The 57,671-nt window shown below is 59.3% G+C and carries 53 protein-coding genes, 1 other RNA gene and 1 riboswitch (2 of these 55 only partly in view); of the genes, 35 read left to right on the forward strand and 19 right to left on the reverse strand.

The genetic code is table 11. The features are described from left to right. Window positions 1-1,156: the 5' portion of a DUF6541 family protein gene (locus ACX80D_RS02745; RefSeq protein WP_459321057.1), read on the reverse strand. The gene continues 809 nt to the left of window position 1, outside the view; 1,156 of the gene's 1,965 nt are visible here — the first part of the coding sequence; its start codon is at window positions 1,154-1,156; its stop codon lies beyond the left edge, outside the window. 327 nt (window positions 1,157-1,483) lie between these two features. On the opposite strand from ACX80D_RS02745, the gene ACX80D_RS02750 reads away from it, so the two are divergent. The 18 genes from ACX80D_RS02750 to smpB all read left to right on the forward strand — a co-directional run bounded on the left by ACX80D_RS02750 (window position 1,484) and on the right by smpB (window position 18,996). Further along, window positions 1,484-3,595, forward strand: coding sequence for an acyltransferase family protein (locus ACX80D_RS02750; RefSeq protein ID WP_459321058.1), 2,112 nt, complete (start codon window positions 1,484-1,486; stop codon window positions 3,593-3,595). Window positions 3,596-3,725: 130 nt separating this feature from the next. Beyond that, the gene (locus tag ACX80D_RS02755) at window positions 3,726-4,949 is read left to right on the forward strand and encodes a CpaF family protein (protein ID WP_459321059.1); all 1,224 of its coding nucleotides are present in this window, start codon (window positions 3,726-3,728) and stop codon (window positions 4,947-4,949) included. Then, a complete protein-coding gene (locus ACX80D_RS02760) occupies window positions 4,949-5,803 on the forward strand; it encodes a type II secretion system F family protein (RefSeq protein WP_459321060.1) in 855 nt (284 codons plus the stop codon). The genes ACX80D_RS02755 and ACX80D_RS02760 overlap by 1 nt, the downstream gene beginning before the upstream one ends. Further along, on the forward strand, window positions 5,800-6,738 hold the full coding sequence (locus tag ACX80D_RS02765) for a type II secretion system F family protein (RefSeq protein WP_459321061.1): 939 nt from the start codon (window positions 5,800-5,802) through the stop codon (window positions 6,736-6,738). The genes ACX80D_RS02760 and ACX80D_RS02765 overlap by 4 nt, the downstream gene beginning before the upstream one ends. An 82-nt stretch (window positions 6,739-6,820) precedes the next feature. Next, window positions 6,821-7,171, forward strand: a complete 351-nt coding sequence (locus tag ACX80D_RS02770; RefSeq protein WP_459321152.1) for a hypothetical protein — start codon at window positions 6,821-6,823, stop codon at window positions 7,169-7,171. A 17-nt stretch (window positions 7,172-7,188) separates the two neighbouring features. Further along, a complete protein-coding gene (locus tag ACX80D_RS02775; RefSeq protein WP_459321063.1) occupies window positions 7,189-7,581 on the forward strand; it encodes a TadE family protein in 393 nt (130 codons plus the stop codon). Between the two features lie 25 nt (window positions 7,582-7,606). After that, window positions 7,607-8,050: a hypothetical protein gene (locus tag ACX80D_RS02780; protein ID WP_459321065.1), complete on the forward strand. Its 444-nt coding sequence runs from the start codon at window positions 7,607-7,609 to the stop codon at window positions 8,048-8,050. Continuing rightward, window positions 8,047-8,487, forward strand: coding sequence for a pilus assembly protein TadG-related protein (locus ACX80D_RS02785; protein WP_459321066.1), 441 nt, complete (start codon window positions 8,047-8,049; stop codon window positions 8,485-8,487). Before ACX80D_RS02780 ends, ACX80D_RS02785 begins: the two co-directional genes overlap by 4 nt. A 56-nt stretch (window positions 8,488-8,543) precedes the next feature. After that, window positions 8,544-9,665 (forward strand): peptide chain release factor 2, encoded by a 1,122-nt coding sequence (prfB, locus tag ACX80D_RS02790; RefSeq protein WP_459321067.1) that lies wholly within the window; start codon window positions 8,544-8,546, stop codon window positions 9,663-9,665. A gap of 28 nt (window positions 9,666-9,693) precedes the next feature. After that, the gene (locus ACX80D_RS02795) at window positions 9,694-10,671 is read left to right on the forward strand and encodes a VanW family protein (RefSeq protein ID WP_459321068.1); all 978 of its coding nucleotides are present in this window, start codon (window positions 9,694-9,696) and stop codon (window positions 10,669-10,671) included. A 498-nt stretch (window positions 10,672-11,169) separates the two neighbouring features. Then, entirely contained in the window at window positions 11,170-11,517 is a 348-nt protein-coding gene (locus tag ACX80D_RS02800; protein WP_459321069.1) for a hypothetical protein, read from the forward strand. Next, entirely contained in the window at window positions 11,505-11,864 is a 360-nt protein-coding gene (locus ACX80D_RS02805; protein ID WP_459321071.1) for a Fic family protein, read from the forward strand. Before ACX80D_RS02800 ends, ACX80D_RS02805 begins: the two co-directional genes overlap by 13 nt. A gap of 42 nt (window positions 11,865-11,906) precedes the next feature. Next, complete coding sequence (locus ACX80D_RS02810) at window positions 11,907-12,143, forward strand: hypothetical protein (protein WP_459321072.1); 237 nt, start codon at window positions 11,907-11,909, stop codon at window positions 12,141-12,143. 147 nt (window positions 12,144-12,290) lie between these two features. Then, window positions 12,291-13,844: an FG-GAP repeat domain-containing protein gene (locus tag ACX80D_RS02815; RefSeq protein WP_459321074.1), complete on the forward strand. Its 1,554-nt coding sequence runs from the start codon at window positions 12,291-12,293 to the stop codon at window positions 13,842-13,844. Window positions 13,845-14,867: 1,023 nt separating this feature from the next. After that, window positions 14,868-15,779 (forward strand): cell division ATP-binding protein FtsE, encoded by a 912-nt coding sequence (gene ftsE / locus ACX80D_RS02820; RefSeq protein WP_459321147.1) that lies wholly within the window; start codon window positions 14,868-14,870, stop codon window positions 15,777-15,779. Further along, a complete protein-coding gene (gene ftsX / locus ACX80D_RS02825; RefSeq protein WP_459321075.1) occupies window positions 15,776-16,690 on the forward strand; it encodes a permease-like cell division protein FtsX in 915 nt (304 codons plus the stop codon). Before ftsE ends, ftsX begins: the two co-directional genes overlap by 4 nt. Window positions 16,691-16,826: 136 nt before the next feature. Continuing rightward, a complete protein-coding gene (locus tag ACX80D_RS02830) occupies window positions 16,827-18,251 on the forward strand; it encodes a peptidoglycan DD-metalloendopeptidase family protein (protein WP_459321148.1) in 1,425 nt (474 codons plus the stop codon). 268 nt (window positions 18,252-18,519) lie between these two features. Then, window positions 18,520-18,996, forward strand: coding sequence for an SsrA-binding protein SmpB (smpB, locus tag ACX80D_RS02835; RefSeq protein WP_459321076.1), 477 nt, complete (start codon window positions 18,520-18,522; stop codon window positions 18,994-18,996). On the opposite strand, the gene ACX80D_RS02840 is transcribed toward smpB, so the two are convergent. Then, window positions 18,993-19,310, reverse strand: a complete 318-nt coding sequence (locus tag ACX80D_RS02840) for a hypothetical protein (protein ID WP_459321078.1) — start codon at window positions 19,308-19,310, stop codon at window positions 18,993-18,995. The two genes, smpB and ACX80D_RS02840, sit on opposite strands and share 4 nt — an antisense overlap. 16 nt (window positions 19,311-19,326) lie before the next feature. Between ACX80D_RS02840 and ACX80D_RS02845 the strand changes: the two genes are divergently transcribed. Continuing rightward, window positions 19,327-20,346: a glycoside hydrolase family 3 N-terminal domain-containing protein gene (locus ACX80D_RS02845; protein WP_459321079.1), complete on the forward strand. Its 1,020-nt coding sequence runs from the start codon at window positions 19,327-19,329 to the stop codon at window positions 20,344-20,346. Between the two features lie 115 nt (window positions 20,347-20,461). Further along, window positions 20,462-20,828, forward strand: a transfer-messenger RNA (tmRNA) gene (ssrA, locus tag ACX80D_RS02850). Between the two features lie 290 nt (window positions 20,829-21,118). On the opposite strand, the gene ACX80D_RS02855 is transcribed toward ssrA, so the two are convergent. The 3 genes from ACX80D_RS02855 to ACX80D_RS02865 form a co-directional block, all read right to left on the reverse strand. Next, complete coding sequence (locus ACX80D_RS02855; protein WP_459321081.1) at window positions 21,119-21,838, reverse strand: hypothetical protein; 720 nt, start codon at window positions 21,836-21,838, stop codon at window positions 21,119-21,121. Then, window positions 21,835-22,569 (reverse strand): hypothetical protein, encoded by a 735-nt coding sequence (locus tag ACX80D_RS02860; RefSeq protein WP_459321082.1) that lies wholly within the window; start codon window positions 22,567-22,569, stop codon window positions 21,835-21,837. The genes ACX80D_RS02855 and ACX80D_RS02860 overlap by 4 nt, the downstream gene beginning before the upstream one ends. A 66-nt stretch (window positions 22,570-22,635) precedes the next feature. Next, window positions 22,636-23,163 (reverse strand): hypothetical protein, encoded by a 528-nt coding sequence (locus tag ACX80D_RS02865; protein ID WP_459321084.1) that lies wholly within the window; start codon window positions 23,161-23,163, stop codon window positions 22,636-22,638. Window positions 23,164-23,331: 168 nt separating this feature from the next. Between ACX80D_RS02865 and ACX80D_RS02870 the strand changes: the two genes are divergently transcribed. The 4 genes from ACX80D_RS02870 (at window position 23,332) to ACX80D_RS02885 (ending at window position 28,932) form a co-directional block, all read left to right on the forward strand. Further along, the gene (locus ACX80D_RS02870) at window positions 23,332-23,631 is read left to right on the forward strand and encodes a DUF4193 domain-containing protein (RefSeq protein ID WP_062287035.1); all 300 of its coding nucleotides are present in this window, start codon (window positions 23,332-23,334) and stop codon (window positions 23,629-23,631) included. A 76-nt stretch (window positions 23,632-23,707) separates the two neighbouring features. Continuing rightward, window positions 23,708-25,366 (forward strand): AMP-binding protein, encoded by a 1,659-nt coding sequence (locus ACX80D_RS02875; RefSeq protein WP_459321085.1) that lies wholly within the window; start codon window positions 23,708-23,710, stop codon window positions 25,364-25,366. Between the two features lie 14 nt (window positions 25,367-25,380). Further along, window positions 25,381-25,845, forward strand: coding sequence for a YrdB family protein (locus ACX80D_RS02880; protein WP_459321087.1), 465 nt, complete (start codon window positions 25,381-25,383; stop codon window positions 25,843-25,845). 87 nt (window positions 25,846-25,932) lie between these two features. Further along, a complete protein-coding gene (locus tag ACX80D_RS02885) occupies window positions 25,933-28,932 on the forward strand; it encodes a hypothetical protein (RefSeq protein WP_459321089.1) in 3,000 nt (999 codons plus the stop codon). 25 nt (window positions 28,933-28,957) lie between these two features. Here the strand turns inward: ACX80D_RS02885 and ACX80D_RS02890 are convergent, their stop codons facing one another. From ACX80D_RS02890 to ACX80D_RS02900, 3 genes are all read right to left on the reverse strand, one after another. Next, on the reverse strand, window positions 28,958-29,710 hold the full coding sequence (locus ACX80D_RS02890; RefSeq protein WP_459321090.1) for a metal-dependent transcriptional regulator: 753 nt from the start codon (window positions 29,708-29,710) through the stop codon (window positions 28,958-28,960). A 17-nt stretch (window positions 29,711-29,727) separates the two neighbouring features. Beyond that, window positions 29,728-30,978 (reverse strand): Nramp family divalent metal transporter, encoded by a 1,251-nt coding sequence (locus ACX80D_RS02895; RefSeq protein WP_459321091.1) that lies wholly within the window; start codon window positions 30,976-30,978, stop codon window positions 29,728-29,730. Window positions 30,979-31,124: 146 nt separating this feature from the next. Beyond that, on the reverse strand, window positions 31,125-31,895 hold the full coding sequence (locus ACX80D_RS02900; protein WP_459321093.1) for a class I SAM-dependent methyltransferase: 771 nt from the start codon (window positions 31,893-31,895) through the stop codon (window positions 31,125-31,127). 384 nt (window positions 31,896-32,279) lie between these two features. Here ACX80D_RS02900 and ACX80D_RS02905 point away from each other — a divergent pair, with 384 nt between their 5' ends. The 6 genes from ACX80D_RS02905 to ACX80D_RS02930 all read left to right on the forward strand — a co-directional run bounded on the left by ACX80D_RS02905 (window position 32,280) and on the right by ACX80D_RS02930 (window position 39,402). Then, window positions 32,280-33,608, forward strand: coding sequence for an ABC transporter substrate-binding protein (locus ACX80D_RS02905; protein WP_459321095.1), 1,329 nt, complete (start codon window positions 32,280-32,282; stop codon window positions 33,606-33,608). 61 nt (window positions 33,609-33,669) lie between these two features. Beyond that, window positions 33,670-34,809 (forward strand): carbohydrate ABC transporter permease, encoded by a 1,140-nt coding sequence (locus ACX80D_RS02910; RefSeq protein WP_459321096.1) that lies wholly within the window; start codon window positions 33,670-33,672, stop codon window positions 34,807-34,809. Further along, window positions 34,806-35,705: a carbohydrate ABC transporter permease gene (locus ACX80D_RS02915; RefSeq protein WP_459321097.1), complete on the forward strand. Its 900-nt coding sequence runs from the start codon at window positions 34,806-34,808 to the stop codon at window positions 35,703-35,705. Before ACX80D_RS02910 ends, ACX80D_RS02915 begins: the two co-directional genes overlap by 4 nt. Beyond that, window positions 35,705-37,162 carry a GH1 family beta-glucosidase gene (locus tag ACX80D_RS02920; RefSeq protein ID WP_459321099.1) on the forward strand — a complete coding sequence of 486 codons (1,458 nt, stop codon included), beginning with the start codon at window positions 35,705-35,707 and terminating at the stop codon, window positions 37,160-37,162. The genes ACX80D_RS02915 and ACX80D_RS02920 overlap by 1 nt, the downstream gene beginning before the upstream one ends. A 42-nt stretch (window positions 37,163-37,204) precedes the next feature. Then, complete coding sequence (locus tag ACX80D_RS02925; protein ID WP_459321100.1) at window positions 37,205-38,224, forward strand: LacI family DNA-binding transcriptional regulator; 1,020 nt, start codon at window positions 37,205-37,207, stop codon at window positions 38,222-38,224. Window positions 38,225-38,259: 35 nt separating this feature from the next. Continuing rightward, window positions 38,260-39,402, forward strand: a complete 1,143-nt coding sequence (locus tag ACX80D_RS02930) for a Gfo/Idh/MocA family protein (protein WP_459321102.1) — start codon at window positions 38,260-38,262, stop codon at window positions 39,400-39,402. On the opposite strand, the gene ACX80D_RS02935 is transcribed toward ACX80D_RS02930, so the two are convergent. The 5 genes from ACX80D_RS02935 to ACX80D_RS02955 all read right to left on the reverse strand — a co-directional run bounded on the left by ACX80D_RS02935 (window position 39,339) and on the right by ACX80D_RS02955 (window position 45,139). After that, complete coding sequence (locus ACX80D_RS02935) at window positions 39,339-40,751, reverse strand: aminotransferase class V-fold PLP-dependent enzyme (protein WP_459321103.1); 1,413 nt, start codon at window positions 40,749-40,751, stop codon at window positions 39,339-39,341. The two genes, ACX80D_RS02930 and ACX80D_RS02935, sit on opposite strands and share 64 nt — an antisense overlap. 44 nt (window positions 40,752-40,795) lie before the next feature. Further along, a riboswitch (SAM riboswitch) is annotated at window positions 40,796-40,909 on the reverse strand. 158 nt (window positions 40,910-41,067) lie between these two features. Beyond that, complete coding sequence (gene hisN / locus ACX80D_RS02940; protein ID WP_459321104.1) at window positions 41,068-41,883, reverse strand: histidinol-phosphatase; 816 nt, start codon at window positions 41,881-41,883, stop codon at window positions 41,068-41,070. A gap of 262 nt (window positions 41,884-42,145) precedes the next feature. Further along, a complete protein-coding gene (rsgA, locus tag ACX80D_RS02945; protein WP_459321106.1) occupies window positions 42,146-43,264 on the reverse strand; it encodes a ribosome small subunit-dependent GTPase A in 1,119 nt (372 codons plus the stop codon). 3 nt (window positions 43,265-43,267) lie between these two features. Further along, on the reverse strand, window positions 43,268-44,617 hold the full coding sequence (gene aroA, locus ACX80D_RS02950; protein ID WP_459321108.1) for a 3-phosphoshikimate 1-carboxyvinyltransferase: 1,350 nt from the start codon (window positions 44,615-44,617) through the stop codon (window positions 43,268-43,270). A gap of 6 nt (window positions 44,618-44,623) precedes the next feature. Further along, entirely contained in the window at window positions 44,624-45,139 is a 516-nt protein-coding gene (locus ACX80D_RS02955) for a DoxX family protein (protein ID WP_459321149.1), read from the reverse strand. A gap of 274 nt (window positions 45,140-45,413) precedes the next feature. Here ACX80D_RS02955 and ACX80D_RS02960 point away from each other — a divergent pair, with 274 nt between their 5' ends. After that, window positions 45,414-46,106, forward strand: a complete 693-nt coding sequence (locus ACX80D_RS02960) for a sigma-70 family RNA polymerase sigma factor (RefSeq protein ID WP_459321109.1) — start codon at window positions 45,414-45,416, stop codon at window positions 46,104-46,106. Between the two features lie 2 nt (window positions 46,107-46,108). Beyond that, on the forward strand, window positions 46,109-46,369 hold the full coding sequence (rsrA, locus tag ACX80D_RS02965) for a mycothiol system anti-sigma-R factor (protein ID WP_459321111.1): 261 nt from the start codon (window positions 46,109-46,111) through the stop codon (window positions 46,367-46,369). 67 nt (window positions 46,370-46,436) lie between these two features. On the opposite strand, the gene ACX80D_RS02970 is transcribed toward rsrA, so the two are convergent. The 5 genes from ACX80D_RS02970 to ACX80D_RS02990 form a co-directional block, all read right to left on the reverse strand. Continuing rightward, complete coding sequence (locus ACX80D_RS02970) at window positions 46,437-47,018, reverse strand: group III truncated hemoglobin (protein WP_459321113.1); 582 nt, start codon at window positions 47,016-47,018, stop codon at window positions 46,437-46,439. Window positions 47,019-47,024: 6 nt separating this feature from the next. Further along, on the reverse strand, window positions 47,025-47,492 hold the full coding sequence (locus tag ACX80D_RS02975) for a hypothetical protein (protein WP_459321114.1): 468 nt from the start codon (window positions 47,490-47,492) through the stop codon (window positions 47,025-47,027). A 106-nt stretch (window positions 47,493-47,598) separates the two neighbouring features. Beyond that, window positions 47,599-47,673 carry a 50S ribosomal protein bL37 gene (locus ACX80D_RS02980; protein ID WP_459321150.1) on the reverse strand — a complete coding sequence of 25 codons (75 nt, stop codon included), beginning with the start codon at window positions 47,671-47,673 and terminating at the stop codon, window positions 47,599-47,601. Between the two features lie 160 nt (window positions 47,674-47,833). Beyond that, the gene (locus ACX80D_RS02985) at window positions 47,834-48,433 is read right to left on the reverse strand and encodes a GDSL-type esterase/lipase family protein (protein WP_459321115.1); all 600 of its coding nucleotides are present in this window, start codon (window positions 48,431-48,433) and stop codon (window positions 47,834-47,836) included. Window positions 48,434-48,521: 88 nt separating this feature from the next. After that, window positions 48,522-52,313, reverse strand: coding sequence for a multifunctional oxoglutarate decarboxylase/oxoglutarate dehydrogenase thiamine pyrophosphate-binding subunit/dihydrolipoyllysine-residue succinyltransferase subunit (locus tag ACX80D_RS02990; protein ID WP_459321117.1), 3,792 nt, complete (start codon window positions 52,311-52,313; stop codon window positions 48,522-48,524). 352 nt (window positions 52,314-52,665) lie between these two features. On the opposite strand from ACX80D_RS02990, the gene guaB1 reads away from it, so the two are divergent. Together guaB1 and ACX80D_RS03000 are read left to right on the forward strand one after the other, a co-directional pair. After that, entirely contained in the window at window positions 52,666-54,165 is a 1,500-nt protein-coding gene (gene guaB1, locus ACX80D_RS02995; protein ID WP_459321119.1) for a GMP reductase, read from the forward strand. Window positions 54,166-54,301: 136 nt separating this feature from the next. Continuing rightward, on the forward strand, window positions 54,302-55,138 hold the full coding sequence (locus ACX80D_RS03000; RefSeq protein ID WP_459321121.1) for a hypothetical protein: 837 nt from the start codon (window positions 54,302-54,304) through the stop codon (window positions 55,136-55,138). 630 nt (window positions 55,139-55,768) lie between these two features. Here ACX80D_RS03000 and ACX80D_RS03005 read toward each other — a convergent pair. Further along, window positions 55,769-56,830, reverse strand: coding sequence for a LacI family DNA-binding transcriptional regulator (locus tag ACX80D_RS03005; protein WP_459321122.1), 1,062 nt, complete (start codon window positions 56,828-56,830; stop codon window positions 55,769-55,771). Window positions 56,831-57,154: 324 nt separating this feature from the next. On the opposite strand from ACX80D_RS03005, the gene ACX80D_RS03010 reads away from it, so the two are divergent. Further along, window positions 57,155-57,671 carry the 5' portion of a sugar phosphate isomerase/epimerase family protein gene (locus tag ACX80D_RS03010; protein WP_459321124.1) on the forward strand. The gene runs 332 nt beyond the window's last position, so only the first 517 of its 849 coding nucleotides appear in the window; it begins with the start codon at window positions 57,155-57,157; its stop codon lies beyond the right edge, outside the window.

A 57,671-nucleotide genomic window follows, 5' to 3' on the forward strand; every position in this document is an offset into this window, starting at 1 on the left:
TGGGGCCGCGCTGGGGCGCATTGGCGATGGCTTCCCCAAAGGCCTGGGCGATGGTCTGGGTGGGGGGCCAGAATGAGGCCTTCTCGCTGGGCCTCACGCGCTGCCAAACAAGCAGTAGCACTGTAATGTAAATCAGCACAAATGAAACCGGCGCGACGTACCTGTACCATCGTCTGCCTTGGCGACGTAGCTGTAGTGACAGCTTTGCCAGCCACGTCAGGAATAGGGGCAAGGCGAATGCACCGAACGCCAAGAAGACACTTGGGTGCGCTAGAGCTAAACCTGGGATGGCGAGCACCAAAATTGTCCAAGCCACGAGAAGGCTTGGAGCGGCCTGGACGGAAAGTCTCAGCGCGTCGGTGGTCACGGCAATAATGGCGGGCAGGATGGCTATAGCTAGGAAATTTGGGTAGAGGACGCCGAATTCCATCAGCAAGTACGGGAAAGCGCTAAAAGCTCCCGTGAGGGCACCCGTCATGAGAAGAATTGCAGGCCGGGTGCCTGTGAGTCGCGTCGCGAGGTACATCGCTGAGACAGTCCACACAAGTGCGCCTATTACCATATTGACACTATTGACGCCTACCGGAACGGAAGAATTTCCTGTATCCACTACCAGGGCCACAAGATCGTGCCAGGCGCCGGGGTAGAAAGAGGGAGGACCTGCGATTTCCAAACTGCCAAGAAAAAGTGATGAACCGTTGCCGGACTCGATGATGAAGCGAACCGCGTTCAAATGAAAAACATTGTCATATGTTTGCGAGATATTTTCCGGCGTGATGAACATGCGGGTGAATCGCCACATGATAGTCGCCGCGCCGAACAACAAACCGACTCCCAAGGCAGCCGTGGTCATTACTGGTGGATAGGTCCAGAAGGGAGCGTGGGCAACGAGTCCACGGTGCATGAGGACGAGCCGGACTGCAAGGCTAATTGCAGATGCCAGCAGCGTGACAGCTACAAGAGCTAACACCGACCACCCGATGTGTACTTCTTGGGCCACGATGGCTCCAACACCAATGAGTGAGATCGACAACGGTGCGGACATACCAAGCCACATCATCCCCCTGGCGCCCAGACAACGTGCCCAGATGGCGCCCGGCAAGAAAATCATCAAGGCCGAGATGCAGAGAGTCGGAAGTGTTTGAAGCCAAGTCATAAAACTCTAATTTCTCCTACGGGCACATGCCCAGATGAGCTACGTGTTTGGCCGTAGGCAAAAACAACTCTAGCAACGGACGAACACTTCAGCGATTTTGGAGGATCCCGCCGCCCAAAGGGCACTGGCGTAACTCATGTCAAAATTTGGTGGGGTCCATGCCAGCGTAGTGGTCTGGTCCTTGATGAAGGTTGAATCCCGTTACCGTTGGTCATGAGAGCGGTCGCGTTGACTCAAGTCTGAACTGAAGCTGCCGTCCCGGTAAACTCCTATGGGGGCTTTTGGCGTCTACTACCGGGCGCCACCTATCTTGAGGTGTGTATTTGAATGTCGTTTGTCGTTGAAGAAGATCTGGATGCCAGCTACAGCAGCCGTCGGAGTGTCAGGAACAGACCCAAACTTCACGAAGGGGCAGCCCAGCGAAAATTCCTACCCGAGGTACAGGGCCTGCGTGCCGTAGCGGTTCTCATGGTCGTGACCTACCATGTCTGGTTTGGTCGGATCTCAGGCGGAGTGGACATTTTCTTACTAATTTCTGCGTTCCTGCTGACGGGGCAATTCACGCGGAAGCTAGAGAGTGGCAGGGCCCTGGGCCTAGCCAAATACTGGGCTCACCTGTTCAAGCGTCTGCTGCCCATGATTGTTTTGACCCTGCTAGTGACGCTCTTAGCTGCTTATCTCTTCATGCCCGAAACAAATTGGGACGGCCTGCTTCGGGAAACCTGGGCGTCTCTGTTCTATTACCAGAACTGGTTCTTGGCCTCTGAGTCTGTGGACTATTACGCTACCGATCACAGCGCGGCAAGTCCTCTGCAACACTTTTGGTCGTTGTCTATTCAGGGTCAAATCTTCATCCTGTGGCCTCTGCTCTTTGCTGCAGCTGCGGTGATAGCAGAGAAGGCAAAGCTGAAAATACGCCCACTTCTCATGTATATTTTCGGCGGAATTTTTGTCGTCTCGCTGGTTTTCTCCATCATGAGTACGAATTCCAATCAGGCGTTTGCCTACTTTGATACGAGAGCTCGGCTGTGGGAGTTTGCGCTTGGATCGCTTCTTGCGTTGGCGTTGCCGTACCTGAGACTGACACGCCCGACACGAATTGCCATGGGCTGGATCGGCATTGTTGCGATGCTTTCCTGCGGCCTGATTCTTCAAGTAGGTCAAAGCTTTCCTGGCTATGTGGCTCTTTGGCCTACATTGGCGGCCGCATTCGTCATTGTTGCCGGCCATACAAAAAGCAGCTTCGGTGCAGATACCTTTCTGAGCTGGAAGCCACTCGTCAAACTCGGTGACAGCTCCTACGCCTTGTACCTCGTTCACTGGCCCGTCCTCGTGTTTTTCCTGATCGTTTCAGACCGCGATCACGCCGGGCCGGTAGCCGGGACCCTCATTATTGTCGGATCCATTGTGGCTGCAATTATCGTTACCAAGCTCGTAGATGCACCTCTTCGGCGTAACAAGTGGATTGAGCAGAAACGGAGCAGGGCAGTCCTGACAATTGCAACGTGTGTCGCCCTAGTTGCATTGCCATTGGGTGCTTGGCAGTGGCAGATTCATGAAAAGGAATTAGCGCTGGAGGCCCAGGCCCAGGCTGCACAGGCCGATGTTCAAAGGAACTATCCCGGGGCGCTCTCGTTGCAACATGGCTTTGTTGATTCTGCAGACCCGGATCTGCCGATGACGCCGGCGCTGACGGCACTTGACGATCAATGGGTCAGTTTGACCAAAGGATGTGAGGCGGATTTTGCCACCAATTCGCCATTTTTGGAGAAGGGCTGTGGGCAGACCGAATCTCTTCCAAATCCAGACAAGATGATTGTCATTGTCGGAGACTCCCACGCAGAGCAGTTTTCAGGTGCGCTAATTCCGCTCGCTGAGAAGAACGACTGGCAACTAGTCTCCGTTCTGTTGGGCGGTTGCGATTTTGGCAGTGAGGATGCCGAGTCGGGGCGCGCCACCGAGTGCCAGGACTTCAATAAGGCTGCCATGGAATACGTGCTGGAGCTCAATCCAGATGCTGTCTTTACAATCGCCACAGACTCGGCTCCTGACTCCTCTGACGAAACTCTGATTCCCGGTTACAAGGAAGCAGTGACCACCTTTGTTGACGCCGGAATCGACGTAATTGGAGTCCGAGACAATCCTCGGTTTACAGAAAACAAGGCCAAATGCGTGGCAACGTCAAGCGCCGATGAGTGCACGTCCCAGCAGTCTGAACACCTTGCGGAGATCAACCCAGCTGAATCCTTGAATCAGATCGCCGGCGCGCACATGATCGACCTCACCGACCAATACTGCAAGGACGGAACCTGCCCAGCAGTTGCTGGAAACGTATTGGTTTACTTGGACGATAATCACCTCACCTGGGACTACGCCCGCACCATGGCGCCAGCCTTGGGGGAGCGCATAGCTGCCTCCACGGGGTGGAAGGTTCAGTAGCCCACAGCCGTCCATGGACTGCTGTTGTCCACAACCCTGAAACTGCCTCTGGCGCGGCGATAGAATCCGGGGCTATGCTCCTGAACTACAAGCGGCTGGGGGGCTACTCAATGAGGCGGGAGTGGTCTGAGTGGATGCCCTGGCGCAAGTTGAGGATGAAGTCCGTGAACTCATCCGACGCAAAGGCCTTGACCCGCAGCGTCAAGGCACCGAAGTCCGTGCGCTGGTGGATGCCGCCGTCAACGACTATGGCGAGCGCTCCCTCCTCGGTGCAGTCCCGGCCCTCGCCCAAGCTGCCGACGCCAAACGAACCGTGTTCAACGCCGTCGCCGGGTTCGGGGCCCTGCAGCCATTCCTTGACGACCCGGACATTGAGGAAATCTGGATCAACGCCCCCGACCAAGTTTTTGTGGCTAGGCATGGGGAATCGGAACTGACCGAGCTGCGCTTCACCGCCCAGCAAGTCAGCGATCTAGTGGAGCGTATGCTCAAGAGTTCTGGCCGGCGCCTCGATTTGAGCAGCCCCTTTGTTGACGCCGCCCTCCCTGACGGCAGCCGTCTACACGTAGTGATCCCGGACATCACCCAAACTCACTGGGCCGTGAACATCCGCAAGTTCACGGCCCGTGCCAGCCGACTGGACCACCTAGTAGAACTGGGCTCCCTCACCCCGCAAGCGGCGCGGTTTCTCGGCGCAGCCGTTAGCAGCGGGCTGAACATTCTGGTCTCCGGCGCCACGCAAGCGGGCAAGACTACCATGCTCAACTGCCTCGCCGCTGGCATCGGCTCCCGTGAACGGGTTGTGACCGTGGAGGAGATCTTCGAGCTGAAGCTGCCACTGAAAGACGTGGTGGGCCTGCAATGTCGCCAACCCAACCTTGAAGGTATGGGCGAGATCCCGCTGCGTCGTCTCGTCAAAGAAGCACTTCGCATGCGCCCGGACAGGCTCATCGTGGGCGAGGTGCGTGAAGCCGAGAGCCTAGACATGCTGATCGCACTCAATAGTGGACTTCCTGGGATGGCGTCGGTTCACGCCAACTCAGCGCACGACGCCGTCGTCAAAATCTGCACACTCCCACTTCTCGCAGGAGAAAACATAACGGCTGCCTTCGTACTGCCCACAGTGGCTGCCTGCATCGACCTAGTGGTGCATTGCGTCCGGGCCCCCAACGGACGCCGCTCCGTGGGCCAAATTCTCGCCTTGGGCCGCCGGGTGGAAAACGGCATCATCGAATCCAGCCTGGTCTTCGAAACGGTCAACGGGCGGTTGGAAGCCTCGGAAACCGCCATGCCCGCCCCCGAGAAATTCGCTGCCTCCGGTTACAACGTGGCCACCCTAATGGGCGAGCGCTAATGTCCGCGGTACTAGGGCTACTCACCGGACTGGGCTTGTTCCTGATCTGGACCGCCTGCTGGAGCACTCCCGCCCGCAGCCCTCTGCCCAGCCACCGCAAAAGGGTAGCGCGGCTCCTTCACCAAGCCGGTGTTCCCCAAGTGAGCCCCGCATCCCTGATCATCAGCACGGCCGTACTGGCCGTGGTGGTAGTGCTCCTGGTCTTTGCCGTCACTGGCGCGCAAGCCATCGCCCTCTGCTTTGGCCTGTTCAGCGCCTACCTCCCGTTTGCGCTGTTGCAGATGAGAGCACGACGCCGGGCGGCCGTCATGCGTGATCTCTGGCCTGATGTGGTGGACCACTTGCGCTCAGCCATCAGGGCTGGGCTCTCGCTGCCGGAAGCTCTGGTCCAGCTGGGCACTAAAGGTCCTGTTGAACTCCGCGAGGAATTCAAGACGTTTGCAGCCGACTACCGGGCCACCGGCCACTTTGAAGCGGCCCTACAAAAACTGAAAACAACCTTGGCGGATCCCGTGGCGGACCGAATCATTGAGGCGTTGCGGCTCACCCGTGATGTGGGCGGCTCAGACTTAGGCAAGCTGCTGGGCACCCTCTCAGAATTCCTGCGGGACCATGCCCGAACTCGTAGTGAATTGGAAGCGCGGCAGTCATGGACGGTCAGCGCAGCCCGGCTGGCCGTGGCAGCTCCATGGATAGTCCTGATGCTCATGGCGACCCGGCCCGAAGCCATTGCGGCCTACAACTCCGCCGCTGGCTGGGCCGTGTTGGGTGGCGGTCTAGCGCTCTCCGTCTTCTGCTACCGGATCATGTTGCGCATTGGAGCGCTACCGGAAGAACAGAGGGTGCTGCAATGAATGGGCACCTGCTGATGGTGGCCGGCGTCGGACTTGTATTGGGTGCTGGGCTCTGGCTGATCTTGGTGAGGCTTCCGGCCATGCGGCAGCCAAGTTTCACTCAGCGCGTGGAACCTCAACTACTCTCGGCGGCAAGCCACTCTAGACTTCTGGATAACGAGGGCCCTGGTCCGCTCTTTGGGCCGCTGGAACGTATAGCGCGGCTGGTCATGAAAGACGCCGTGCAGCGGCTGGGACGGATCAATATCAGTGTCCACGGGCTCAGCGCCCGCCTGGCCCAAGCTGGCCGGCAGGAAACTGCATTGGAGTTTCGCGCAGCCCAACTACTCTTCGCCGGAGCAGGGCTGGTGGCAGGGGTGCTGTTCTCCCTGTTCCTGTTGTGGCAAGTCAACCTCAACCTCATGGGCGCCGTATTCCTAACCCTTGGCCCCATGCTGGGCGGGTACCTGCTGTACGACTACCTCCTCAGTACCAGAATCCAACGCCGGCAGGCTCGGATGATGGCTGAATTCCCGGCTCTGGCTGAACTGATGGCCTTGGCAGTGGGTGCGGGGGAGAGCGCAGCGAGCGCCTTGGACCGGGTAGCGCGGTCGTCCTCCGGGGTGCTCTCTGCCGAGTTTGGCACGGTGCTGGCGCAGACTCGTACCGGTATGCCGTTGGTAGAGGCCTTGAATCAGTTCTCGGTCAGGGTGAATGTACCAGCCTTGGCGCGATTTGTTGATGGCATCAGTGTGGCCATTAACCGAGGCACCCCGCTGGCTGATGTTCTGCGGGCTCAAGCCCAAGATGTGCGTGACGTGGCCAAACGGGAGCTCATGGAATCTGCGGGGCGCAAAGAAATTGGCATGATGGTGCCCCTAATTTTCGGCGTGTTGCCACTGACGGTGGTCTTCGCTGTGTTCCCTGGACTGGCCATGCTGCAGTTGGGGTTCTAAATGGGCAGATACAGAACAGTATGCGGGACTTCACCGGGAACATCACTCGGGCAAGAGAAACAGAAAAAGGAAAGGGAACATCATGCACGTCATCGACAAGGCGGTAGGAACAGCAATGGCGCTGTTCACAGGCTGGATGGACAGGTTGGATCAGAGGTATCAGCGGTATCAGCGGTATCAGCGAGCGCAGGAGACTCAGGGAGCGCAGGACACTCAGGGGGCGCAGCAGGAGCAAGCGCAAGAGAGTTCGAGAGGCCCGAATCGACGAATGTTTGTGAGCTGGCGCCCCGCAACGGGGCGAACCCGTGCAGACGTCCCGGGATGGGTTCTAATTACCTTGATGAGCGCAGTACTGGTGGCGGGGCTACTGGCCATCGCCGGACCCGCCCTCCAGGGACTCTTCAATCAAGCTATGGAACAAGTTCAGCCATAGACGAGAAACTAGTCCGGATGCAGACCGCTCGCGGGACCCAGAATCGTGCGGGTGGCTCCGCCGTCGTCGACTTTGTTCTCGTGGGCGCGTTGGTGACGGTGATCTTTGTGTCACTGCTGCAGCTGGCGTTAGTGCTGCACGTGCGCAACACCATGGCTGACGCCGCATCTTCTGCTGCTCGCTACGGGGCGCTGGGGGACCGCTCCGCCAACGACGCCAGAGACCGGGCCATCTTCCTCGTGGATGCAGCGCTGGGAGAGAACTACATTCAAGACGTCACGGTCAGTGTTCAAACGCAGGAGGGTTTGGAGGTCTTGGAAGTCTCCATCAACGCACCCATGCCACTTATTGGACTGTTCGGCCCCGCACGATCCCTGGAGATGAGCGGCCATGCCGTCATCACCCGATGAATGCGCACCACAGTGTGCCGATGAAGTGAGTACCACCGGGAGTTCGAATGACACTGACGATCATGAGGCAGGCAGCGCCATTGTGGAATTCATCTTCCTGGCGGTACTGCTGATGATCCCGGTGATTTACCTGATCCTCACCGTAGGCCAAGTCCAAGGCGGGGCCTACGCAGCCGTGGGTGCGGCAGATCAAGCAGCCAAAGTGTTCGTGCTGCACAAGGACCTCCCCTCCGCGCAGCAGGCCGCCGAGCATGCCGTGCAGCTGGCAGTTCAGGACATGGGCTTTGACCCTGACGCCGCCACCTTGTCCATCAGCTGCGATCCCGGTTGTTCCACCGCCGGTGCCATAGTCCGTGCGCACGTTCAGCTCAGAGTAGAACTCCCCGTGGTGGGCGCTGTGCCAGGGGTCAACCTCACCGCCGCAACCGTGGAGTCCAGCGCCATGCAAAAGGTGGGCCGCTTCAAATGAAGCATGAACGCGAAGAAGCCGGTCACGTCATGGTCCTGCTGATCGGCTATGTCTTGATCACCCTGCTGGTCATCACCGTGGTTGCAGCAGCAGGCAGCATCTACCTAGGCCAGAAGAAGCTGCTGTCTCTTGCCGATGGTGCCGCGCTCGCAGCCGCCGATACCTTCGAACTCAGCGGTGGCAGTGCCTCCAGCGATCCCGGCACGCTGCTAACCGCCCAAGGTGTCCAAAGCGCCGCCCAGAACTACCTTGCCGGAATCGAGGCACCGCAGGGACTGGGCAACATTGTCCTGGACTCGGCCACGGGAGCCGGTGACGGGAGAACAGCGGTGGTGGGGATGAGCGCCGTCGTACGTCCACTGTTCATCAACTTCCTAATACCCGAAGGCATTAGCATCAGTGTGCGGAGCACGGCTCGCGCCAACCTTGCACTGTGAGCGCCGCGCACGGGCTCGATCCAGACTCGCCCCCAAATGCCGTAGGCTTGAATGTCATGGCAGAGATTGACTTTCCCGCAGAAATCAAGGCGCTACGCGCGACCTACACTTCCATCGAGCAGGTCTCCGAAGTTGAGAAGCTCCTGGAAGACATTGAGGATTTGTCGGACCAGGCAGGTTCGCCCAATCTATGGGACGATCCCGCCGCCGGACAGAAGGTCACATCCAAACTCAGCCATGCTCAGTCCAAGCTGGAAAAGCTGCGCACGTTGGAAGCCCGGATCGATGACCTTGAGGTCTTGGTGGAATTGGCTCAAGACGAGAGCGACGCCGATTCCCTCGCCGAAGCGACCAAGGACCTGACGGGGCTGCAGAAATCGCTGGCCGATCTGGAAATTGTGACGCTGCTGGCCGGTGAATACGACGAACGTGAAGCCGTCATCACCATTCGCTCCGGTGCAGGAGGAGTAGATGCTGCGGACTTCGCTGAAATGCTGCTGCGCATGTACCTGCGCTGGGCGGAACGTCACGGTTACCCCACTGCGGTTCTGGATACCTCCTACGCTGAAGAGGCCGGCCTGAAATCGGCTACCTTTGAAGTCAAATCCCCCTACGCTTTCGGCACACTGAGCGTTGAGGCCGGCACACACCGTCTGGTGCGCATCAGCCCGTTCGACAACCAAGGACGTCGCCAAACCTCCTTCGCTGCGGTGGAAGTCATCCCCCTCATTGAGTCCACTGACAGCATCGAGATCCCGGACAACGACATCCGCGTTGATGTGTTCCGTTCCTCAGGCCCCGGCGGTCAGTCCGTGAACACCACCGACTCGGCCGTGCGCCTGACCCACCTTCCCACCGGCACCGTGGTGTCGATGCAGAACGAAAAGTCGCAGATTCAAAACCGTGCAGCGGCCATGCGCGTGCTGCAATCGCGTCTGTTGTTGCTCAAGCAGGCTGAAGAGAGCGCGCAGAAGAAGGCTATGGCTGGGGACGTCAAGGCCTCATGGGGAGACCAGATGCGCTCCTACGTCCTCAACCCCTACCAAATGGTCAAGGACCTGCGCACCGAACACGAAGTGGGCAATGCCGGTGCTGTGCTGGACGGCGAAATTGATGACTTCATCGACGCCGGCATCCGCTGGCGCGCGGACAACCGGAACGCTGAGAAGCAGCAGTAGCGTCCCTGTAACGTCACAATGATGCACAATGCTTGTCTGGCTCACCCCGGGCCGTAAAGTTGCTGGCGTTAAGCAGTCTCGGGCACCGGAATTCTTCGGAACGGTAGAGACGAATGGTGTGGCAATCTGCTCGATTGCCGAAGTTGGGGGACTTGCAACGTTGGAGCGGAAACTTTTTGGGGATATTTCTCCATTCACTTATGCCATTGCCGTGAAACGGCAGATTCTCCAGCGCACTATGCGGAACATCATCCGCAGATCAACGTTGGCAACCTCACAGGATCAGCAAGACCTGCCGGTGGTCATTTACAAGCACAACTCCTTGATCCGGCGGAAGCTAGGCGACGTTGATCTGCTCCTGCAGGAGAACAAAGCTGTCAGCTTGGGGCTCGCCGCGCCGCACATTGACGGGATCCTCATCAAACCTGGTGAGACTTTTTCGTTCTGGCATCTGGTGGGACATTGTTCGGAGAAAAAGGGCTACAAGACGGGCATGACAGTCAGTAGCAACGGTCCTGACTCAGGAATTGGTGGGGGTCTGTGTCAGTTCACCAACCTTTTGCACTGGATGGTGCTTCACAGCCCACTTGAGATCGTGGAACACCACCATCACGGAGCCATCGACTTGTTCCCGGATTTCAACCGGCAGATTCCCTTCGGTACCGGAACCTCCATCGTTTACAACTACTTGGACTACCGGGTACACAACCCCACTCAGAGCACCTTCCAGTTCCGGATCTCCCTCACCGCGGAATACTTGCGCGGGGAACTGCGCGCCACCGAGCCCCTGAGTGTGAAGTTCCATGTGAAGGAGTCCGAATCCTACTTCCAAGAAGTCGGTGATGAGGTTTACCGTCGGAATTTGGTCCACCGCAGTGTCCGTGACAAGCGCACAGGCAATCAGATCGCCAACGATCTGATAGTTGAAAGCAACGCCAAAGTGCTTTACGACCGCAAACTGATAAGTGCGCCCATCCGCGCGGAGCACGAGCCGGCCCGCAGCTGAGCTTCTTGGGTGCAGGTGGTCATTCCCGTGTCAAGGTCCGATCTGGCGTCGTCATCAACGCCAAAATCTTCGCCACCCTAGAACAAATATGTCTAGTACTACAGTTGCGTCTATTTTTGGTCGTGTCGGCGGCTTGATCGGACTTTGAGCGGGAATCCTGTTAATCATGATGGGTGAGCGATGATATTCGGGTGGCGGAGAAACAGGAATGGGCTCAGAATTTCTTAGTCATAAAATAGGGATGGTCACTGTAGGTGAACTGATTCCACTCCGAGTCACAGTGGGCTCCAATGGCTTGGCATCTCATGGGAGCAGAAAACGTGGGTCCCGGCCACCGCTGGACAAGGTCCCCACCCGCCAAAACAGTTCAGCCGCTACAAGTCGGCAGTGCCGCGTTTGATCGCCTATTAAACGCCGAGGCAGGATCCGGACGCCAGCCAACTTAGCGACCAAGCCGCCAGCGAGTTGGCAAGGTCTGACGCGGAGCTCGGACCTAGGGTGCCGAATATCGTACCCATCCTTCTGTATGTTGGATCGGCCTCATCCTCCCAGATTGAAAATCTAACGGCCAGTGCCCGAGCCATATTAGGTGCCGAGATTGGGCTCAAGAAGATCAGAAATGCTGAATTGATCGCCGCCAACACCAAGACGATGACGGCTGAATCGGAATTGGCCTCGGACATCTCAGTTGACTCCATCCGGCAGATGTACGGTGTGCTCAGGGAAAACCAGCGCCTCCACATTCCTGGCCACTGGCGCAATGAACGGGTCTGGATCGGCACGCTTAGTGACTCACCCGTCGGCGCCGGTTTCGTTGCCCGCACAGCAGCCGAGTGCCCGCGTTGATCGAGGATGTTGTGGCCTTCACGTCAGATCTTGATGTGCCGACGCTGGTCTCGGTGGCTGGGAGTCATGCCCAGTTTGAGACGATCGACCTATTCACGGACGGCAACTGCCGAACTGGCCGTGCCTTGGCCCAAACAATCATTCAATTCAGTGGTGTGACCAGAAACGTGGACATACCTGTGTCTGCGGGATTGCTGGCTGATGGCGAGGGCTACCACGAAGCGCTCACCGCATACAGGGAAGGAGATGTCACTTCAATCGTCCGTGCGTTTGCCAACGCCGCACTGCGAGCTGTGTCCCACACCCGGCAATTGGCGGAGGAGATTGAAGCCGCTCAACACTCCTAAGGTCTGAGTCTCATCGCGCGCAAGACTAGCAATACTTGGCCGATGCTGGATCTCATTGACCAGCGCCCGGTGGTTGATTCGACCGTGGCAGCGATGGAGCTCGGGCTGAAGCAACCCAACGTCTCCCCGCCTTTGAAGACACTGGTTGACGCAGGAATCTTGAACTCCAAGGCGCAACACAAACTGGGCCCGTACTGGCAGAGCGACGAAATCCTGGGCGCCATTGACGAGTTTGCCAAGCGGGTAGGCGCCGGAAGAATTCCTAAGCTTGCAGCCTAGATGAGTCGCGTCGACATCTGGTGTCCTGCACTCTTGCGTGGTTAACTTGTAGTGGAAAGTGAAGCCATGCACCAGCATCATAGACTAACCAGACAAAAGCGAAACGACTCCAAGAAGCGGGCACCAGCCCGGCTTCTAGTTCACAGTATGGTTGCCATCCTCGGACTTGTCTTCAGTGTCCTCGTAGCAGTAACACCGGCCCAAGCCGCACAACTGTCAGGCCACGATATTTCCTGGCCACAATGTTCAACAGATGCTGGTGGGTTTGGCTTGCCGATGCCACCGACCACCAGCCAATTTGTGGTGGTGGGCTTGACTAAAGGTCTGCCATTCACGGAAAACCCGTGCCTGAGCAGCCAGCTCAACTGGGTACGGACAAATTCCAAGCCAGCCCACGGATACACCATGGCCGCGTTCCCGACCGCAAGCCAACTTTCGAACTACGGTTCGCGGGGTCCATGGTCGGCAGCCAGCCGTGCAGGACAGCTATCCAATGTCGGTTTTGCGGAAGCCTCATTCGCAGTGGCCACCATGGAGCGCAACAGTTTTCGCCCTCCCATGGTGTGGATCGACGTCGAACCCCGCCCCGCCCAGCCATGGCCCACCGCGACGGCTGCTGCGCAACGTGAAAACCGCTACATTGTCGAAGGATTGATGCGGGGCCTCAGGGATGCCGGGTACTCCTACGGCCTGTACTCCTTCGCCAGCGGATGGGAATCAATAACAGCTTCCTGGTATCTCCCCGGCGTTCCTGTTTGGGCTACTGCTGGTCGGCTGGACTACCCCACTGAAGCTCAGGACCGCTGCGTGCAACCAAGTTTTTCGGGCGGCAGGGTCTACCTGGCCCAGTGGTATGACGATGTTCGCGACTACGACATCACCTGTTCGAACTATGCCATGGCGGCACTTCCCATACCGGGATCGGTGCTGTCGGGCGGCACCGCCGATTTCAACGGGGACTGGAACAATGATGTCTTGGCCCGGGTAGCAGCGACGAATCAGTTGCGCCTTTATACAGGAACAGGTCGAGGTACGTTCGGGGCAGCACTGACCGTTGGGGTGGGGTGGGGCGGATTCAATGTATTGGAGACTGTCGGTGACTTCTCCGGAGATGGCTACGGTGACGTCATAGCGCGGGCACCGTCCACGAACCTGCTCTGGCTCTACCGCGGCAATGGCCGTGGCGGATGGTTAGCTCCACAAGTGATAGGAAACGGCTGGAACGCCTTTGACTCCATTGTTGGCCCCGGGGACATGAACGGTGATCAGAAAAGTGACGTACTGGCACGCGAAACTAGCACGGGACGCCTATGGCTGTACCCGGGCAATGGCAGAAGCGGCTGGCTCCCGCGGATCCTCGTGGGTTCGGGCTGGGGTGTGTTTAACACTTTGTTGGCCCCGGGAGACTTCAATGGGGACGGGACCGCTGACGTTCTAGCTAGGGAACGTGCCACCGGCTTGTTGTGGCTGTATCCGCGGAACGTCGCTGGCGGATGGAATGCGCGGGTGCTCATCGGAAACGGATGGAATTCCCTTCCAGTAGTGATGAGTCCCGGTGACTTCAACGGTGACAGGACGGCAGACGTACTGGGTTATGACACCGCGGGAGTGCTTTGGCTTTACCCGCGCACAACACACGGCACATGGGCCGGCCGAATCCAGATTGGGCATGGCTGGAAGTCCCTTAATACGATCTTCTGATAGGTGGGGCGTGCACCTACCAGCTTCGAGAAGCGATTTTCCGGTACGCCGTGAGAAGCGGGAATCCGAGGGCGGGAAAGCAGTTAAGTAGGGATTATCTTGCTTCGTTGCCGGAGCTCGAGTCGTGGTTCCGGTCAGAAGTGGACTGTCTTGACTACGTGGATTGGCTGCATTGGCCAGAAGGGCTCGTGTGCCCCGGGGTGTGTCGGCGTGGGCGAATGGGCCGCTTCCCCGGGAAAACATCGGTGTTCTGACTGATCCACGCCGATCAGTGTCACTGCAGTGGACTACAAGACTCGCCGGCACGCCCACCATACCCAGACGGCACGCCATCTGCGCACCCCTAACCAAGAAACCGTGAGCCGCACACCTCTGTCTCTTGACGAACGTTCTCACACACAAATGCCACGTGGAACCCGTGGCAAATACGGCATTAGGGTATGGACAGTCCGGGTTGGGGGATACCACCTGCCCGGACTGTTCGTACCCTCACTCCGAATTTGCCAGATCCGGATCTTACAGGGCCCGCCCCACATGGTCTGTAACGCTGGGGCAGCTGCCCATTGGGCTGTTTGCACTGAGATGTAATCCGGACAGTGTCAACTTCGGTTTTCACTGGAACGAGGACAATGTGCGAATGACCCCACAAGACATGCCGTTCTCGCCGGTGGGACCCGTTTTTGGGGAATCCCGCATTCTGGCCACCTTCGCGTTGGGACGGCCAGCCCGACCGAAGCTTGGCCCTCTACTCGACCGGCGGCAACTAACCGGAGCCACGAGTAACCGGCGCCGCCACTGGCAGCCGCGGAGCGCCACGCTCAAGTGCTCAGCAGCCCACAAAGCCAGCGAGACCGCCACCAGACCCGCGTATTCACAGCAAGCCCCAGCCTCGACACACCGCCGCGCAACCAGAAATCGCCGGATCCGGCGCCTATAGTCATTAAGCTGGCGGTTTCTTCCCCCAAACAACTGCCCGGCCGTCAGCATGCCAGCGAAAGTGAGCTGGTCGGGCAACGAAAAGTCATGATTCGTTTTGAAAATGTGAGCATTGCTTACGATCGCAAGGACAAACCTGCGCTCGACGACGTCTCCTTTGATGTTGAACGCGGCGAATTCGTGTTCCTCGTAGGCTCCTCGGGCTCGGGTAAGTCAACGCTGCTGCGCTTGATCCTGCGCGAATACCGGACCCCGCATGGGCAGATCTACGTTGCCGGACAGAACGTGGCGAACGTGCCCAGTTGGCGCGTTCCCAAATTCCGCCGCGGCATCGGCGTAGTGTTCCAGGACTTCCGCCTCATCCAGACCAAGACTGTCTTCGCCAACGTCGCCTACGCCATGCAGGTGCTGGGCAAGAACCGTGCGGCCATCAAGTCCGAGGTCCCGCGCGTGTTGGAGCTGGTGGGACTGGAAGGCAAGGGCCACCGCACACCCACAGAACTTTCCGGCGGTGAGCAGCAGCGCGTGGCCATTGCCCGCGCCATTGTGAACCAGCCTGGCATCCTGCTGGCCGATGAGCCCACCGGAAACCTTGACCCCATCACCAGCGCCGGCATCATGGACATCCTTGACAGGATCAACCAAAACGGCACCACGGTAGTCATGGCCACGCACGACGACGACATCGTCAACACCATGCGCAAGCGCGTCATCGAGCTGCGCCACGGCCGGGTGGTTCGTGATGAAGCCACAGCTCTCTACACCTCCGCGATCCCCGTGGTGGCAGCGGCAGGTGCGCCTCCCGCCGTCGTACTTCCCAAGACGGACGACGCCGAACCCATGACCCGCCGCCGTCGTGCAGCTAGTGCCACCTCGGCAGCTGACGATTCCGCCGCGGGTGATGCCATGCCGCCAAGACTTGAACGCAGATTGGGAGTGCCGCTGGGGGATGCGGCCGCAACCAACAGCGAAGATCAGCACGACGGGAACAAAAAGTGAGACTTGCCTTCATTATGAGCGAGTTGGGAAGCGGCCTGCGTCGCAACCTGACGATGGTCATTTCAGTCATTCTGGTGACCTTTGTGTCTCTGACATTCGTGGGCGCCGCCGGGCTGTTGCAGATGCAGATCGGCCAGCTCAAGGGTTTTTGGTATGACAAGGTCCAGGTCACCATCTACCTGTGTACCGACGTCCCCGCCAACACCAACTGCATTTCCGGGCCAGTCACGGATGAGCAAAAAGTGGCTATTGAGGGTCTGCTGGATTCCCCGGCCGTGCTTCCCTATGTGGAGACGTGGACCTTTGAATCTCAGGAAGATGCTCTGGGGCATTTCAAGGAGCAGTTCGCGAACTCGCCCATGGTGGATTCGGTGGAGGCTGCGAACCTGCCGTCCTCGTACCGCATCAAGCTCAACGATCCGGAAAAATACCAGATCATCAATGAGACTTTCGCGGCAACTCCAGGCGTGGACTCGGTGGTGGATCAACGCAAGGTGCTGGACAAGCTGTTCTCCTATATGAACATAGCCACCTTTGTTGCGGTGGGTGTTGCCGGACTCATGATTGTCTGCGCAGCGTTGCTCATCGCCACCACCATCAGACTCTCGGCACAATCGCGTACACGGGAGATTGAAATCATGCGCCTGGTGGGCGCGTCTCGAACGGTGATTCAGCTGCCGTTCGTGCTTGAAGGTGTCATTGCCGCCACGATCGGTGCGCTGTTGGCGTCGGCGGCGGTCTTCTCCATTGTGATCTTCGTTTTCAACGGTTACCTGGCGTCCTCCAACACTGGAACGCCTTTTATCTCTACGGGCGATGCGTTTGTCATCTACCCCGTACTGATTCTGCTGGGCGTGGTGTTGGCAGGAGTGTCATCGGCCGTTTCCTTGCGAAAAAATCTGAAAGTGTAAGGTAGGTGGGGGCCTTGTTGTTCAGGGTCCTTATGTGACTGGTGTTATTGATGTCAATCTTCAAGGAGCTCGAGGCATGAATTCGAAATCAAGCGGGGGAATTGGATCCGTGAAATCCCCCCGGCTTGGGCGTACCATGCCCGGCCTCCGTAAGGTGCGTCACCGTGTCGGTGCCGTTGTGGTTGGCCTCCTTGCTGTGGGACTGCTGGGCCTTGTCCCTCCAGCCCAAGCGGAAGATCTCAACGACAAGGCCAACGCCTTGGAGCAGCAAGCCAATGACGTTCAGGCCTCCCTTGAGTTTGTGGATTCCGGCCTGGCAAAGTCGGCCTCGGATCTTGTGCTCTACCAGGGCCAACTGCCTGGTGCTCAGCAGTCTTTGACCGAGGCGCAAGGCCGGGTCAGCGCGGCTACCTCCACAGTCAACTCTCTTGCAGCCCGGATCGATATCGCCCAGCAAAACAAGGACAAGATCACCGTCCAAATTGCTGCGGATGCCAAGAAGGCTACCGAGACCAAAGAGATGATCGGCCAGATTGCCGCTCAGTCCTATAAGGCTGGCGGACTGTCACCGAGCCTGACCTTGATACTTGGCACCGACTCCACCTCAGACTTGGCCAGTTCCATTGATTTGGCTGAGCAGGCACTGCGAAGCCAGACCTCCGCGTTGGAGGCACTGACTGCGCAGACGGCAACTAATCAGAACGCCCAGGCGCGGTTGGTTGCTGTGGAAGCTGAAATCACAGATCTGAAGTCTCAAGCTGAAGCGGCGCTGGCGGCCGAACAAGCTGCGCGCGATGCCGCTGCAACACAAAAAGCTGCCGTGGATAAACTCATCAGCGATTCCGCTGCCCTGAACGCTAAGCTCGAGGCTGAGAAGCCGCGGATCCAGGCCAAGCTCAAGGAAGTGCAGGCGCAAAAGTCGGCCGTTGCCGCTGAAATTGCGGAGATTCAGCGCAAGGAACGCGAAGCAGCTGCAGCCGCAGCAAAGGCCGAGGCCGAGCGGATCGCCCGGGAACAGGCAGCAGCCGCAGCCGCCGCAGCCGCCGCGGCTGAAGCCGCCAAGAATAATGTTGACAGCTACGTACCGCCAGCCTATGTACCACCGCCCTACGTGCCCCCAGCACCGGGGAACCCCTCATCGTTTGGTCTGCAGCACCCGTTCGCTGTCAACGTCCCCATCACCTCCGGCTTCGGCTGGCGCCAGACTCCTGCCGGAACCATCGACTTCAACGGCACTGGCGGGTACGTCCATACCGGGATCGACTTTGGCGCATGGTGTGGCACCCCCGTTTACGCGGCAGCCGCAGGCACCGTAATCATGGCAGGTTGGGATCCGTGGGGCGGCGGCAACGGCGTGAAGATCACCCACGGCGTCATGCAAGGCAACGCCTTGCTGACAGCGTACTATCACAACACCAGCGTTCAGGTCTCCAGTGGTCAGAAGGTGGCTCGCGGCCAGTTGATCGCCATCTCCGGCGGTACGGGTAACTCCACCGGCTGCCATGCTCACTTTGAAACCTGGCTCAACGGCGTGGCCGTGGATCCCATGACGCTGCTCTAGGCGCTCTAGGCGCTCTAGGCGCTCTAGGCGCTCTAAGCGCTCTAGGCCCCGAGTGCACTCTAAGCCGAATGCACTCTAAGGCGATTTAGCTAACAGCTGTTTCCGGCACCACACGCCAGGCCCGGCCGACGGTTCATAGACCGTTGCCGGGCCTGTCGTTGTTAGAATTGACCGTTGCTAGAATCAAACGCTGCTAGGGACTGAACGTTGCTAGACTTGAACTTTGCGCCGACACCGGCGCACCCAACCATCCGTGAAGGAGCCTGCTGTGCCTAAGGAAAGTGGCCTGAAGGTAGTGGCCTCCAATCGCAAGGCCCGGCACGATTACCACATCATGGATACCTTCGAGGCTGGACTGGTCTTGATGGGAACGGAAGTGAAGTCGCTGCGCGAAGGCCGCGCCTCCCTAGTTGACGGCTTCGCCACCTTCTACAATAACGAGTTGTGGCTCGAGGGCGTCTACATCCCCGAATATCTCAATGGCAGCTGGACCAACCACACGGCTCGCCGTCGCCGCAAGCTCCTGCTGCACCGCGAAGAGCTGGAGAAAATTGAGCGCAAGACCCGCGAATCCGGGTTTACGATAGTCCCCCTGCAGCTGTACTTCAAGGACAGCCGCGCCAAGGTGGAGATCGCCATTGGTCGCGGTAAGAAGGATTACGACAAACGCCACACACTGCGTGAGCAGCAGGACAACCGCGAGGCGCTGCGCGCTATGCGTGAAAAGAACCGCGGCACCGCCTAAGCTAAGTCAACTGAGGCGCAAGACAGAAGGTGGGCCGTGGTTACGGTGAACAGTAAGCGCTGGTGGATCGTGGGAGCCAGCTTGGCAGTGGCGGCACTGATCGCCGTCGCCCTGGTGCAGATCTTTGGTGCCAAAGCTCCTGAGGCAGGCTCCTCTCCTACGTCCTCGTCACCATCTTCAAGCACGACGCCGGCACCGCCTTCCAGCGCAACCCCGGCTCCGGCGACGTCCGCTCCAGGGAGCCCCAGCGGGGAACCTTCTGCCGCGGAATCCTCCAGCACGTCGTCTTCCTCTGGGGCGACGAGCATAGCCATGGAAAAACTGGCCGCCATGACTCTGGAACAAAAAGTGGGCCAGATACTGATGGTGTCCTCATCGGTGACGGGTTCGGATCAGAACTCCCTCTACGCGCTGGACACCCTCTTTGTGGGCAACGTTTTCATGAAGGGGCGCAGCACCGCCGGACAGGCCGGGATCGCCGCGGAAGTGGCTGCCATAACGGCCCACATTTCCGGATCGCGCACCGTGGGCGTGCGTCCATTTGTGGCGACCGATCAAGAGGGCGGCTTTGTGCAGATCATGCGAGGGGCCGGATTCGATGAAATACCTCAAGCCGTTGAACAGGGGCAGCTTTCGCAAGCAGCGCTGCTCAGCGAGTCCACTCGGTGGGGGCAGCAACTAGCGTCGGTCGGGGTCAACGTCAATCTGGCTCCCGTGCTGGACACTGTTCCCAGTGCAGAGTTTGCCCCGCAGAACGCGCCCATTGGAACCTTCGGCCGGGAATATGGCTACACACCAGCGGCTGTTTCCAGCCACGGGTTGGCGTTTGCTCAGGGCATGCTGGCCGCTGGTGTTGAGCCCACCATCAAACATTTTCCGGGACTGGGGCGGGTCACCCTCAATACCGATGTTGCCGCTGGTGTGACGGATGAGGTTACCGTGCGCAACGATCCCTACATTGCCCCATTCCGCGACGCAGTGCAGGCAGGGGTGCCATGGCTGATGATGTCCAACGCCTGGTATCCCAAGATTGACCCTTCAGCGATGGCACCCTTCTCAAAGGTCATGGTCCAGGACATGGTGCGCGGCGATTTGGGCTTCGAGGGAATCATTGTCAGTGATGATATTTGCGACGCCGTTCAAGTCTCGGCACTGCCTGTGGCACAGCGCGGCGTGGACTTCGTCGCCGCTGGCGGAACTATGGCCTTGTGTACTAACCCGGAACTTTTGCCGCAGATGTATTCCGGGCTTTTGGAAAACGCTCAAAATGACCCTAGATTTGGCAAGAAGGTGGACGCCGCGGCTCTACTCGTGTTGCAAGCGAAGGAAACCAAAGGGCTTATTGACTAGGGCTTCCAGTTCGCTATTAGGCCTGCGGGAATATATCCGGGCCGCAATGCGCTAACATGGGTAGTCCACGAACAGTTGCCCTCGGGCATCGGAACGTGGGGTTGAAAAAACAATAGGGGATGATCGGTTTCGACGGTGTTCGTCGAGACAGGTGAAGCGGGTCGAGGATACAGGGTTATCTCGTAAACGATCTCTGTAAAACAATAAGTGCTGAATCAAATCGCACTGACTTCGCTCTTGCTGCCTAAGCAGTAAGACAGTCCGTCAGCCCGGGAATGCTCTCGTCCCGGATACTGGCGTCATCTAGAGGGCCACTGCTCTAAGTTCTTGTTGTAGGCGCTTAGGGGACTCTTATACAACTGGGCCTGGCAGCTACTTGTTTGCGAGATAGCTGGGGCCGAGAAAAACCGCTGCAAACTGCACCCGGAGAAGCCCTGACAACACAACATCGGACGGGAGTTCAATTCTCCCCATCTCCACATCCCTATTGGGACCTGTTCCTCGCCCTCGCGGCGGGGGACAGGTCCTTTTTTGTGCCCTGAAGCCTGTTCCCTTGCCGGATTTCCCTTGATGAGGCAGCTCCTAGGAGAGGCAACCCCGGCAGCCGGGTGAAAACCCTTTAAATAACTGAGTGGTGGTTCAGCTCGAAAGCTGAACCACCACTCACCCCCAAAGTTTCATGCACCACGTCAGACAAACTTTGTTCACACATTCATTATTATGTCAGAAACTAATGGAAATGTGTACATTGGTTTTTTCGTGATCCGAAGTCTTACTGCTTGCGCGAAAACTGAGTGGTCTCTGCAACGGGGCGCCGGATAAAAGACAGCCAGACCAGCACCAGGCCCAAGGCTACAAAAAGGATGGCGGTGAAGCTCATGATATCCACCGCTTTCCAGTTGACCCAAAAAGGAAAACGCAACGGCACCGTGACGCACACCAGGGAGAATCCCACCAGCAAGAAGAAAGCTGCGATCCGATCGTAGGCTGGTCTTCGGGAAAATGTCGCTTTCGCGGTGGCCACCACTGCGCACGCAGCGGCGTAACCAATGTAGGCAATACCGAACCATTGGTACGCCGCCAAGGCGGGCTGGTCATTGAAGGCCACCAACCCCGTGCTGGAACCATCAACGTCGGCAAGTACATAACTGACGCAAAGTCCTACTGCCGAAGCTACTAAAACAGCCACGCCCAAAGGGCCTCGAATGAGCTTTTGGGCTAAGAGAGAATTGTAGGCAGCGGCAACCTTGGAGGTCAGTAAAACGAAGACGCCAAGCATGCTGAGCCGCAACACAACATTGGCCAAATTAATGCCCCCAAGCACAGCATCTACAGGCAGGTAAATTGTCGGCAGGCTCAGCGCGACACTGACAGTGGCGAGAACGAATGCCCAGGAAAGCCCACGGTTGCGGCCTTTGAGCAGCGAAGGCGCGCGCCAAATGGTGCAGGTCAGGCACACGATGAGTGCGCTCCATTGCAGAATGACGGTCATCCTAAGTTCTCCCAAACACTTTGCGCGGCTGCCTGATCATCTTCAGTGCGACGTAACACTCGGCTTAGGTGTTCCAAGCGCTGGGCTGCCAGGGAAGCCAAGGCGCTGGTGGGGAGGGACCGTAAGGCACTCTCACGGGATCCGGGTTCCCACCCGGCCTCGGCAGGGGATAGGAAGCCGGTGGAAACCAAACCGTTGCTCAGCCCGACGCCGGCAATTCTGGCACTGTCAATGGCCAGCTCAGCGGTGAGACGGTTGGCGCTGATTTGCGCCGATAAGTTCTGGGGAGCAATGGCTGCGTGTCGAGCCACCCTCTGGCGCAACTCTCCGGTGTCCACGGCATCCAGCCAAGCCCGAACAGAAGACTTGTGGTGCGCAGGTGACAAGGGCACTGCAACAGCCTCACTGAGATGCGCTGCTGCCGTACTCCGGCTCAGAAGTTCTTGAAGGAGGTCTGCGTCAGCGACCTGGCTCAGGAGTTCAGCTAGGTTGGGCGGCTTTGAACCGGCAGAAAGGTCCTCAAACGCAGGGAATTCGCTCAGGGTAGCCACAACAGGCAGATCCAAGGAGCGGCTGACAGCGGCAACGGTTCCCAGCGATACCCGTCCGCGCACCAATTGCTGGGCCAGAGTTGAACGTTTGATCCCTGCGGCACGGCATACAGCGGCGTGGCTGGTGCTACCGGCAGCGTCTGTCAGCCAGCGTTGGAAGAATTTTGCCGGAACGGTCACGGCCGCAATCCTACGCCAAACGAGAGTACCTCTGCAGTGAACTCCCGAGCAGCGGCCGTTGCTTGGTTAGTCATCTTGGGTGTCGACGATGCCACGGAAACGCGAGCCCACGCCGTCGTACTCGCTGCGGCGCCAGCCAGCCTGTGGATCAGGCAGCTCGGAATTCTCGTGGAAGTCACAGATCACGTAGGTGAACTCTGGCCACCACTTCTTGGGACGTGCCACCTCGAGGAAATCGCAGAGGTAGCAGCGCAGGTCTACCCAGATGGGGCGCTTGCCGGTGGCGTTGGCACGGGACTGGGCCAACCACGCGGGCGGGTTGGCGTCGATAGCGGCAACCTCGGCGGAACTCATGCGTGAGGGAATGCCGTTGCGGGCAGCCATTTCCGGCGGAATATTCAGGGCCTGGGCCACTTGCCGACGGTTGAGCGATGAGTGTGAGGAGAAGTTGTTTGCCATGGTTCTATCAAGAATAGGGCGAAGCGCGCACAGTGGCGATTCCAGAGGGCCAACGGAGGCCAAAAGATGGTCCGCGGACAGCCGCTGAAGCCGCGCGGCGGTGGTGAGAATGGCCACAATCGGGAGCATCGGCATGCAACATTTGGAATAAATTTGCCGAGAATACACCAAATTTCCCTGTCGTCCCCTATGCTGTGGGAAAACATCAGGGAATATAGGGCGCACCTCCCGCATTCTAGGGCTAGTATGGGGCGCTGAAACACCCCGCCATTACCACGAGTACCTCAGGAGTTTGAAAACCGCATGGCAACGGATTACGACGCACCCCGCAACAAGGACGAAGACCACGAGACAGAGTCGCTTCAGGCGCTCCAGGTTCAGCGTGGCGGTGCACAGACGGCACATATTGACGTCGAAGATTCAGACACGGCTGAAGGCATGGATCTGCCCGGCGCCGACCTCTCCAACGAAGAGTTGGTAGTACAGGTCATTCCCGCACAGGATGACGAGTTCACCTGCTCTTCCTGCTTCTTGGTTCGCCACCGCAGCCAGGTCGCCCGCGAAAAGAACGGCATGTTCTTCTGCAAGGACTGCGAAGGCTAAAGTACGCTCGCTATGCAGGGCCTTTGCTGAGGCGCTGTACTTTATGGCGGACTTAGAGGGAAGCTTGGTGCGAATCATGACCGATCGTGTGCAGGAATTGTTGAGGGCCTTCGATGGCCCCAATGCTAACGCCGCCGAGCTGTTGTGCGACAAGCACCCGGCTCAGCGCACCGCTTTTACGGTCATCGATGCCTCCCTTGATTCGGTAGACATCAGCTACGGCGAGCTGCGGGAGAAATCCCTGCGGTTCGCCGCTGCTTTGTCTTCCCTCGGCGTCACCCCCGGCGACCACGTGGCCACCCTCATGAGCAAATCCGCTGAACTGGTCATTGCGCTGCTCGGGATCTGGCGCCTCGGCGCGGTGAATGTTCCGCTGTTCACCGCCTTCGCACATGACGCCATTGACTTCCGGCTGCAGGCCAGTGGTGCCCGCTTGGTGATTTGTGATGCTAACCAGCGCCGCAAGCTGACCCCTCCTGGCGAGACGCCAACCGATGCTTCCCGACCCGTCATTGTGGCCCGCGGGGAAGCTTTTGGCTACGACCATTCTCTGGCCGAGATGGTGGCCGGGACAGGGGCCTACGCTTCTCTGCCCCCGTTGACTGACACCTACGACGCCGGATCCGTCGCCGTGGGTGGGGCCGGGCCTCTGGTGCAGTTGTTCACATCCGGAACCACTGGCTCACCCAAGGGTGTGCCGATTCCGCTGCGGGCTGTGGCCTCCTTTGTGGGCTACCTGGAATTCGGCCTGGATGTCCGTGAGTCCGACGTTTATTGGAACATGGCTGATCCTGGCTGGGCCTACGGGCTCTATTACGCCCTGCTGGCCCCGATGGCAGCCGGGCAACGTTCGCTGCTGCTGACCGCCGGATTCGACGCCACTTTGGTGTGGTCCGTGATGGATAAATTTGCGGTGACGAACTTTGCTGCGGCACCCACGGTGTACCGGTCCTTGCGAGCGGGCTCTGCCCCTGGCCAGGGGCACACCTTGCGCCGGGCATCGAGCGCTGGCGAACCTCTCACCCCGGACGTGATTGAGTGGGGCCGCGATGCCCTAGGTGTTGAGGTCCGCGACCACTACGGCCAGACCGAACACGGCATGGTGGCTGGCAACGCATGGGCTGATGGGCTCCGCGAACCGTTGCGGCCCGGCTCGATGGGGCGCGCGCTGCCAGGGTGGAGCGTTGAGGTGTTGTCCAATGAGGCCGACGCTCCGGCGCCTGACCTTGAATCCGGGCGTGTGGCGATCAAGGTGGCGCAGAGCCCCTTCATGTGGTTCACCTCCTATGTTGATGCGCCAAAGAAAACTGCTGAACGTTACACGGCCGACGGCGTCTGGTACGTCACCGGCGACGCCGGCCGACGCGACTCTGAAGGTTTCATCTACTTCTCCTCGCGCGATGACGACGTCATCATCATGGCTGGCTACCGGATAGGCCCGTTCGACGTGGAATCGGTGCTGGTAACTCACCCGGCCGTCTCTGAATCAGCGGTGATTGGTACGCCGGATGAAATGCGTGGCGAGGTATTGGAAGCGTTTGTGGTGCTCAATGATCCGGAAGCTGCAACAGATGAGTTGGCCGTTGAGCTGCAGCAATTGGTGAAGACCAAATTTGCTGCCCACGCCTACCCGCGGCGCATTCATTTTGTGGCCGAACTTCCCAAAACGCCCAGCGGTAAGGTCCAGCGCTTTGTGTTGCGCAAGGACCGTGCAGCCATGACGGATCAGGGTTAGGGAACGGGACGGGAATGGACAACGGCACAACTGTAGAGTCAACGGCGCAGCAGCAGGCCGCAGCCTCAACGCACCCGGTTGCTGGGGGTCAGGCGGGACGGCGATCCGTGGCCGCGGCTAGGGTCGCGGTAAAGAAGGAACCGGTGGTGGCCGCGGGCTTAGCCACGCTTGGATTTGTCCTGGAAGTAGCCATGCTGGCCGCTTTTGTGTACTGGGGATTCCGGCAAGACAGTCCCTGGCACCTAGTTCTGGGCATTGGCATCCCGGCCGTTTTGGTGGTTGCATGGGGAGTCTTTTTGGCGCCACGCAGCGAACGGCGCCTCAAACCAGCAATTGCGGCCGCAGTTGCCCTAGGGCTATTCTTGCTCGCAGCCGTGGCCCTCTTTGCTGCCGGGGCCACTCTGTGGGGGACTCTGATGGCTGTTTTTTCTGCGGGATATTTTGTTGCCTCACACTATAGGGCCCGGCAAGCTCGCTGAATCTCGGTTCTCCTCTATGCCCTAGCGAATCCTCGGGTGTAAAATCAGCTACTCCCTGCGGGGGCTGCTTTCTCAGAGGGGATGGCCATGAGCGAGGAACCGATCACTCCTGCGGGCACCGGTGATGGCGTAGTGAATGAGCCTCATATTCTTGAACTGCGAATTCATGGTGTCAGAAACACGCCGCCTTGGGACGTCTTGGGCGTTGCCGAAGCCGATGCCATCATGGTGGCCGGTGACAACCTTGGTTCGTTTTGGATTCCTCAAAGACCTGATACCAGCAGTGGTATGCCACCCCAGCATGGCAGCGAGGTGCCGGTCAATGTGCGCCGCGAGGCATATTCGTGGGGAGCCATGGCCAGGTTCGCGCCGGTGCCCGGAGCCAACCTGATGGGTAAGGCTGCTGCTGTTATTCGCAGTGTGGGGTGGCTGATGATGCTTCCCTTCGCTCTGTGCAATGCTGCCTACTGGATGCGCCCGCTGGCCGAGAAGCCCGGTTCAACAGGAGACGGCGCCGAATCAGGGGAGGGACGAGGTTGGCGTGATGCGCATGGCGGTGGATTGGTGCGAATCTTTGGACTTTTTTTGACCCTGCTTCTGGTGGCAACCGCCACGGCCGCAAGTGTAGATCTCCTTGGAAATCAATGCGTGCAAAAAGAGCGAATTTGCTCCACGCTCCCAGGCATTTTCAACGGACTGACAGCTCTTGAACAATTGCAGCGAAACATGATTCTGGCCCTTTTGCCTCTAGTGATGCTGCTGACGATCTATGCTCTTTCAGTTTTGGGACGCGTGCGCTACTCAGCCAATGTGGCCGCACACCAGGAAAACGGCACCTTGCCTTCGGGCACTACGCCTTCTGGCACCACGGCATCGGGCACCACGGCATCGGCCGAGAACTCAACGCCCAGCCGTCCGATTCTTAAAACCGAGGGCTTTTGGTACAGCCCGACCATGCCGCGAGCTACCGAACAGCTTCACCTCGCCGGGGCCGGTGCCTTGATGACCGCCATGCTCGCCTGGGATGCCCTGTATTCTACGGTTTTGGAGTGCCGCGAAATATCTACCTTCTTTGGCCCATTGTGTGGGGCCGGATTCAATCAGGGCACCCCCACCGGGGGCCAAGCCGCAGATGCCGTGTCTGCTTTTTCTGCACGACCCTGGGCCTTGGTAGTCCTGATATTTTCCTTGGCCATTTTGGCCACCGTTACCTGCCGAGTCTTGGTTAGTGTTACTGGCAATGCCGATGTTCACAACCCAAAGATCTCAGGCTCCAGTGGGACGAGAAGCGTCGAGCTAATGTGGGCTGTGACATTGCTGTCTGGGGCAGCGGCACTCGGCGTGGTGAACGGCATATTGATGTGGATCGATCCTAAAAATACCGCGACTGTGCCGAGCTCTGTAGCGGTGGCGCCACAGTTTTTGGGTGTTGTCTGGACGCCGAGCCTCTTGATACTGGTGATGCTCGGTTTATCTATTGCCGGCCTCGGGTGGCGGCGCGGGGCAGGAAGTATTCTGTCGCTTTTGATCTTTGGGGGAGCTGTTGCAGGCTTTATCGGTGGACGAGCGATGTTGACACCACAGACACCTTCGGACGATGACTACCTTGGCTGGGTCCTATATAGCGCTTCAGCAGGACTGCTGATCTGCTTAGCCGTTCATGTTCTCCGGAAACGGCGTGAGGTATCAATTCCCAACGAAGGTTGGCAAGGCATGGGCCCGGGAGTCATCATGATTCTTGCCTTGGGTTTTGCCCTAGGGCTGAGCAGTGCCCTGGTGGTGGGGACTGCCAACTTCCTGAGCGGAAATCTCTCCCTGGCAGGCGGGACCGGAAAGCCCGCCGACTGGCGGGCAGTCAACGGGGCGGACTTGCCAGAGGCATTGGTTGCCCCCACGGTGAAGGAGGTCCCCATCTATGACCACTTCGGCCTCGCCATACTCTTCACCGTGACGGTGGTGGGTGCAGTACTGGGTTGTGCCGTGTTGCGGCAGATATGGCGGAAACCAGTTGTGCTCAGTACCCCAACGCCAAACTCGATGCCCATAGCAGGCGTCTCGGCCAACGACTATGAGGATGGCCGCCCGGCCGCTTTACGTTCTCCACTGGGCAATGTGACTCATCTGGTATTGAAAGGTCGACGGAATGCGGGGCTGCTCCACCGTGTTGAGCCAGCTCTTGGCTGGCTTGCCGGAACATTCTTGTTGGCTCTGGTGGGCTCACTGGCGTGGAGTTTCCTTGGAGCGTACCAACCGCAAGCCAGCTCCGAGGCTGTCCTCTTTTGGACGCAACGGGTGCCAGCCACGACCCTAGGACTTCTAGCCATTTTATTGGTGGGTGGATTTGCTGTGGGTGCCACGTCCACGACGATACGGCCTCTTGGGTTGTTATGGGACCTGATGAGTTTTCTGCCCAACGCCGCACATCCCTTTGGCCCGCCCTGCTATGCCGAGCGTGTGGTCCCTGAATTATCTGCCAGGATCGATGATTGGCTTGATGCTCCGCCTATTGGAGTCGCAGCACGCAACGTGGTCATCTCCGCCCATAGCCTGGGCGCGGTGTTGATAGTAGCGTGTTTGTTTGCCCGTGCGGCAGAAGGGAAGGATTCACAAAGAATTGGGCTGTTGACCTACGGCTGCCAGCTCAGAGCCTACTTTGGCAGGTTCTTCCCAGAACTTTTCGGTCCTGAGGTATTGGGGACCGCAGGGAGTTTTGGCTCCTCACTGTGCTCCGTAGACCCGTGGAACAAGCAGTTGAACAAGGACTTTTCCGAACCTTCGCCAGAGTCTTCAATGAAGCCGCAGCTGGGTGTGGCCGATGATGCTTGGACGCTAGCTCAAATCCTCGGGAAATCGGAAAGTGGCGTACCCCGGTGGATTAACCTGTGGCGCCGCACCGATTATCTGGGCTTCCCGATAAATTCCTACAAGCAAAATGACATCGACCGCGGGGCCGATGAACTAGACACATCGTCGTACCTCCTCAAACTTGCCACCCACAGCGACTATCCCGCCAGCCGTGCCTATCCGGCGGCAATGACTGAACTGCTGGCAAGAATGAACGAACCCACAACCCACGGCGAAACGTGAGAGACGTGAAAGAAGTAACTGCGCTTTAGTGCTTTGAATGGGGGCTCATGAGGGAGCCGCCGGTGAGATCCTGTACTGAACATTCGCTATGGCTTCCTACCGAGGCCAACCAGAGCGAGGCGGCGACCTCATCGCCCAAAGTCTTGGGACCGGCGTCGTACGTTGAGCTCTCAAGACGTACCTGCAGCCCGGCACCGAAGCGCGGCCGGCCCAATACCGTCAGCTGGGTGTCCAAGCCAATACCCAACGACTCCAGGTGACGCAACAGCTCCGGATCGTGGTCACTGATGCGGCTGATGCGCCCGGTGTGACCGGGATCCAGCTCATCGAGCCGGTGGGACGGGGCCATGGTGATCCGGCCCTGAGAGTCGGGAATAGGGTCCCCGTGGGGGTCGCGCACCGGGTGGCCAAGTTTGGCGCTCATGCGCTCGATGAAGTGCTCCGAGACGGCGTGCTCCAACTGCTCCGCTTCGTCATGAACCTCATCCCAGGTGTAGTCCAGCTCCTGCACCAGGTAGGTCTCCAAGAGCCGGTGCCGGCGCACCATGGCCAAGGCCAAAGCTAGGCCCGCAGGAGTCAGATGGATGGGGCTGTAGGGCTGGTGGTCCACCAAACCCTGATCCTTGAGCTTGCGCACCATTTCCGAGACCGAGGAGTTGGCCACGCCGAGCCTGGTAGCCAGCACCGAGGACGTGATGGGCTTATCTTGCCATTCGGTGTAGGCATAGATGACCTTGACGTAGTCTTCGATGCTGGAAGAAGTGGCAGTTGTTTTCACGTCCTCAACACTACCTGTTAGGTCTGGCCGGTGAACGTCAGCCATAGCAGCACTACGTTCAGGGCGACGATGAGGACCACGCTCAGCAGCGCCGTCAACCGCAGCGGGAGACCGTCGCGATGGACGCCCATGAGGTCCTTATTGGCGGTCAGTCGCAGGAGGGGGATGAGCGCGAACGGGATGCCGAAACTAAGCACGATCTGGCTCACGATCAACGCCCAAGTGGGGTCAACACCCACCGAGAGCAAGATGATGGCCGGAATCAAGCCCACCATGCGCCGGATTTGCAAGGGTATCCGAACCTTCAGTAGTCCGCCCATGATGGCGGATCCGGCATAGGCTCCCACCGATGTGGAGGCCAGCCCTGAGGCTAGTAGTCCTACGGCAAATACGACGCCGATCACCGGACCTAAGCTGTCCACAATTGCCGCGTGGGCACCTTCGATGCTGTCGGTTCCAGAAACTCCACTCAGCGTTGAGGCTGCCAGTAGAAGCATGCCGATGTTGACTGCTCCTGCCAAGATTAAGGCCAACACCACATCTATGCGTGTGGCCTTGATGATGCGCTTGAGTTTTTCGGGGGTGTTGCGTGCGTCGGGGTGGCGGTCCCTGGCCAGCTGTGAGTGGAGGTAGATGGCGTGCGGCATGACGGTGGCACCGAGCATGCCGGCGGCCAGCAGGACGCTGTTGGCGCCGTCGAACCGCGGGATCAGGCCGCCAGCGATGCCAGCTGGATCCGGCGGGCTGAGCACGAGCCCGGCCAGGAATCCGATGGTGATAATGACCAGAAAGAAGATGATGACGGTTTCAAAGTGCCGCTGTCCTCGCCGGTTCTGAACGGTCAATAGGGCCATGGAGGCGATGCCCACGATCAGTCCGCCGATCGGCAGAGGTATCTGAAACAGCAAGTACAGGGCTATGGCGCCGCCCACCACTTCGGCGAGGTCGGTCGCCATGGCTACGAGCTCGGCCTGTACCCAGTAGAGCCGGCGCGGGGTGGTTTTGTAGCGTTCGCCGAGATGCTGCGGGAGCGATTTACCCGTCACTACGCCGAGCTTGGCGGATTGATACTGGATCAACATGGCCATGATGTTGGCTGCGACCAGCACCCACACCAGCAGATAGCCGTAACTGGCGCCGGAGGTGAGATTGGCGGCTACGTTGCCGGGATCCACGTAGGCGATGGCCGCTACGAAGGCAGGCCCCAGTAGCAACAACAGGCCACCGCGAGGTCTACGTTGGGCCTTGGTCTTGGCGGTGTCGAGCAAATCGGTACCTTTCGATACGCCTACGTTACATATTTAGGCATACCGAAATCATAGGGTGCGTGGTTGGCGTTGTCGAGTGGGTGTGAGTATTGATTCCTTGCTCTACTATGGCGGCGTTGCTTGTTTATCTAGCGCTTCTTGACTCTCTAGAGCTTCTTGGCGCGCCACGTTTGGGACGTGTACGGCAGTTCCATAGTCTCGCCGGGAGTGTGGCCCAAATGCTCGAAGAGATACCAGCTCAGATTGTTCATGACATTGGCCCGGATCTGCTCATTTGCTGTGAGGTAGTAGCTGCGCGACTTGGCTAGCTCCATGATCCCTTCTGGCGTTAGCTGCTGCGCCCACTGGGCCTGATGCGGTTCCACTGCCGTGAATTCCGGCCCGACGGTGGGCCGAAAATCCGGTTTGTGAACGTCACCGGCATGCATGATCCGTGCCAGACGGTGAACCCAGGGAAGTCCGATGTCGAGCTGGTTCCAGACCAGTCCAAGTATGCCGCCGGGCCGCAGGACCCGAGCGATCTCGGTGCTCGCGGCGAGCGGATCGCACCAGTGCCAGGCTTGGGCAACCACAGCTAGATCCTTAGACCCATCCGGCAGCTCGATATTTTCTGCAGTGCCTACCATGGTGGTGACCTGAGGCAATTCCGCGAGCAGTTGGTTCAGCATGTCGGCGGAAGGGTCTACAGCGGTGATCTTCCATGGGTGCGCAGCCAAAAGCTGCGTGTACTTGCCGGTGCCGGCCCCAATGTCCACGGCGTCCTGAATGGGGCGGGGGCTCAATGCTGTGAGCCAGTCCAGTGACTCGCCCGGGTAGCCTGGGCGAACCTTGTGGTAGTGATCCCCGCCTTCGAGGAAAGCCGTGGCCATCTGCTGGCGCCGCTGCGCGTCAAAGACCGGACCGCCGGTGCCTGCCATGGTGCTCCTGAATGTTGTCCCGATAATGCGGTTCAACTTTACCGTCCCCGAGGTAGCAGCCCTGACGTTGCCTCTGACGTTGCCTCAGTCGTTGCCTCTGTCGTTGCCGGGCGCATCTAGGGAGCCCTAGTTGTTCTCTTTGAGGGAGTTAGGCATGACCTTCAGCGTGGGGAGAAATCTCCCGAGCAGTTGCTGTAAACGGATCTCGCTTTTGGGTCCCATCTAGCGACGGTCACTACTTTCTAAGACGCTCACCACGCGGAAGTAAAAATTGAGAGAGCGCTCTCTTGACATCTGTGATTGGCGTCACCTAAGCTCATGGATATTCAAGAGAGCGCTCTCACAAACTATTCGTGAGAGTGGAACACAGACAAAGGAGTACTCATGAAATTCTCACGAACTAAGAAAATCACCGCGATTCTTGGGGTGGCGTCCCTAGCCTTCGCCGTTGCTGGCTGTGGCGGAGATGGTGGCGGCGGAGGGAACGAAGCCGCCAGCTCTGAAAATCCCGTCACCTTGACCGTCACCACATTCGGCCAATTCGGTTACGACGATCTGTATGCCGAGTACGAGAAGCAGAACCCCGGCGTGACCGTCAAGGCCAACAATATCGATGGCAGCGCCAATGCCCGTGTCGATGCGTTCACGAAGCTTGCAGCGGGATCAGGTCTGAGCGATGTAGTGGCTGTCGAAGAGGGCTGGCTCGGTTCGATCATGGAGGTCTCAGATAAGTTCGTGGATCTCAACGAGTACGGTGCCGCGGACATCAAAGACAACTGGGTCGACTGGAAGTTCAAGCAGGGAACTGACCCCGACGGCCGTGTGATTGGCTACGGCACCGACATCGGCCCCCAAGCGCTGTGCTTCAACAGTAAACTCTTCAAAGCAGCCGGCATGCCGACCGACCGTGAGGAAGTAGCGAAGCTCTTCGGCGGCGACGACGCCTCGTGGGAGACCTACTTCGACCTGGGACGCAAGTACAACAAGGCCACAGGCAAGGCGTGGTACGACCAGTCGGCATTTGTGTGGAACTCGATGGTGAACCAGATGGACGAAGGCTACTACACGGCCGACGGCAAGCTGAACATCGAAGGCAACGAAGCGATGCGGGCCCAGTTCAACCTTCTCGCCAGCGGCACCGCCGATGGCCTGTCAGCGAACCAGAAGCAGTTCGACTGGGGCAAGGGCAAGGCATTCGTTGACGGCTCCTTCGCAGTGCATGTCTGCCCCGCATGGATGCTTGGCACCATTAAGGAACAGCTGGAGTCCGCCGGTGGCGGCACCGAGACCGGCTGGGATGTAGCCGACGTCTTCCCCGGTGGCGCCTCTAACTGGGGAGGGGCATTCCTGTCCGTACCCGAGAGCTCCGAGCACCCTGCCGAGGCCGCAAAGCTGGCAGCGTGGTTGACCGCTCCTGAGCAGATGGTCAAGCAGTCCGCCGCCGCGAACAACTTCCCGAGCACACTGGACGCACAAGCCAAGATCGTTGAGGCAGCCGTTCCCAACGAGCTCTTCAACGATGCTCCGTACGGTGCTATCTTCGCGTCTCGAGCTGAAGGTGTTGTGGCCCAATTCAAGGGCCCGAAGGATTCGGTGATCCAGGAGAACGTGTTTGCACCGGCTCTGAAAATCTTGGATACGAAGTCCGGGAGTGCCGACGAAGCGTGGGACGAGGCCATTACCCTCCTCAACGACCTCGTTGTGAACAACTAGCCACACTGGCCGCGGGGCCTCCGGGACAACCGGAGGCCCCCTCTTTGAGTCTGGAACCGTCATGACCACGACATTGAACCGCCCGTCTACCAACAGCTCTGCTGACAGCAAATCAACACCGACTTTCCGTCAGCGCCTCAACGTTTTAGATGTAAAGGCGTCTCCCTACCTTTACATCGCACCTTTCTTCATTCTCTTCGCGGTCGTGGGTCTGTTTCCTCTCGGCTACACGTTTTTCGTCTCGCTCTTCGACTGGCACCTGTTGAAGGGGCAGGGCGAATTCGTCGGTCTGCAGAATTTTAAAGAAGTGCTCCAAGACCGTTTCTTCTGGAACTCACTCTTCAACACAATGAGCATTTTCCTGCTGTCGACAATCCCGCAAATCGCTGTAGCCTTGCTCATCGCTGCCGTTCTGGATCAGAACCTGCGGGCCAAGACGTTCTGGCGTATGAGCATCCTGCTCCCATACATCGTCACACCTGTGGCCGTCGCGCTGATCTTCGCGAACATGTTTGGTGAGCAGTACGGACTCATCAACAACATCCTGGAAAGCCTCGGGATCGATCGCATCATGTGGATGGATGAAACACTGCCGAGCCACATCGCGATCGCCACGATGGTCAACTGGCGCTGGACCGGCTACAACGCACTGATCCTCCTAGCCGCCATGCAGGCCGTACCCCGCGACATCTACGAATCCTCGGCCATCGACGGGGCAGGACCGTTCCGCCGTTTTTTCAGCATCACCCTGCCCAGTATCCGACCCACCATGATCTTTGTGGTCATCACCGCCACGATCGGCGGGCTGCAAATCTTCACAGAACCCAAGCTCTACGATCCGCGGACGGCAGGCGGAACCGGCAAGCAATTCCAGACCACCGTCCTGTACCTCTGGGAAATGGCGTTTCAGCGCAGCAACTTTGGCAAAGCGGCCACCATCGCCTGGCTGTTGTTCCTCATCATCATCTTGTTCGGTCTCTTGAACTACCTGATCTCACGGAAGATCGCCACCACAGGTGACGGGCCAGGACGGGGCAAAAGTGCCAGAAGCCTCCGTCGCAAGCGCTCCACGGCACCCGCCGTTTTGCTCCCCAGCGTCGGCGCTCAGCCCCCGGCACCATCTGCTACGACTCCGGCAGCCGAGCCCGCCGGGGAGACGGCCGGAACACCAACAGACACCACCCCGAGGAATGGACAATGACTGCTATAAACACCAAGCCCCGGCCGGCGCAAGTCCCGAATGCTAGGCCCCAGACCATGCGGAGGAGACTGTTCGGCAACGGACGGCGCCCCGGGTTTCTGACCTACGGGCTGCTGATGGCGTTTTTCCTGGCATCCGCCTATCCGCTCTGGTGGTCCGTGGTCATTGGCAGCCGGTCCAATGAAGCGCTCGGGGAGACGTGGCCACCGCTGTTTCCAGGAGGGAACTTCTGGACGAACGTTGGCGAGGTCTTCGACACCGTCCCCTTCTGGCTGGCCCTTGGCAACAGCGTGCTGATCTCCGGCATCATCACCGTCTCGGTGGTTACCTTCTCAACCCTGGCAGGTTATTCATTCGCCAAGCTGCGTTTCCGCGGTCGCAATGGTCTGATGGTCGCCGTCGTCGCCACCATGGCCATCCCGACACAGCTGGGCATCATCCCACTGTTCATGCTCATGCGTACGCTGGGCTGGACAGGCGAGATCGGCGCCGTCATCATCCCCACGCTCGTGACCGCATTCGGCGTGTTCTTCATGCGGCAGTACCTCGTGGACGTCATCCCCGATGAACTGATCGAATCAGCACGCATGGACGGCGCGTCCATGATCTCCACCTTCTGGCACGTAGCGCTACCCGCAGCACGGCCCGCCATGGCCATCCTAGGGTTGTTCACCTTCATGACAGCGTGGACGGACTTCCTCTGGCCCCTCTTAGTGCTCGACGCCGGTAACCCCACCCTGCAGACGGCGCTGAGTCAGCTGCAGTCAGCACGCTACGTGGACTACTCGATTGTCCTCGCCGGCGCCGTACTGGCCACCCTCCCGCTCTTGGTGATCTTCGCCGTAGCGGGACGTCAACTTATATCAGGAATCATGCAAGGAGCTGTGAAGGGCTAATGCCATTCGATCAAAAACCTAACCTCATTCTCACCCCGTCCACCAGGAGCTGGCCCGAAGGCTTCATCTGGGGCTCGGCCACAGCGGCCGCGCAGGTGGAAGGAGCCAGCCATGAGGGCGGTAAGGAAGACTCCGTGTGGGACGCCTTCGCACGCGTGCCAGGTGCCATTGCCCACGGCGACACACTCGTAGATGCCGTGCAGCACTATCACCGGATGCCCCAAGACGTGGCGATCATGAAGGATCTGGGTCTGGACTCCTACCGCTTCTCGACGAGTTGGTCGCGTGTGCGGCCCGGAGATAAGGGACCGAACACAGAGGGCTTGGACTTCTACTCGCGGCTTGTGGACGAACTCCTCGGTGCTGGCATACTGCCGTGGCTGACCCTCTACCACTGGGACCTGCCACAGGCTCTTGAGGAAAAGGGCGGCTGGGCGAATCGCGACACCGCCTACCGTTTCGTGGACTACGCCAACGACGTTTATTCAGCTCTCGGTGATCGTGTTCAGCACTGGACCACCTTCAACGAACCATTCTGCTCCTCGCTTTTGGGTTACGCGGCTGGTGTGCATGCTCCCGGTAGGCAAGAGCCGGATGCGGCCGTCGCCGCGATCCACCACCAGCACCTAGCTCACGGACTAGTTGTCAATGAGCTCCGTGCCCGCGGCGCCCAACAGTTAGGAATCACGCTCAACCTCAGCAACTCGATCCCGCGTGACGCGCAAGATCCGATCGACCTTGACGCCGCTCGCCGGTTCGACTCGCTGCAGAACCGGATCTTCCTCGACCCGATCCTGCGGGGTGCTTACCCCGAGGACACCTTGGCTGACCTTGAGCAGTTCGGCATCCGCAATGTCATCCAACCCGGGGATTTGGAGATCATCAGCGCCCCCATCGACTTCCTCGGCGTCAACCATTACCACGATGACCTCATCAGCGGTCATCCTCTCAATGAGGGCGGCGACGGCCACTCGGGCGGCGCAACCCGTCCGACGTCGTCGTGCTGGATCGGTTCGGAAGATATTTCCTTCCCCAGCCGTGACCTGCCGCGTACGGCCATGAACTGGGAGGTCAATCCGGATGGCCTGCGGAAACTCTTGGTCCGGCTCGGTGAGGAGTACCCCTCGCTCCCGCCGCTGTATATCACAGAGAACGGCGCTGCCTACGAGGACATCGTCAGCAGCGATGGCGCGATTCACGACGTAGAGCGCACCCAGTTCATCCTCGACCACATTGCCTCGGTCGGGGACGCTATCGAACAGGGAGCGGATGTACGTGGCTACTTTGTGTGGTCGCTGCTGGACAATTTTGAATGGTCATGGGGCTACGGCAAACGTTTTGGCGTGGTTCGCGTGGACTATGACACCTTTGAGCGGAGGGTGAAGGACAGCGGTTTGGCTTATGCTCAAGTCATTGCCGCGGCGAAGACCGTCAACTACGCCGCTGCCAACGCCTAGAGTAAGCCCTAGAACACACTTTTCGACATTCCGGAGATCACCATGATGCAAGACGCCCGCGGGCCCCGACCCATCGCCACCCTTGAGATGGTTGCTGAATTGTCTGGGGTCTCGCGGGCCACTGTTTCCCGCGTCGTTAACGGCAGCACCAGCGTGAAGCCGGAACTGGTGGAAGTGGTGAGGAAGGCAATTAACACCCTTGACTACACGCCCAATCGGGCCGCCCGGTCCCTCGTTAATCGCCGTGCGAATGCCGTGACATTGATCGTGCCGGAGTCCACGACGAAAGTGTTCGCAGATCCCTTCTTCGCTTCGGTAGTGCAAGGCATAGCCACCTATTTAGCCACGACCGATTACACGCTCAATATGGTCATCTCCTCGGAATCAACGCCGGAGAAGACTCGCAGTTTCCTCTTAGGCGGCAATGTGGACGGCATCTTGGTGGTGTCCCACCACAGCGGCGACAGCACGTGGACGCAACTTCTAGGATCGCTCCCCATGGTGTTTGCCGGACGGCCCCTGGTCGGAGGAGAGGAAAGTTATTATGTGGAGGCCGACAACGAGGAGGCGGCGTACAACATCAGCCGGCTGCTGACTGAGCGTGGCAGAAAGCATATAGCCACCATCGCCGGGCCGCAGGACATGCCCCCGGGAGTGGACCGGCTTGCCGGATGGCTCGCGGCCATGCAGGATGCCGGGCTGAGCAAAGACCTCCAGGAGCTTGGCGACTTTTCCCTGCTTTCGGGTGTCAATGCCATGAACCGGTTGCTGGATCGCGGTGTGCCTATTGACGCGGTTTTCGCAGCCAACGACCAAATGGCGGCTGGAGCCTACTCCGCCATTAAGGGCCGGGGACTACGTATACCTGAGGACATTGCCGTTGCCGGCTTTGATGATGATTCCTTCGCCACATCCGTCACTCCTGCTCTGACCACAGTGCACCATCCGATCGAGGAACTCGGCGAGAAAATGGCCCAGACCCTCGTGAAGCTCATTGAGGGCAAACCCACTGAACGCGTGACCCAGATATACACATCACTTGTGGTTCGCGATTCCGTCTGATTCTTTTATCCACCGTCGCGCTCGAAAGATACCTTATGCTTACAATTCCTGCCAGTGACGTTTCCCCGTCCACAGCGACAGGCCGTCCTATCCGATGGGGAGTGATTGCCACAGGTTCGATTGCCCAGCGTGTGGTGCAGGACCTTGCACTCTTGGAGGACGCCATTTTGCATGCCGTCAGCTCCCGGTCTGAAACGTCCGCCCGCAATTTCGCCCAAGCCCATGGATTCTTAACGTCCTATTGGGACTCCGAGGAAGCCTCGGGCTTAGAGCAGCTGCTGGCTGACCCGGCGGTGGAGATCGTCTATATTGCCACTCCACATGTGCAGCATCACGCGGTAGCGCTCGCAGCTCTCAACGCCGGCAAGCATGTCCTCTGCGAGAAGCCCCTCACCATGGATGCGGCGCAGGCTCGGGAGCTTGCGGATCTGGCACGGGACCGCGGGTTGTTTCTCATGGAAGCTGTGTGGACACGGTTTCTCCCCAGCTTCCGCCGCGCCGTGGACATAGTGCGCGGGGGTGAAATCGGGCAGCCACGCTGGGCCCAGGCTGATTTGGGATTCGCGCCCGCCTATGACCCCACGTCCCGAATGTGGGATCCGGCCGCCGGTGGGGGAGCGTTACTGGACTTGGCGGTATACCCGCTGACCTGGGCTCTGGGCATGCTTGGCGAAGCCAACAGTATTCATGCCAGCGGCACCCTCACCCCCAACGGTGTGGATCTGCACAATGCACTCTCCCTGACCTACGACGGCGGCGGGCACGCGCACATCATCACCTCCATCGGAAGTGAATGCCCAAGCATCGTTACAGTTGGCGGCACAGAAGGCTGGTTACAGTCCTCCGGTCCTCTGTTCAATCCGGCTGAGCTCATTGTCCAGCCCCGTCAGGGCACACTACGCAAGGAAACCTTTGAAGTTGTTGGGAACGGCTTTAGCTACGAACTTCGTGAAGTGAGCCGCTGCCTGCAGGCCGGACTGCTTGAAAGCCCTTTCATGACTGTCCAAGAATCCGTGGACATGATGGGGTTGTTGGATGAGGCGCGCCTGCAAATGAACGTGCGCTATCCCAGTGACACCTTGGCTGCGCTAGCGTCTGGTGTGAGGGAGCTGGGTCAGTCCGTTGTGCAAGGGGCTGCCCCCGCTGTACCTGGGGTATTCGGAGCCCACTGCGGGTAGCTGCGATCATCGCTCGCCGGGACCCAGCGCCCGGCATCCACCACGTAATCCCAGCCCAGGCCCTCGCGCAACAACGCCGCCACTCCAGCGATCAATCGCCGGGAATCCTCAAGCCGGGAACCCACTCCAAAGCTGGCGCGTAGCGAACCGGCCGGCAAGCCCAGACGGTTCAGCAATGGGTGGGCACAGAATTTTCCGTCACGGACCCCAACGCCATGCTCGGCGGAGAGATAAGCGGCGACCAGTCCGGCGTCGTACCCGGTAACCGAGAAATTGACGACGCCGATGCTCCCGCACTCCGGGTGCGTGTGCGCGTCCTGGAACAGCGAGTGGACCGTGACGCCGTCGATCTCGTTGAGCCCTGCCACCAGATGGGTGCGCAGGCTCTGCTCGTGATGGTGCCAGTCATCGGGGTCCAAAGCGGACAGTACCGAGGCCGCTTTGGCGAGGGTTGCAGCGCCCAGCACGTTGGGAGTGCCGCCTTCGTGGCGGGCCGGGCCTTGCGCCCAAATGATCGATTCGAGCCGGACATCCTTCACAGCCCCGCCGCCAGCGAGGTGCGGGTGGCCAGCGTCGAGCCAATCAGGGCGACCCACCAGAACGCCCGCGCCGAAGGGGGCGTACAACTTGTGACCGGAGAAGGCCACGTAGTCAATTCCGGTATCGGCCAGGTTAATGCGGCGGTGTGGAGCCAGCTGGGCGGCATCAACCACGATCCGGGCACCATATTGGTGCGCAAGAGTGGCCAGTTCCGCGATGGGGAGCACCTCACCGGTGACATTGGAGGCGCCGGTGACAGCTAGGAGCAGCACGTTTCCGGCGCGGAGCTGCGTTTCCACGCGGGCCAGAGTGGATGCGATGGAACTGGCGGCCACTACGGAACGGTGGGGGAGTGCCTGCCAGGGCAGCAGGTTGGCGTGGTGTTCAATGTCCAGATACAGCACCTCGCCGTGGACGTTGGAACGGCCCTCGGCGTAGCCGCGCCGCTTCAGGAGCGATTCCACGCAGCCAGCCAAAAGGTTCAGCGAATCGGTGGTGTTGCGGGTGAAAATGACGGTGTCATCCGCCCGGGCGCCAACAAACTGGGCCACGATTTTGCGGGCATTTTCATACACCGAGGTGCTCACTTGCGAGGCGAAGCCGGCCCCGCGGTGAACGCTCGCGTAATACGGCAAAACCTCGTTCAGATGCACTGCCACTTCTTCAACGGCCGGGGCCGACGCTGCGTAGTCAAGGTTTGCGTACCGCACCTGCCCGCCCTGGATTAGCGGAGCGGCCAGGTCCTGACCCACCACGGGTAACAGGGGCGCGTCGGCAAGTTGGATGTGGTCCAAGACGGCAGAGCTCATGAGAAATTCCTTTTACACCTTGGGACCTTTTGGGGGTGCCAAGAAGTCCGCGCTTGCCAGAGCCGAACGGCTTTGGCCAGGTCGTCACCCGGGGCACCCCGCCGCGAAAGGAGGGTTGCCGGCCAGCAAACCGGGGTTTAGCGCTGGCACTCGTGACCTATGCCCCAAAGAGTAGCCCAAGATTTTTACTGGTGCATCTATTACGTTTCGTTTCTCTTAGCTTGGCTACCACGGCGGCAGGGGAGAAAAAGAACGACGGCGGGAGGCCGCCGTCGTTCTTAACTCATCTGTGCTTCTTGCTGGGAAGGGGTGGGGACTAACCCAGCAGGTCATCCCAATTCGGGTTCAGACGCCGCAGAACTTCCGTGTGCAAGATGGAATTGGTGGCCAATGCGTTGCCGCCGAAGGGGCCTTCGGCGCCTTCGAGTGAGGTGAAGCGGCCGCCGGCTTCCTGCACGATCGGGACCAGAGCCGCCATGTCGTAAAGGTTTAATTCGGGTTCGCAGGCAATGTCGACGCTGCCCTCGGCAACCATGCAGTACGACCAGAAATCGCCGTAGGCCCGAGTGCGCCAGACATCGTCGGTGAGGGAGATGAACTCGTCGCGGTTGCCGCGCTCCTTCCAGCCGGTGAGCGATGAATAGGATAGCGAGGCGTCTTTGAGCTCGGCGACATTGGAGACGCGGATGCGGGTGGCTGCTGCGAGGGATTTGCCCATGTACGCGCCTGTTCCCTGTGCCGCCCACCAACGTTTGCCCAGGGCAGGTGCGCTGACTAGCCCAACGACGGGAACGCCGTCGTCCACCAGTGCGATTAGCGTGGCCCAAACAGGAACGCCACGGACAAAGTTCTTGGTCCCGTCGATGGGGTCGATGATCCAGCGGCGCGAACCGTGGCCACTGCTGCCGAACTCCTCGCCCAGCACGGCATCACGCGGGCGGACCCGGGACAGCTGGCCACGAATAGACTCCTCGGCGGCCTTGTCGGCATCGGTGACAGGGGTCAGGTCCGGCTTGGTCTCAATGGCCAAATCCAGCGCCTTGAAGCGGGACATGGTCAGGGAATCCACGCTGTCTGCCAGCACGTGGGCCAGGCGGAGGTCATCGTTGTACGTCTGGGGTGGGGTCATCATACGTTTACGCTATCGCGGTTTAGTTCTAATCCCTGCCATGACGCCACTTTCAGGGACGTATACGCACCACTGGACTCCAGTGGCGCGTATAGCCACCGGCGCCCTGCACGCATACGCACCACTCGAGGTGAGTGGTGCGTCTAGGTGCTCATACGCACCACTTGGCCTCAGTGGTGCGTATGAGTGCGGAGCGGGCGTGCAGAGGGGGTGAATCAGGCCAGGTTAATCAAGCCAAACCGCCAGGATGCGGGATTACCGGGTCCTACTCGATGATGCCCAGTTCCTTCTCGGCGGCCCGGCCTTCGGTGCGGTCGCTGGTGCCCAGGAGGCGGCGCAACGAGGCAAGCCGAGCCGGTCCGGATGCACCAGCGTGCCCGGCGGCAACGTAAGTGTCTACACCGCAGTTGACCGCGGCAGTGTCGTGCTTGCAGCCGCGTTCGCAATCATCGGTGCCGGGCTGCAGATCGGGGAAGGCCTGCAAGATCCTGTCGGGATCAACGTGGGCCAGACCGAAGGAGCGGATACCGGGGGTGTCAATGATCCACGAGCCGGGCTGGGAATCCTGCAGCTTCAGTGCCAGTGCCGAGGAGGAGGTGTGGCGTCCCCGGCCGGTGACGGCATTGACGCCGCCCGTGGCACGCTGCGATCCGGTCAGGGCGTTGACCATGGTGGACTTGCCCACTCCGGAGTGGCCCACTAGAACGCTGACCTTGCCGTCCAAATAGCCATGGAGCTGTTCTACGGCGCCGCCGGCCAAGAGGGCTGAATCGCCGTCATCACTGCGGGCGTCGATACCGGAGGCGCCATCTGCAGCAGTTCGGCTGATGATGACTGTCATGTCCAGGTGTTCGTAGTTGGCCAGCAGTTCGGTCGGGTCCTTGATGTCGGTCTTGGTGATCAACAACAGTGGCGCGATGCCGGAATCGTAAGCGGCCACGAGCGCGCGGTCGATGAAGCCGGTGCGCGGTTCCGGGTTGGCGGCGGCCACCACAATAACCAATTGGTCTGCGTTGGCTACGACGGCCCGCTCCACGGGATCGGTGTCATCGGCGCTGCGCCGCAACAAGGTGCGGCGTTCTTCCACCCTGACCAGCCGGGCCAGAGAATCAGGGTTGCCGGTGGTATCGCCCACGAGCGCCACGAAGTCTCCAGCAACCACTGGATTGCGGCGTAATTCCCTAGCCCGAGCCGCAATGAGGATGCGCTGCGTGGGTTGGTCCTCATCCACGATTGCCGTGTAGCGGCCGCGGTCCACCGTGATGATCCGACCAATGACGGCATCATCATGGGCGGGCCTATCTTTGGTGCGCGGACGGCTGCCCTTCTTGTTCGCCCGGACGCGGACATCGGATTCGTCCCAGTTGCTGTAATCCCTTGCCATGTTCTATGCCTCGGTTTCAGCCGCCGCAAGGTGCGCGATGCTGGCTGATGGTTCGGCTGTTTGGGCCACCATCGCCGCCCACATCGCCGGAAAATCGGGCATGGTTTTGGCTGTGGTGCCAATGTTTTCCACTTCAATACCTTCTACTGCCAGGCCAATGATGGCGCCGGCTGTGGCCATCCGGTGGTCGTGGTAACTGTGGAACACGCCAGCGCGCAGGGGAGCGGGGTTAATGATGAGGCCGTCTTCTGTTTCCTCAGCGTTGCCGCCCAAAGCGTTGATCTCGGCAACTAGGGCAGCGAGACGGTCGGTCTCATGCCCGCGCAGGTGTGCGATGCCACGAAGGCGCGACGGCGTTGACGCCAGTGCGCAGAGAGCCGCCGTGGAGGGTGCCAGCTCAGAGGTGTCGGAAATATCCACGCCACGGATCTCAGCGCCGCCGGTCACCGTCAGCACGCCGTCCTCGAGAGTCACGGTGGCGCCGAACTGGGGAAGAATTTCACGCCACTTATCACCCACCTGAGTGGTTTTGGTGGGCCAGTTAGGGATACGCACAGTACCCCGGGTGGCCAATGCGGCCGCCAAGAACGGTCCAGCATTGGACAGATCCTGCTCAAGGGAAACATCAAAACCAGCAAGAATAGCGGGCTCTACGATCCAATGATTGGGGGTGGAATCGTCCACGGAAACGCCCATAGAGCGCAGGATTTCAACGGTCATGGAAATGTGGTCCACGCTGGGAACCGAGTCACCAATATGCTCCAGGTGCAGTGCTGCGTTTAAACGCGGGGCCACTAGCAGCATGGCAGAAATGAACTGCGAGGAACCTCCGGCATCAATCTGGACATGCCCACCATTAACAACGCCGGTGCCGTGGACGGTGAACGGCAAGAAGCCATCCTCACCGTCCTCGACCCGTACCCCGAGCCCTGCCAACCCGGCCACAATGGGAGCCATGGGACGCACCAAAGCTGCCGGGTCGCCGTCGAACTTTACAGCGCCGGACACCAAGGCCGCCAGCGGCGGAACAAAGCGCATGACCGTGCCAGCCAGCCCGCAGTCCACCACGATGCCGCCGTTGGGCGCGGTGAAATCGGCGGGGATGGGGGTGACCACCAAATCCGGAACGTCCCCGCTGCCGGGAACCTCAGTGATGCCAGCGCCCAAGGCACGCAAGGCGCCGATCATCAGATCGGAGTCACGCGACTGCAGCGGTGCGCGGAGGCGAGATTCACCCTTGGCGATGGCGGCTAGAACAAGATACCTGTTGGTCAGCGATTTGGAGGCCGGAATGGTGACGGTGGCGTCCAGGGGTGTTGCGCTAAACGGTGCGGGCCAATGGGCGGTGGTCATGAATATTTACTGTCCTGTCACGTCGTGGGCAAGCGCACGGACCTGCTTGTCCGCATTTTTGAATTGAGTCTTGGCACTCTTTTTGCCGCTCGCGAGCAGCTTTTCGGTGCGCCACGCCAGTCCCGGACGGCCCTCGGTATCCACGCTGGCCAGCAGGACGCCACCAATCAGGCCAATGCTCTTGGTCAGCTGATTGCGGCGGTGCGAGCGGTTTTCCTTGGTGTCGGTGTTCGCATTGCGATACTCCACCACCGTGTTCAGCCCGGCAGTCAGCGCAAGCACGACGGCGGCTGGCCGGGAAAACTTGCCGGCAGCCAGCAGGACGCCGGCCCCCACCTGGGCGCCGGCAAGGATGCGGGCAAGATTCTTCTCACTGGCTTCCACTGGCAGGGCGGCGCTGAGCGGACCCAAGACAGGCGCCAGCTGAGCTGCGGTCGCATCTGCGTGGCGCAGCCGATCCAGACCGGAAAAGATGAACGATGATGCCAGCATAGGGCGGGCAAGAGCGCGAATAATGGACAAGGAGGCCTCCTTCATGGTGCGGACAGCCATCCATGGGCGGCCCGGGCCGGCCCACAGAAGGCTCATGCTGTGTACCAGTCTCCCACGACTGGAACCGCCGATGCGGTCATTGCGGAATATCCCACGCCGTTACCCGGTTTACATCATTAGTGGCGGCTTCTGTTGGGGCCGCCAGTTGAGAAAAATCATGATCGGAAAGGCGGCAATGCAGACACTAAATACTTTGGCGCCTCCAGTAACTGACGTGTTACTGCGTGTAAGCATAGACTCGAACATGATGAACACTTCCGAGCCTGAGCAAACCGTCAGCACCGTTCCGCAAAGCGCGCCCGTAGTGGTGAGCACGGACGTTGCCGATGTTGATGTTGCCAATGAGACCCCTGAAGCAAGGCGCGCACGTTTTGAGCGCGACGCCATGGTGTATGTTGACCAGCTGTATTCGGCCGCTATGCGTATGGCCCGGAATCCCTCGGATGCCGAGGATCTGGTACAGGAGGCTTACACCAAGGCTTTTTCTGCGTTTCACCAGTACAAGCCGGGTACCAACCTCAAGGCGTGGCTGTACCGGATCCTGACCAATACGTACATCAACTTGTACCGCAAGCGACAGCGCGAGCCCCTGCAGTCCAATGCAGACAGCGTCGAGGACTGGCAACTGGCACGGGCGGAATCGCACACCTCCAAGGGGTTGCGTTCGGCGGAAGCCGACGCCTTGGATCACCTGCCTGACTCTGATGTCAAGAAAGCATTGCAGGCTATTCCGGAGGAATTCCGGTTGGCCGTCTACTTTGCAGATGTAGAGGGATTTGCCTACAAGGAAATCTCAGAAATTATGAACACCCCCATTGGAACTGTGATGTCGCGGTTGCACCGGGGACGCAAGCTTTTGCGTGACATGTTGGCTGACTATGCCGTGGAGCGCGGCTACCTCAAGGATGCCGACCAACTAACTGATACGGAGAAATAACCATGGGCGACTGTCAAAGCCTTGGCGATTGCGACGACCAACGCATCGTAAGAATTTATGAATACCTCGACGGTGCGCTGTCCCGCGATGACCTTGGCGAGATCAAGGCCCACCTGGACGATTGCGCTGACTGCACTCAAGAGTACGATCTGGAGTGCGTCATCCGCTCCGTGGTGAAGCGCTCCTGTAAGGAAGCTGCCCCGGAAACCCTCAAGGAAGCCATCTTGGCGCGCCTGCATGAAGGACGCCCGGCCGCCGTATAGCAGTCTTGCGGAACGTGCCTTGCGCTGGCCCTAGTGCGTTTTGCGCTGGCCCTAGTGTCTGAGCTGCTTAGACGCCCGGGCTCGGTTCCATGGGGTTGTCGGCCTCTGGACGCTCGGCTTCTGGCCACTCTGGTTCTACGCCTGCGGAAGCTGGACGCATGGAGATGGTGCTGTACTGGCTGGCTGGGCGGCCAGTCATGCGCCGGTGCAGCGAGCCAGCGATCTGGTGCGCTTGAACTTTTGCCAGCTCCGCCTTCTCTCCGGCGAACAGCTCATCGACGGTGGTGGTCCACAACTGCAACCATCGGTTGAAATGATCCAGCGTCAGCGGCTCCTTGGCATGGATGTCGAAGTGAATTTTCAATGCATTCCTCCTGTACAGGCCCGCCTTGAACAGCACAGTCTGCCAAAAATCCGCCATGATCGGCATATGCCGAGGCAGGTCCATGTGCACCACATCGGTGAAGATATGCCCAATCAAATCATCCTGGAACGCCTTGGTATAGAACGTCTCCACCAACAACAGAATGTCTTCTCGGGTGCCGATGTCGCGGCGATCCATAGCCGGTGTCGCTGCCGCTTGTGATGATGGGGTATAGGCGTTGAGGTTCGATGCCGTTCTGCCGGAGTTCCGTGCTACGCGTTCCATCCGGGCCTACGCAGCCACGGCCAGGACCAAGAGGATCCCTGCGATCGGTAAGGCGATGACCTTCAATACTTCAGAGCCGATGTAGGCAATGTGGCTTCCTGTTGCGACCTTGGCCTTGACAGCGGTGCTGCCTGCATGGCTCCGAGCGGTTTGTGCCAGTGCCTTGGTCCGCTTGGCCATAGCTGGGCGCAAAAAGACTGTTTGCACGGCCAGTGCCACAATGGGTAACGCCAAAAGGATGCCGATGGGTTGCGTGACCAGGTCCTGTTGTTGAGTCCACGCTCCCACAAGAAGTACCGCCATGATCGCCTCCACCATGTTCAGCACCTTGAAAACAAGCCTGCCAATACCCACACCCAGTGCGTGCGTCATGCCCGGTGCCTTGAACTTCAAAGGGGTTTCAATGAACGAGATGGCAGTGACCATGCCGAACCAAACAAACGGCACCATGATAAGCAGGACGAGTGTGAACATTCTCAGTTTTCTCTCAAGACTCTGACGGTGAGATAATTTTTTGTTGATATGCAAAAGCCCGTCCTGCCATGGTGGCCGAACGGGCTTTTGCTGTGTACGTCAAGACCTACGAGTTGGGACGCTTACCGTGGTTAGCGCCGCCCTTCTTACGGTCCTTGCGCTTACGTGAACGCTTCGACATAGCTGCCTCCAATCATTAAAATTGAGATCTCTAAAAACGATCCTCATATAGTTTCGCATAGGTGACACATCGGCACCTAACTGGCGGGCAGTTGAGATTTGTCCGTGGTGCTTTACCTAGATACGTGACGCACCTAAACACCAGATGCAGCCGTGCAGCGCTACACCGCCTCGGGGATCTCCAGCCACTGATACCAGCCGCGGTGCAGTACCAGCCAGGCCATCAGGCCGTAGCCTGCCTGGCCGGGGGCGCCGGCGTTGGCAGCGACATCGTTGCGCCACTGCTCGTGGTTTTGCAACGGCGTGAAGGTGTCCACGTAGTGGTGCTTGCGGCGCGTGGTGACATCGGCAAAGGCCGTGTTCAGCTCCGCCAGCTTCCGGTTCAACGCCGGATCTAGCGACGGTGGCGGGCCTACCACGAACACGGGGATGTTCAACTGGGTGGCGCCGTCAAGGATGTTCGCCAAGTTCAGCCGGCTGCGGGCCGTGGAGAGGCCGTACTCAATGTCGCGGCCCGAAAGCCCAATGACCAGACGGTTCTCATGGAAGTCGTCGAAGCGACGCCCCGCCTCCGTAAGCCACCGTCCCGCCAATGCCTCGGTGCCCTCGCGTGGGCTGGCAAGGACGAAAGGCTCAATGGAGACGGCGTCGGAAGGGGTCCTGGCTAGGACCCGTCCCAGCCAGCCCAAGGCGCGGGGATCGCCCACACCGGCCACTAATTCGTCCCCTACAGCTACAATTCTCAGGTCCCGTTTTTCCACGGCTCCCCTTTTCCTTCGTTGACAAACAGTGAAAGTCTAAATAGAAGATGCCCGGCCTGATAATACAGACCGGGCATCTCCGTGTGGCTTAGCTACGCTCGAAAGCCTGCTTGACAAGCATCGTTTGCTCAACCGCGTGGTTCTTGGAGGAACCGGTGGCCGTGGATGCCGAGGCCGGACGGGAAACCCGCGAAAGCTTCCTATCCAACTCGGGGGCCAAGTTCAGGCCCATGAACGGCCACGGACCCTGGTTGGCGGGCTCGTCCTGTGCCCACACCAGATCGGCGTTGGGGTACTTAGCCAGTTCAGCCTTGATCTCATCCAACGGCAGCGGGTACAGCTGCTCCACCCGGACAATGGCGACCTTGTTGTCCTCAGCCTTATCACGTGCTGCGATCAGATCGTAGTACAGACGGCCGGAGACCAAGACGACGCGGTCGACGGCGTTGTTATCTACCGTTGCATGCTCACCGATCACGGTGCGGAAGCCGCCAGTGGTGAAGTCTTCCACCGAGGAGGCGGCAGCCTTCAGGCGAAGGAGCTGCTTCGGAGTGAAGATGATCAGCGGCTTGCGCGGGCGGCGGTAGGCCTGACGGCGCAGCAGGTGGAAGTGCGACGCCGGTGTGGTCGGGTTGGCCACGATCATGTTCTCTTCGGCGCACATCTGCATGAAGCGCTCAATGCGAGCTGAGGAGTGGTCCGGGCCCTGACCCTCGTAGCCGTGCGGCAACATGAGGACCAGTGATGAACGCTGGCCCCACTTCTGCTCGGCAGAGGAGATGAACTCATCAATGACGGTCTGGGCGCCGTTGACGAAGTCACCGAACTGGGCTTCCCAAACAACCAAAGCGTCAGGACGCTCAACGGAGTAACCGTATTCGAACGCCATGGCAGCGTATTCGCTGAGCAGGGAATCGTAGATCCACAGTTTGGCCTGGTCTTCGCTCAGTTCTGTCAGCGGGTTCCAGACGTTGCCGTTGGCACGGTCGTGGAATACAGCGTGACGCTGCACGAAGGTGCCGCGGCGGGAATCCTGACCGGCCATGCGGACAGGGACGCCTTCCATGAGCAGTGAACCGAAGGCCGTGAGCTCACCAAAGCCCCAGTCGATGCCGCCTTCGCGAGACATCTTCTCGCGCTTTTCCAGCAAGGGCTTGAGCTTGTGGTGCACCTCGAAGCCTTCGGGGATGGCCAGGTGAGTTGCACCGATATGGGCCAGCATGTCGGCGCTGATGGCGGTGATCTGGGGATCATTGACACCAGAATCGGCCTGCTGGGCCATGGGGCGCTCCAGATCCGAGATGGCCTGGGCGTCCTTGGTGATGATCGGGATCGGGGAGGTCTGGGCGGCATGCGTTTCGGCGAAGACACGCTCCAGACGCTCCTGGTAGTCGCGCAGCAACTGCGTGGCTTCTTCTTCGGTGATGTCACCACGGCCAATCAAGGCCTCGGTGTACAGGCGGCGTACGGAACGCTTGGCCTCGATCAGGTTGTACATCAGCGGCTGGGTCATTGAGGGGTCGTCTCCCTCATTGTGACCGCGACGGCGGTAGCAGACCAAGTCAATGACAACGTCCTTACGGAAGCGCTGCTGGAACTGGTAGGCCAGCTGTGCTGCACGTACAACAGCCTCAGGGTCATCGCCGTTGACGTGGAACACCGGCGCCTGGATCATCTTGGCCACGTCGGTGGAGTACACCGAGGAGCGTGAAGATGAAGGCGCAGTGGTGAAACCAACCTGGTTGTTGACCACCACGTGGATGGTACCGCCGGTGCGATAGCCACGGAGCTGGGACAGGTTCAGGGTTTCAGCTACAACACCCTGGCCTGCGAAGGCAGCGTCGCCGTGGACCATGATGGGCAGAACGGGGAAGTTCTCGCCCTGGTCCAAGCGGTCCTGCTTGGCGCGAACAATACCCTCAAGGACGCCGTCAACGGCTTCCAGGTGTGAGGGGTTGGCCGCGAGGTAAACCTTCGTCTCGTTGCCGGCGTCGGAGGTGAACGTACCTTCAGTACCCAAGTGGTACTTGACGTCTCCGGAGCCCTGCACGGTGCGAGAATCCTGTGTACCTTCAAATTCACGGAACACCTGTGCGTAGGTCTTGCCGGCAATATTGGTCAGCACGTTGAGACGGCCGCGGTGTGCCATGCCGATGGCAACCTCGTCCAGGCCGTCGTCGGCTGCATCAGAAATGATGGAGTCCAGCAGCGGAATCAGGGATTCGCCGCCTTCTAGGGAGAAACGCTTCTGGCCAACAAACTTGGTCTGCAGGAATGTCTCGAACGCTTCGGCAGCGTTCAACTTGGAAACAATGCGCAGCTGCTCTTCGCGGCTCGGCTTGGAGTAGGGGTGCTCCAGCTCGTTCTGGAACCATTCGCGCTGCTCAGGTTCCTGAATGTGCATGTATTCGATGCCAGTGGTGCGGCAGTAAGCGTCGCGCAGAACACCCAAGATGTCACGCAACAGCAGCTTGGGCTTGCCGCCGAAACCGCCTGTGGGCCACTCGCGGTCCAAGTCCCAGAGGGTCAAGCCGTAGGTGAGCACATCCAAATCGGGGTGCTTGCGCTGAACGAATTCCAGCGGATCCGTATCAGACATCAAGTGGCCGCGTACGCGGTAGGAGTGGATCAGCTGTTGGATCCGGGCAACCTTGTTGATCTCATCGGCGGGATCAACCTGCAGGTCCAAGCTCCAACGGACGGGCTCGTACGGGATACGCAGCGACTCGAAAATCTCGTCGTAGAAGTTTTCTGCTCCGAGCAGGAGCTGGTTGACCTTCTTGAGGAACTCTCCAGAACCTGCACCCTGGATAACACGGTGATCATAGGTGCTGGTCAGCGTCAGAATCTTCGAAACGGCGTTCTTAGCAATGATCTTCGGGCTGGAACCCTGGTATTCAGCGGGGTAATCCAACGAGCCGACGCCAATAATGGCGGCTTGGCCCTTGGACAGCCGAGGCACGGAGTGAACCGTGCCGATACCACCGGGGTTGGTCAACGAAACGGTGGTTCCGGAGTGGTCATCAGCTGTCAACTTGCCCGCACGGGCACGCTTGATGAGGTCCTCATAGGTGCGCCAGAACTCGGCGAAGTTCAGAGTTTCGGCCTTCTTGATGTTTGGCACCATGAGCAGGCGGGTGCCATCAGGCTTCGGCATGTCAATGGCAATACCGAAATTCACGTGAGGAGGCTGGATGGCAACGGGCTTGCCATCGATCTCGTCGTAGATCACGTTCATCGAGGGGAAAGCAGACAGCGCCTTGATGACCGCGTAACCGATCAGGTGCGTAAAGGAAACCTTGCCGCCGCGGGCGCGGGCCAGATTGGAGTTAATGACCAAGCGGTTGTCAATGAGCAGCTTCGCCGGAATGGCACGCACGCTGGTGGCCGTGGGAACTTCCAGGCTCGAGACCATGTTGGCGGCAATGGCCTTGGCCGGTCCACGCAGAACCGTCTTGACGGCTTCTTCTGGTACCGAAATATCCTTAGCGGACTTGGGTAGCTGGGCAGGAATGGGGGTCGTGCCGGTCCGGGCTGCATCCTTGGCCGGGGCCGGAGGACGCGGAGATGCCGGCGCCTTGGGGGCCACGGCGGGAGCTGCCGGAGCAGCAGCGGCGGGGGCCGGCGTCGTGCTTGCCACAGGAGCGGCAGGAGCAACAGGTGCCGCAACTACCGGAATCTGTGCGGTGATCGGGGCGGAGTTCTCGGCAGTGTGGCGACCGTTTCCAGCCGCGTCATCAGCTGCGAAGCCTTCAAAGAGTGGCCACCACTTTGTGTCCACTGCATTTTTATCGCCCTTGTAGCGCTCGTACAGTTCATCGACGAGCCACTCGTTGCCGCCAAATTCTTCGGGTAGACGGTGGATGGATTGCTCTGGCACGTGTATTACGCCTCTTCCATGAGTTCTTGTTGCCCGTTGTGCATGCCCGCGCAAGGCGACGGCACCCGAATCTGGCGGATACCCTCGGCGCAAACGTGCGAAGCCTATTCGAAAATGGTCCGGGTCCAACAAACCCGTTCCGGGTGTAAGTCTAGTAAGCAATCTAGACTGTAGGCCAATCTGTGCCACGGCGCGCTGAGTAAATCAGGCAAAATAGGCCAGATTTGCGGCGAACGTGCTTCACATTATGACTAGAATCGAACGCGGACGGCTCCTATTTGCTTCGTCGTCTGCCGAGACCGTCCACTGGTCCGCACCATGGTCCACTGGTCCGCACCACTGAGGGAGTGCCATGCGTTTTCTGACCCAACCCGCCACCGATCTGACTTACTCGGACGTTTTTCTGATTCCTTCACACTCCACCATCACCTCACGACTGGACGTTGATTTATCCAGTGTGGACGGGACGGGGACCACCATTCCGCTGGTGGTTTCCAATATGACGGCGGTTTCTGGCAAGCGTATGGCTGAGACCGTGGCCCGGCGCGGCGGGATGGCGATCCTGCCTCAGGACGTGCCGCTGGAGGTGCTGGGTCAGGTCAGTGCGTGGGTCAAGCAGCGCGATTCGCTCTATGAAACTCCGCTGCTGATGACGGCGGGTGACATTGTCATCGACGCCCTGCACCTCATGGGCAAACGCTCCCACAATGCCGTGGTGGTAGTTGATGGCAACGATTTTGTTGGCGTAGTTCGCAGTGCCGACTGTGAGGGAGCGGACCGTTTTGCTTCGCTCGCCTCGGTCATGCGTTCGAACGTGTTGACGCTGGACGCTACGCCCTTTGACGAGATCCGGACGCAGGCCGACGCCGGCGACGTTGATTTTGCGCAGGCCAAATCGCTGACCGATGCTGCTCTGCGCTCTGCCTTCGCGGTGCTGGATTCTGCAGGTGCAGATTACGCCCCAGTGCTGCGTTCCGGGGAAGTTGTAGGGGTCCTGACCCGGCTCGGCGCGCTGCGTTCCACCATTTACCGGCCGGCTGTTGACGATTCCGGCCGTTTGCGGCTGGGCGTTGCCGTGGGCATTAATGGCGACGTTGCCGGTAAAGCTGCTGCATTGTTGGATTACGGTGTGGACACGTTGGTGGTAGATACCGCCCATGGACACCAGGCAAAGATGTTCGAGGCGCTGCGTGCGGTTCGTTCGCTGTCGCCCTCCGTCCCGGTGGCTGCTGGCAACGTTGTCAGCGCCGCCGGTGTGCGGGATCTGGTGGCGGCCGGCGCCGATATCATCAAGGTAGGTGTGGGCCCCGGTGCCATGTGCACCACGCGCATGATGACGGCTGTGGGAAGGCCCCAGTTTTCAGCTGTTTTGGAATGTTCGACGGCGGCTGCCGAGTTGGGTGCCCACGTCTGGGCCGACGGGGGAGTGCGTTACCCACGCGATGTGGCTCTTGCCTTGGCTGCCGGCGCTTCGCAAGTGATGATCGGTTCATGGTTCGCTGGCACCTACGAGAGCCCAGGTGACTTGCAGGTGGATGCTAACGGCCGGCAGTTCAAGGAGAGCTTTGGTATGGCCTCAGCACGGGCAGTGCAGAACCGTTCCTCAGGCGACGCCGCTTTTGAACGGGCCCGAAAGGGACTTTTTGAAGAGGGAATCTCCACGTCCAAGATGTATCTGGACCCAGCTCGGCCAGGTGTTGAAGACTTGCTGGATATGATCACCGCCGGGCTCCGCAGCTCCTTCACTTACGCTGGCGCTTCCTCGCTGGCCCAGTTCCATGAGCGGGCCATCGTTGGTGTGCAGTCGGCCGCCGGTTATGAGGAAGGCCGACCGCTGCCACAGAGCTGGTAACCATTCGCTAGTTTTGATGACCGTTCCCACGGAATCAGCCTCGGATTGATTCCTCCACACCCGGAAAACGACTCCGATTATCCACAGCTTAAACGGGGGTCTTCCACGGGCTTGTCCACGGGGCCACGCTGGGATCATGACTAATTTGCGCGGCGGGAAGCCGTTATCAGTAGTTGCCGAGATTCAAAGGTTTGGGAAAGTCGCCCGCCGCAAGGATTTGCTGGCCCGCGGATGCACGGACTGGGGGCTGCAACAGGCTGTGGATTCCGGGATGATCATCAAAGTGGAACGCGGATACTTCGCCCTTCCAGGTGCTGATCCGATGGATATTCGGCTGGCACACTTCCAAGCCAGGCGCACTTGCCTGAGCAGGGCCAAACAGCTTGGGCTGTGGTTGATCCAAGAGCCAGCCCTTACGCACGTCGCTGCCGCCCACGGTAATGCGATTGCCGGTTGTGTGGTGCACCGGGTAAGTGGCCCCCAGACGATCATGGACATTTTGCGGCAGTGCATACGGTGTGGCTCAGAGCTGGACGGGCTCTTGGTCTTGGAGTCCGCGGTAGCGCTCAAACTCTGCACCATTCCAGCTTTGCGGGCCGAGTTCTCGCGCACCGGCGATGCCCGGGCGCGGGCTGTTATCGCTATGCTCGATCCGCAATCGATGTCCATCGTTGAGACCATCGCAAGGTACTATCTTCGGCAGGCGGGATACAACGTTCAATCCCAGTACTACCAACAAGGTGTCGGGCGTCTAGATCTTTGGATTGATGGTCTGCTTGGACTTGAAACCGACGGAGCTGCTTACCACGACAACCCAGATGGCTGGGCCACTGACCTGGTGCGGGACACCTTGTTGACCATCAAAGGCATGTGGCATCTGCGAGTTTCCGCACGGGTTGTCTTGGAACGTCCTGACTTGATGCTGGAATGGGTGAGTCAAGCCATGGACAGGATCAATGCCACGCCCCAGTGAAATGCGAGGACAAGATGGTGGGATTGTAGCCATCTGCTGGAGCGCAATTTTTTTATACGTTGAGCGGTGGGGTCCTAGCTGCGGTGCAATGAAAGTGACGCAGGTAGAGCGGGCTGTACGTGCGTATAAATAAAGTGGGCTTTGGTTATACGCGTTCGGGCTGCCGCGTGGTGCGTATGGGGTCCGGTTCCACGGTGTCCAGCGAACATTGGCCATGTCCGGCTTAGCCGTGGTTACGCCCTGGCTTCACCGGCAGCCGATCCGCGCCATATCGGAGATTCCGGCTGGGTACAGCGGCCATGGACAGGATCAATGCCACGCCCCAGTGAAATGCGAGGACAAGATGGTGGGATTGTAGCCATCTCCTGGAGCGCAACTTATTTATAAGTAGAGCGGTGGGGTCCTGGCTGCGGTGCAATGAAAGTGACGCAGGTAGAGCGGGTCGTACTTGCGTATAAATAAAGTGGACTTTGGTTATACGCATTGGGGCAGCCGCGTGGTGCGTATGGGGTCCGGTTCCACGGTGTCCAGCGAACATTGGCCATGTCCGGCTTAGCCGTGGTTACGCCCTGGCTTCACCGACAGCCGATCCCCGCCATAGCGGAGATTCCGGCTGGGTACAGCGGCGGGTTAAGATCTTGCTGGTGCTGGCCCGGTGGATCCGCGAATGGTCAAGTGGGTTGGCAACACGGATTGGCTGCGCGGCAAATTGCCGAAGCCCGGATTGATCCTGCTCAGTAGCATCGTGACCGCTACCCGTCCTGCCTGTTCCACAGGAGCCGTGACTGTGGTTAGCGGCGGACTGCAGAAGTCGGCTCCGAAGATATCGTCACAGCCGACAATGCTGATGTCTTCCGGTACCCGGACACCCCGGGCCTGAAGCCGCTGCAGCATGCCGATGGCCAGGAGGTCATTGAAGGCGATACCTGCTGTTGCGCCGGAATGGACCAGGGCATCGGCGGCTGCCGCCCCTGCATACGTCTGTGGCGCAAAGGGGCCGAGGCGGACCACAGTCACCTTGCGATCCTCCGCAGCAGCAGACAAGGCCGCCCAGCGGCGAATGTTGGAGCTGGAGCTGTCCGGGCCGGCCAAGTAGGCAATGTGACTGTGCCCCAAAGAAATCAGGTGATCCAGCGCCTGGTTGGTGGCGGTGGGGGTATCCAGTATTACCGAAGGAACTCCAAGGACATCACGATTGATGGTAACGATCGGAATCTTTGCTGCGGCCGCACTCAGAGCCTCGTCGCTGAGACGTGGAGAGGTGAGGATGACGCCGTCGGCCGTTTGGAGTAATTGCCCTATTGTGTTGCTTTCCACCTCATCCGATTCCTCTGTGTCGACCAGTAGTTGCGTGTATCCCGACGCTTTCAATTGGAGTTGCGTGCCCCGGATGATGTCAAAAAAGAAGGGGTTAGTAATGTCGGAGACTAAAACGGCAACGGCTTTGGTCCGGCCCGAGCTGAGCGCTTTCGCCTGAGCGTTGGGAACGTACTTCAGCTCAGCAGCAGCCGCCTCGATGCGAGCCCGTGTCCGGAAGTTGACGCGGCCTGGCGTGGAGAGCGCACGGGAAACTGTTGATGCGGCCACTCCTGAAAGTGCTGCGACATCATGAATCGTGGCAGGTTTCTTCCCGATGGCACTCAGCCCCTGAGCGGGACCGGTGTTGGGGCTGGTGCTAGGGGGAGCACTCATGAGGCACATCCTTGTGATGAATACAGTGAAGAGACAATGAAAAAGAAGCGGCAAAGAACAATCGGTGAAGAAAAATCGTAGGGCGGTAAACGCAGTGAGCAGTCAGCACGAAGACACTCAATGTGACGGACAGCACTGTCCCTTATTGCAAGAGTACGGTTAATGGCTAAGAATGGCAATCGGTTGTCATTCGTTTGTTTCGAGGCTAAACTCTCCACTAGAGCAATCATGTGAAGTGAGTCACCGGCCATCAGGTGCAAGTTTGGCGTTAAGCAGTATTAGCGGCCGGGACAAACCTCACGCCAAACTACGTGGAGGACCGCCATGACTAGCACCGTGAACCCGACCTGGACCCTTTCTGGCTTCGGCGATGAAATTGACCCCGATCCCAAAGTGCAGGCAGCTGTCATGCTGGCCCTCGGTGCAAAGCACATTGAAGTTCGCAGCGCTTGGGAGACCAATGTGGTGGAACTCGACGATGCCCTAGTAGCGGAACTGAAAGCGATCTTGGATGGAGCCGGCCTCAAGGTTTCCGCCGTCGCGAGTCCCATTGGCAAGGTGGACATTTCCCTCCCGGCTGAGCATGAGGTGACCCGTCTGCGTCGCATCATCGAGGTGGCCAAGGCCCTGGATACCAAGTACATCCGCATGTTCTCCTACTTCAGTGGTGAGGATCAGAGTCCGGAAAGCATTCGCGACGCCGTCATGGAGCGTATGGTGCTACTCGCAGCGGAAGCAGAAAAGGCCGGCGTCGTTCTTATTCATGAGAACGAGAAGGACATCTACGGCGACACGCCTGAGCGCGTCCTGGACCTCATGGAAACCGTCAATTCACCGGCCC

This window comes from Arthrobacter sp. Sr24, assembly GCF_054511175.1.

What these genes read in the sequence shown, in the direction of transcription:
- ACX80D_RS02750 (WP_459321058.1), top strand. Translation starts at nt 1,484, where the DNA reads ATGTCGTTTGTCGTTGAAGAAGATCTGGATGCCAGCTACAGCAGCCGT.
- ACX80D_RS02760 (WP_459321060.1), top strand. Translation starts at nt 4,949, where the DNA reads ATGTCCGCGGTACTAGGGCTACTCACCGGACTGGGCTTGTTCCTGATC.
- ACX80D_RS02765 (WP_459321061.1), top strand. Translation starts at nt 5,800, where the DNA reads ATGAATGGGCACCTGCTGATGGTGGCCGGCGTCGGACTTGTATTGGGT.
- ACX80D_RS02770 (WP_459321152.1), top strand. Translation starts at nt 6,821, where the DNA reads ATGCACGTCATCGACAAGGCGGTAGGAACAGCAATGGCGCTGTTCACA.
- ACX80D_RS02775 (WP_459321063.1), top strand. Translation starts at nt 7,189, where the DNA reads ATGCAGACCGCTCGCGGGACCCAGAATCGTGCGGGTGGCTCCGCCGTC.
- ACX80D_RS02785 (WP_459321066.1), top strand. Translation starts at nt 8,047, where the DNA reads ATGAAGCATGAACGCGAAGAAGCCGGTCACGTCATGGTCCTGCTGATC.
- prfB (WP_459321067.1), top strand. Translation starts at nt 8,544, where the DNA reads ATGGCAGAGATTGACTTTCCCGCAGAAATCAAGGCGCTACGCGCGACC.
- ACX80D_RS02795 (WP_459321068.1), top strand. Translation starts at nt 9,694, where the DNA reads ATGCTTGTCTGGCTCACCCCGGGCCGTAAAGTTGCTGGCGTTAAGCAG.
- ACX80D_RS02810 (WP_459321072.1), top strand. Translation starts at nt 11,907, where the DNA reads ATGCTGGATCTCATTGACCAGCGCCCGGTGGTTGATTCGACCGTGGCA.
- ACX80D_RS02815 (WP_459321074.1), top strand. Translation starts at nt 12,291, where the DNA reads ATGGTTGCCATCCTCGGACTTGTCTTCAGTGTCCTCGTAGCAGTAACA.
- ftsE (WP_459321147.1), top strand. Translation starts at nt 14,868, where the DNA reads ATGATTCGTTTTGAAAATGTGAGCATTGCTTACGATCGCAAGGACAAA.
- ACX80D_RS02830 (WP_459321148.1), top strand. Translation starts at nt 16,827, where the DNA reads ATGCCCGGCCTCCGTAAGGTGCGTCACCGTGTCGGTGCCGTTGTGGTT.
- ACX80D_RS02840 (WP_459321078.1), bottom strand. Translation starts at nt 19,310, where the DNA reads ATGGCTATGCTCGTCGCCCCAGAGGAAGACGACGTGCTGGAGGATTCC.
- ACX80D_RS02845 (WP_459321079.1), top strand. Translation starts at nt 19,327, where the DNA reads ATGACTCTGGAACAAAAAGTGGGCCAGATACTGATGGTGTCCTCATCG.
- ACX80D_RS02855 (WP_459321081.1), bottom strand. Translation starts at nt 21,838, where the DNA reads ATGACCGTCATTCTGCAATGGAGCGCACTCATCGTGTGCCTGACCTGC.
- ACX80D_RS02865 (WP_459321084.1), bottom strand. Translation starts at nt 23,163, where the DNA reads ATGCCGATGCTCCCGATTGTGGCCATTCTCACCACCGCCGCGCGGCTT.
- ACX80D_RS02870 (WP_062287035.1), top strand. Translation starts at nt 23,332, where the DNA reads ATGGCAACGGATTACGACGCACCCCGCAACAAGGACGAAGACCACGAG.
- ACX80D_RS02875 (WP_459321085.1), top strand. Translation starts at nt 23,708, where the DNA reads ATGACCGATCGTGTGCAGGAATTGTTGAGGGCCTTCGATGGCCCCAAT.
- ACX80D_RS02880 (WP_459321087.1), top strand. Translation starts at nt 25,381, where the DNA reads ATGGACAACGGCACAACTGTAGAGTCAACGGCGCAGCAGCAGGCCGCA.
- ACX80D_RS02885 (WP_459321089.1), top strand. Translation starts at nt 25,933, where the DNA reads ATGAGCGAGGAACCGATCACTCCTGCGGGCACCGGTGATGGCGTAGTG.
- ACX80D_RS02900 (WP_459321093.1), bottom strand. Translation starts at nt 31,895, where the DNA reads ATGGCAGGCACCGGCGGTCCGGTCTTTGACGCGCAGCGGCGCCAGCAG.
- ACX80D_RS02905 (WP_459321095.1), top strand. Translation starts at nt 32,280, where the DNA reads ATGAAATTCTCACGAACTAAGAAAATCACCGCGATTCTTGGGGTGGCG.
- ACX80D_RS02910 (WP_459321096.1), top strand. Translation starts at nt 33,670, where the DNA reads ATGACCACGACATTGAACCGCCCGTCTACCAACAGCTCTGCTGACAGC.
- ACX80D_RS02915 (WP_459321097.1), top strand. Translation starts at nt 34,806, where the DNA reads ATGACTGCTATAAACACCAAGCCCCGGCCGGCGCAAGTCCCGAATGCT.
- ACX80D_RS02920 (WP_459321099.1), top strand. Translation starts at nt 35,705, where the DNA reads ATGCCATTCGATCAAAAACCTAACCTCATTCTCACCCCGTCCACCAGG.
- ACX80D_RS02925 (WP_459321100.1), top strand. Translation starts at nt 37,205, where the DNA reads ATGATGCAAGACGCCCGCGGGCCCCGACCCATCGCCACCCTTGAGATG.
- ACX80D_RS02930 (WP_459321102.1), top strand. Translation starts at nt 38,260, where the DNA reads ATGCTTACAATTCCTGCCAGTGACGTTTCCCCGTCCACAGCGACAGGC.
- ACX80D_RS02935 (WP_459321103.1), bottom strand. Translation starts at nt 40,751, where the DNA reads ATGAGCTCTGCCGTCTTGGACCACATCCAACTTGCCGACGCGCCCCTG.
- hisN (WP_459321104.1), bottom strand. Translation starts at nt 41,883, where the DNA reads ATGATGACCCCACCCCAGACGTACAACGATGACCTCCGCCTGGCCCAC.
- rsgA (WP_459321106.1), bottom strand. Translation starts at nt 43,264, where the DNA reads ATGGCAAGGGATTACAGCAACTGGGACGAATCCGATGTCCGCGTCCGG.
- aroA (WP_459321108.1), bottom strand. Translation starts at nt 44,617, where the DNA reads ATGACCACCGCCCATTGGCCCGCACCGTTTAGCGCAACACCCCTGGAC.
- ACX80D_RS02960 (WP_459321109.1), top strand. Translation starts at nt 45,414, where the DNA reads ATGATGAACACTTCCGAGCCTGAGCAAACCGTCAGCACCGTTCCGCAA.
- rsrA (WP_459321111.1), top strand. Translation starts at nt 46,109, where the DNA reads ATGGGCGACTGTCAAAGCCTTGGCGATTGCGACGACCAACGCATCGTA.
- ACX80D_RS02970 (WP_459321113.1), bottom strand. Translation starts at nt 47,018, where the DNA reads ATGGAACGCGTAGCACGGAACTCCGGCAGAACGGCATCGAACCTCAAC.
- ACX80D_RS02975 (WP_459321114.1), bottom strand. Translation starts at nt 47,492, where the DNA reads ATGTTCACACTCGTCCTGCTTATCATGGTGCCGTTTGTTTGGTTCGGC.
- guaB1 (WP_459321119.1), top strand. Translation starts at nt 52,666, where the DNA reads ATGCGTTTTCTGACCCAACCCGCCACCGATCTGACTTACTCGGACGTT.
- ACX80D_RS03000 (WP_459321121.1), top strand. Translation starts at nt 54,302, where the DNA reads ATGACTAATTTGCGCGGCGGGAAGCCGTTATCAGTAGTTGCCGAGATT.
- ACX80D_RS03005 (WP_459321122.1), bottom strand. Translation starts at nt 56,830, where the DNA reads ATGAGTGCTCCCCCTAGCACCAGCCCCAACACCGGTCCCGCTCAGGGG.